This window comes from Burkholderia sp. PvR073 (assembly GCF_054055695.1).
Genome location: NZ_JBSRXO010000001.1, coordinates 920573 through 978243, shown reverse-complemented (window position 1 = coordinate 978243; position 57671 = coordinate 920573). Strand labels below are relative to the sequence as shown.

Below are 57671 nucleotides of genomic sequence, written 5' to 3'. Positions count from 1 at the left end.
CTGATCCGCTATGCAAGCGAGGGCCAACTGCCCGAAATGCCCGGGACCAATGCGTAGACCGGCAACCGGCGGGCAGCACCGAGTGACCCGGACGGCGCATGACGCCGTGCCGGCGTCGAGTCGACTTCGATGGTCCGTATGCCCACCAAACTGAAAGCGCTGATTGCGCACGCCACCGCCGCCGCCGCCGCGGGCCGCAAGTCGTTCGAGCCGGGGCGCGTGCGCCGCCAGCAGCAATGGCTGCTGTACGGAAGCGGCGCGGCGATCACGGTGTTCGTGCTGGTCTGCACGGCACTTGTCGCGCGACTCGACTTCCAGGAATCGCTTGCGCAGTACCGGTCGGGGTTCCTGGTACGCAAGGCCGAACTGCTGGCGGAAATGGAAGTGGTCAGGGCCCTCCAGAATCGCTACGTCGAAAACCTCGAGCTGCTAGCCAAGCATGGCGCGAGCGTATCGCCTGATACGTTCGGGCGGTTTGTCGACACTCACGGCAGGATGGTTGCCGTCGGCCACGTGGGGCGTGTGGCGTTTGCAGCTTTCGCTGTCGCTTCGTCATCGCAACCTGCGAACGCTTACGCGCCGTTGCTTCTCAAGTTGCTCGCGCAGGGCGAGGTCACGGGCAACATGCCGCCGCAACAGGCCGGCGATCCGGGAATGGGCGCGTATATCATCGATCCGGACGGCAATTTTGTCATGGTGACGGGGTATCCGCTGGTCAAGCAGGTGCTGGCCCTGCCGGCCGGCTTCGACATCAAGGCATTGATTCGGCAATTGCAACCGCCGCCCGACTTCGTGTCGATGGCGACGGCATCGGATAGCCGGAAGATTTTGCTCGATCGACGCGACGATCCGCTGACCGGACGCTCGACTCTGCGGTTCGCGCAGGCGGTGCGCGACCCGCAGGGCAAGCCGGTTGCATGGTTCGTCGTGATCAGCCGGCCGGAGATCGACAATTTTCTGCGTTCTTCGTCCGCCAGCAAGGATTACGCGCTCGTCAGCCAGGCGGGGCAGGTTCTGACCGGCCGCGAGGTCGCCCCCGCGCTGACGGCCCGTGCGCTCGACTATGCGCGCAAGGCGGGCAGGGAACAGGCGGTCCCCCATCGCGTCGGCATGAATATCGTTATCGGCGACCGAATGCCGGAGTTCCGCGAGGTGTTGACCGCGACCTTCTCGTGGCGCAGCTTGTTCGATGACGTGGCCGCCCGCGTGGGTATCGCAATCGGTCTCGCGCTGCTGGCGATCGGAACGGTGTGGGTCGCGATCGTCATGTTCGACCGACGCGCGTTGCGCCCGGCGAACCGTCGTGCAATCCGGCTGATCGAAAGCGAGGCGCTGAACCGCACGCTGATTCGCACGGCGCCGGCCGGTCTGATGCTGCTGTCGCTCGCCAACGGCGACACTATGGTGCGCAACGAGGCGGCGCAGGCCTACGGCGACGATGCGGTGGCGTCGCTCGGCAAGCGCATCTGGCAGGCCTATCACCGTAATATTGCGGGTGGCCGGGCGCCGCGCGTCGTCACGCACGAATTGTCGGTCGGCCTCGCCGGCGGCGGCACGACCTATCTCGCCGCGCATATCGTCCGTACGCGCTATCGCGGCGTCGATGTGTTGCTCTGTACGCTGACCGACATCACAGCGCGCAAGCAAATGGAAGACAAACTGCGCGAGGCCCGGGAGGCGGCGGACGATGCGAACAAGGCGAAGTCGACGTTCCTCGCGACGATGAGCCACGAGATCCGCACACCGCTGAACGCGATCGTCGGCAATCTGGAATTGATGGAACGCGCACCGTTGCCGGCCGAGGAGCGGCGACGCCTGCAGACGGTGATGTCGTCGTCGGATGCGTTGCTGCGCGTGATCAACGACGTGCTCGATCTGTCGAAGGTCGAATCGAACCAGATGGTGCTGGAGGCCGTGCCGTTCGATTTGTGTGCGGTTCTGCGCGACGTCGCGGCGATTTTCCATCCGCTTGCCGCGGCCCGGCACCTCGCGCTCGAATGCAGGATCGATCCGCGGCTGGCCGACGGCTATGTCGGCGACCCGACTCGCCTGCGTCAGATCGTGTCGAATCTCGTCAGCAACGCCATCAAGTTTACCGAGCGCGGCAGCGTGACGATCGAGGCACGACCGACAGGCGCCGTCGGTCAAGCGCATGCCGTCGAGGTGGTGGTAAGCGACACCGGTATCGGCATCGCGCCGGAGAGTCTGCCGACGTTGTTCGACGTGTATGTCCAGACCGATGCATCGATTTACCGGCGCTTCGGCGGCACGGGGCTCGGGCTGCCGTTGTGCCGGCGCCTCGCGCGGCTGATGCATGGCGACCTGGCGGTCGAAACCCGGCCGGGCCACGGCGCGACGTTCATCGTGTCGTTGCCGCTGCCCGATGCGCCGTCCGGATGGCGTGTCGCATTCGACGAAACGGCATCCGGCGCATCGTCGTTGCCGGCATACGCGGACGACGAGACCCCGCTGCGCGTGCTCGTCGCGGAGGATCATCCGGCGAGCCGCGCGCTGCTGCGCGATCAGCTCGATGCGCTGCAATGCGACGCCATGCTCGTCGCGAACGGTGTCGAGGCGATGCGCGCGTTCTTCGCGCATCCGTTCGACGTCGTGCTGACCGATCTCGGCATGCCGGAACTCGACGGCTTCGCGCTCGCGAACTTTCTGCGCGAGCAGGGGGCGAAAGTGCCGGTGATCGCGATGACCGCGCATGCGACCGACGAAGACCGTCGCCGTTGCCTGCAGGTGGGTGTGGCCGAGATCGTGCTCAAACCGTTGGCGATCGATGCGCTCGAGACCGTGTTGCGGCGGCACGGGATGCGTGGCGCGGGGGGGGGCGGTCCAATCGGCTGATTCCGGCGGTTCGGCGCCGCTGCCGATGACCGACGAGATCCGCGAGAAATTACGAGCCGCGACGCTGCAGTCGCTTGCGGTGATCGACGATGCGCTGTCGCGCGGCCATGCCGGCCCGCTCCGGATTGAACTGCACTCGATGCGAGGCGGCTTCGCGCTGGCCGGCAATACTGACGCAATGGACGCCTGTGCCGCCATGGAGCGGATCGTGAACGAGGGCGGAGCCGAGGCGCTCAGGGATCGATGGGCCGCTTTCCGGAGTGAAATGGTGCGGCAACTCGAATGCTGACCCCGGGCGCGGCCGCTCGGTGCTTGGGCCAAGTCTGGCCGGAGACCACGCGTGGTCGGGCTACTGGTAACTCATCGTGAAGATTGCGACGGCATCGCTGCTTTCCGCTGTCGTGTTGCCGGTCCGGACATAGTGTGCGGTGAGAGGCATGTTGACGCCTTGGTTGTCGGTTTCCGTAACGAGTCGTTGATTCGGGCTGCGGGCTGCGGGCTGCGCTCGAGTCCGGGCCGCAGAAGACTGGCGTCGACTAATTCATGATCCGTACGCCGACGCCTTTCGCCACGGAACCGGGAGGTCGGCTAGCGCTTCGGCCCGAGTACCGGCATGGGTCGCGTCGGTCAGCGTGATGAACATCCGGGTCGTTGCGCCCTGGGTGCCGTCCGCGCACTGCAGATTGATCGCGAAGTTCCGAGCAGGTCCGACGCCCTTTCGGGTCAGGAATCCCACGCGGGAGTTGGCCCACTACTGGACAGCGTCGTTGCACGTGTTGCCAACCCGGATCCCTACGCCAGCGATACCGCTCGGATCGGTGTTGAAGCGGCCGTTAAGGGGCCAATGCCGGTGTAGTCGAGCACGCCGACGGTCTCAGGGGGCTTGCAGCCCCTCACGCCGCTCGATATGTCTCCCACTTTGTAATTTTATCGAGTGCGCTGTTAGATCGTCTGGAACTCCGATTGCGCTGCGTGCGCGTCGGGGCCCACCGCGATGGCGATCGCGTCCACACCCGCAATTCACGGTATTTACATCGATGCCCCGGTGTCGATACCGCACGCTGTTCCCCCGATAGCGCCCCGAATCCATGCCGGCGTGAACCGATACGTCCGGGGCGGCAATTCGTTGCGTGATTCCAGGCGATGGGTGGTTGCGTACCCGGACCTGGTAACCACGCCGCTTCCTGGGTGGATGCCGCCACAGTGACCTTGCTCCGGTGAGATTTCGCACACTTGGCGATGCTGGTGATTTTGATGAAGAGGATTTCAAAATATATTCGAAAATTAGGGGTAATTGGCTGGGCGAAACCAAAATTTCGAACTAATCGTAGTGTTTTGGGTGTCAGTTTCGGGTTCTGTACTAAATGCTGAATCGAGCTGAATTGGCATCATTGATCCCGCTCCGTAAGGAGTCAATCAATCACGTTTCATTTGGAGAAAAGCGTGGCTATCAACAAGACGATTTTGGCATTCGCGGCAGTCGCAGGCATGTTCGCAGCAGGTTCGGCGATGGCTGCCGACGGCACGATCAATTTCACGGGCAACATCACCGCGGCTTCGTGCTCGATCACCGGTGGCGCGGGCACGAACGTGACGGGTGAGAAGGGCAAGCAGGACATCGCGGTCAATCTCGGTACGGTCAGCGCTGATTCGGTCGGCGGGTCGGCAGGTCACGGCATCGCAGGCGGCACATCGATCAACCTGAGCCTCGACTGCGGCAATACGGCAACCGATCTGACGCTCGTCAAGATGAAGTTCGACCCGTTGGCCGGCTCGGGTATCGACGGCAAGAACAACAAGCTGCTGAAGGTTTCGGGCACGGCGAAGGGTGTCGGTATCGGTCTGTACGACGCGAACAACAACCTGATGAACCTGGCGGCGAACGAGACGGTCAACGCCCCGCTGGTCAAGGGCGGCACGGCTGAAGCGCCGGTGTACACCGCCGCGCTGAACATGCGTGCGGGTTACGTTGCAAACGGCGACAAGATCGACGCAGGTACGGCCAACGGCACGCTGCCGTTCACGCTGTCGTACGAGTAATCCCGCCTCATCGAGCGCCGGAACGACCCGTTGTGCCGTTCCGGCGCCGCTTCCAGGTTCAAATCCGCCATGAAGAAATCGCTCATTGCCGGGCTGGTCGCGGCCGGCTCGATGTTGTTCCTTTCCAGTGCGCCGCAGGCCGGCGTTTCGTTGTCCGGCACGCGCGTCATTTATCCGGCGCAAAGCAAGGAAGCGTCGGTCGTCGTCAAGAATCAGTCGAAGGACGACGTGATGATCCAGTCCTGGGTCGAATTGCCCGACGGCACGACGGGCGATCTGCCCTTTGCGATCACGCCGTCGCTGAGCCGTCTCGGCGGCGACAAACAGCAGATCCTGCGGATCTTTTACGCCGGCGAAGGGTTGGCGGTCGATCGAGAGTCGGTGTTCTGGCTGAGCGTGCAGGAAATTCCGCAAAAGGCGAAGGACGACAACTCGCTGCAGATAGCAGTGCGGCAGCGGATCAAGCTGTTCTATCGGCCTGCTCAACTGCCCGGCAAGCCGGAAGACGCCCCGGCTCAGTTGAAGTGGCGCTGGAGCGAAGGTGACGGCAAGCCGGCGCTGGAAGTCGTCAACGACACGCCGTACTTCGTGTCGCTTGGCCACGCCAGTCTCAAGTCGGGTGCCAGCACCTATCCGGTCACGACGGAAATGATTGCGCCCAAGTCTTCGACGCGTCTTGCTGTCAAGGACTATTCCAGTCGCGCGATTCCTGCGAACGCCAAGGTCGAGTTCAGCTCGATCAACGATTTCGGCGCGGCAGTCGATACGCAAGCCAGCGTAACGCAATAGCGCGGTCGTGCCGGAGCTCGTCGTCAGATGTTGCTCAATAAATTCGATGTACTAACGAAAAATCAATAGAGAGCGAGCGGTCGGGACATGAACATAACTGTCAAGAAAATTGTAGAGGCTTGCCAGCGCGCGTCCTGTCTGATGGCGCTCGGCGCCGCACTCGCACCCACTACCGGGCAGGCGGCGGAGTTCAACGAGCTGTTCCTCAAGAAGGGGGATGGCCCCGTCGAGCTGTCGTATTTCGAAAAGGGCAGCTCGGTGGCGCCCGGCATCTACGATGTCGATGTGTCGCTGAACCAGCGGCGCGCGAAACGCGAGTCGATCCTGTTCAGGACGGATGCGTCGGGCGAGGTGCGGCCCGTGATCACGTACGGCCTGCTGAAGGGGCTCGGCGTCGACGTGAAGCGTCTCGAGCGCGAGCACAAGCTGGAGCCTGGGCTGGCTGACGACGCGCCGGTTGATCTCGGTTCGCTGGCCGACGGCGCGGCGGCGAATTTCGACGTCGGCACGCTGACGCTCGATGTCAGTGTGCCGCAGGCCTATGCGCCGGCGCAAACGCGGGGCTATGTCGATCCGTCGATGTGGGATGAAGGCATCACCGCGGTCTATTCGAACTACCAGGCAAACTTCAGCCACGACACGGATTCCGGCTATCGCAGCGATTACGCGTATCTGGGGCTGCGCAACGGATTGAACATCGGTGCCTGGCGGTTGCGCAACGAATCGGCGCTGTCATGGCGGCGCGGCAGTCCGTCGGATCTCGCGGCGAACCGTAGCTACGTGGAGCGCGACCTGCAGCGGATCAGGGGGCGGCTGTCCGCAGGCGAAGTGTATTCGTCCGGCGAGATTTTCGACAGCGTGCGCTTTATCGGCGCGCAGGTCAGTTCAGATACGGGGATGCTGCCGGACAACGAGATCGGCTATGCACCGGTTGTACGCGGTATCGCGCAGAGCAACGCGGTGGTCGAGGTGCGCCAGAACGGCTACGTGATCTATTCGACGTCCGTGACACCCGGTGCGTTCGAATTCCGGGACATTTACCCGAGCGGATCGAACGGCGACCTCGAAATCCGGATCATCGAATCCGACGGGAGCGTTCGCACGTACCGGCAATCGTATTCGTATCTGCCGGTGATGATTCGCCGCGGTACGATGCGCTACGCGTTCTCGGCCGGCCAGTATCGCGGCTATGGCCAGTCGCGGCCCAAGTTCGCGCAGGGCACGCTGGTCTATGGCGTATCCGACAACTTGACCGGCTATGGCGGCTTCATCGGCGCCGAGCGTTATGCGGCTATCGCGCTCGGGGTCGGATACAACTCGCGGCTCGGCGGCGTGTCGTTCGACGTCACGCACAGCCAGTCGAATGCAACCGGGCGCAAGGCGAGCGGGCAGAGCTTCCGGTTCCTGTATTCGAAGACGCTGACGGCCACCGAAACAACTTTCACGATGGTCGGCTATCGCTATTCGACAGACGGCTATCGCACGCTCAGCCAGCACGTCGACGATCTCGATCGCCAGTGGGGGAGCGGCTATCGCCGCCAGAAGAGCCGCGTCGACCTGAACATCAACCAGTCGCTGGGTACGAGCGGCTCACTGTACGCAAGCATCGGCGACGCGAGCTACTGGAACCAGGGCGGGTCGAGCCGCAACATTCAGCTCGGCTATAGCGGTGCGCTGAAGAATCTCAGCTATAGCGTAGCGGTTTCACACACGCGCGATTCAGGGCCGTTCGGCCGTTCCGACACGCAGTTCTCGGCAACGATCAGCATCCCGTTTGGCGGCGGCCAGCGTTCGCATCGCATGTTCGCGAGTACGGTCGCGTCGACGAGCGGCGACGTGAGTACGCAGGCCGGCGTGAACGGGTTCCTGAACGATTCGAACACCGTCAATTATTCGGTGCAGGGCGATTACCGCAAGCGGGCCGGCGGATCGGGCGGCGTGGGCCTCGGCTGGGACACGCCGCTGGCCAAGCTGTCGACGAACTACAACCAGTCCGGCCACGGCAAGCACGTGGACGTCGGTATCGCCGGCTCCGTCGTGGCGCACGGCGGCGGCATTACGCTGGGCCAGACGGTCGGCGAGACGTTCGCGATCGCCGAGGTGCCGGGCGTGCGCGGCGCGCGGTTCTCGTCGTCGTCGAGCATCAGCACGGATCAGCGCGGCTACGCGGTCCTGCCGTATGCACAACCGTATCGCTACAACTGGCTCAGCATCGATACCGAGAGCCTCGGCTTCGACACCGATCTGGCCGACAACTCGAAATCGGTGGTGCCGACGCGCGGCGCGATCGTGAAGGCGAAGTTCGCCGCCGAGACGGGGCGCCGGGTCCAGTTCGACGTAAAGACGTCGAACGGCGGCAAGGTGCCGTTCGGTGCAACGGCCTACGACGAGAGCGGCAAGGTGCTCGGCATGGTCGACGATGCGTCGCGCGTGCTCGTGTTCGGCATCAAGGAGCAGGGGCGTCTGTCGATTCGCTGGAGCGAAGGTTCGTGCGAAGGCGGTTATGCGTTGCCGGAACGGAAGAAGGCGGTCGCGTACGAGCGCGTGGCGATGAGCTGCAGGATCGCGAGGTAGTGACTTCGCCGGGAATGCGAGCTTCGATTGGCGAAGCGTCAGGAGGGCGATGCCTGATATCTCACATCGCATCCGATTTTTCATCCAATGAACCTGCTATTAACAGCAAAAAGTGAGGTAGACCGATTCCGTGACGAACTTCATCATTGAACGGAAGGAGTGCCTTTGTGTGAAATGGGTGCAAATAACTAGGGGGCTGTTTATGGGTTTTTCTCGTTATTTATCTTATTGTTTGCGGCACGCGTCGCATCGCTATACGAGATTTTGCGTTCTGTCGGCTTTGATGCTTACTTCATGTTTTCCGTCAATTGCGCGAGCTGAGCGTGATTATTGCTTGCCGATGGAATCCACGCCGATGCTGAGTATTTACGATCTATATGCATATAATGCACCCATTGATCCTGATGTTCCTGTCGGAACGACGTTGCATTCTCAAACGTCACAGCTGAATGGAAATTGGTTGAGCTTTGAGTGCACGTACATACCAGGTGGAATACAGAGCTCGCTGAAAGGAAGACTCGATCCGGTAGGTGCGTACAACACTTGGCCCAGTGGTGTACCTGGAGTCGGCATCCGGTTGCGGGAGGTCGTAGATTCCCGTTGGTGGCCGATAAACGACGATCTTCCGAACAGCACGATGATTTCCTATGGGCCGAAGACAATGGTCATCGAATTTGTCAAGACGGGGAATATTAGCCTTAATGGGGGTGTTGTTCAAGGTGAAATCGCCGGGATGTGGATTCGAAAAAATAAACAACAGATTGTCAGTATCAGAGTTTTGGGGGCAATTCAAATTCGTCCAAAGCCTCCAGTGTGTACGGTAACGACAAAATCGATTACTGTTCCGTTCGGGCAGATTCAGTTGCCATCCAACGTGGGTAGTGTCACATTGGCCAAGCCTTTTGATATCACGATCAAATGTACCGGATCGGCACACGGCGGTGTTTCTAACGTCTACATGACCATGACCGACGTTCAAAAGCCGGCGAATCGGGGGGATCAACTGACCCTCGATCCCAAGGGAGGGGCAACTGGTGTAGCCGTCCAAATTCTGAACAATGGGAAGGCGGTCAAATTCGGCGCCGACTCGAATGCGCCAGGCAATACAAATCAATGGTTTGTGCGGCAGACGGGTGATGGAACATTCAATATTCCGCTGTCTGCCCGATATGTCCGGACTGCAATGCAGATGCAGCCGGGCGTCGCAAATGCGGCAGCGAGCTTTACGATGAGCTACCAGTAAACGGGGTGCGGGTTTCGGAGAGTTTCGAATCCGGGCGGATCACACTGACCGCTCGCGTTCCGAATACATGTAAGGTCGGGTGAAATGGCCGGCGGCTTCGACGAAGCCGCCGGCCATCGTTTTTCCGGCACCCACTCTTCAAACGAGCGGGTGCCGATATGCCGAACCCAACGGGTTCAACGGGCTATCACCAACTGACGGGGCCGTAGTGCAGCCGTCCGTCGATCTTGCCGAAGTTTAGGCCGACCATGAAATAGGGCTGAGCCGGACCGCTGACCGAACTGGCTTCGATGGTGCCGCTGTCCGTATTCTCCCCGACCAGACTGCCCCAGAAAAACGGACCGTATGTCGGCGATACCAGGTGGAGACGACTGCTCGACGTCGACGCCCGGATCGTGCCGGCGTTCTTGCCGACGAGGCCGCCCAGGTTTGAACGGTCGCCCGTAATCGTGCCAGTGGACGACGCATCCTCGATGATGGCGCCCTTGTCGTTCAGCCCCGCCAGGGGCCGCCCACGTTCGATCCGTCCGCCGCTGCATTGCCGGACGCGGACGCATGGCGGACGATCGCGTTGTTGCCGCGGTTCGTGCCGACCAATCCGCCGACGCGGCTACCGTAGCCGGCCGTCACGTTGACGTTGGCTTGTACGGTGTCCAGCACCCCGGTGTTCAGGCCAACGAGTCCGCCGACATCGCTCGCATCGCCTGCGCTGACCCTGCCATCGACGCTTGCGTTCGATACGGTGCCGTCATTCGTGCCGACGAGCCCGCCCGCGTGGCTGTCGCGGCCCGCCGTTACCGTGGTCTTTACGTGTGCGTTGCGGATCGTGCCGCTGTTCTTGCCGGCCAGACCGCCGACATGGCCACTCATCACATCCGTTACGTCACTGTCCGATCGCACGTTGTCCAGCGTGCCGCCCGCGTTTTCGCCGATAAAGCCGCCGATCGCGATCGCACCGTTGGCCCGGACCAGGCCGGAGGCGGACGCGTTCGCGATCGTGCCGCCGTCGCGGTTCTTGCCGGCGAAGCCGCCGACATAGCTGCCTTTGCCTGCCGTGACCGTGGCGTTGGCCGATGCGTCGCGAATCGTGCCGAAGTTGACGCCGACAAAGCCGCCGGTGCTCGTGTCGTCGCGGCCGGACACACGCCCGCGGCTCGATGAGCGAACGATCTGGCCGTCGTTCATGCCGACGAACCCGCCGATGCTCTGGACTTCGCGGCTGTACGATCCCTGGAACGGCGAGCCGGAGCGGCCGGACAAGGTGACGTCGGCGGACGCCGTGCTGTCGGCGATCGTGCCGGCGTTGACGCCGACCAGGCCGCCGACGGAGAGCGTGTTGGCGCTGCCCGAGACACGCCCGGCAAAGTTCGCGCGGTCGATCGTGCCGGCGTTCCGGCCGACGAGGCCGCCCATCATGACCACGTCCCGGCCGTTGTACGAGACGCTCATGTTTTTCGCGTTGACGTTCTCGATGCGTCCGCCCAGGTTGTCGCCGACGAGCCCGCCGACGAACGTGGCGCGGGCGGCCGACGTGCCGTCGACGGTGAGCGAGTCGAGCGTCAGGTTGGCAAGATAGCCGGTGCTTTGCCCGAACAGGCCGATGTTCGGCCCGGTGCCGGTGATCGCGAGCCGGCTGATCGTGTTGCCAAGGCCGTCGAAGATGCCGGTGAACGCATTGCCGGTGGCGCCGCCGATACTGACAAAGTTCGCGTTCGCGCCGTCGATCGCGTTCCCGATTACGTAGCGGCCGCCAAGGTTCGCGTCGACATTGCGCAGGTCGGCGATGGTATGGAGCACCTTGTAGTCCTCGCCGTTCGAGCGGAACGACGCGTTGTCGCCGGACAGCGTGACGGCAGCACCGTTGTTCAGCGTGTGGCCGTTCTTCGAATTGAGCTCGAGGTGCGCGTTACGGCCGGTGAGCTTGACCGCATCGTTGATGCGGATCTTGTCGGCGGCGTTGACGTTCAGGCTCGCATTCGTGCCGGTGGACGATAACGTTTGCGTTAGCGCTACATTGCCTTTCTGAGACGTGAGCGTGAGCGAGCGATCGTTGTTCCATGCGACCGGGCCGCCGACCGTCAGGTCGCCCTGCGTGTTGGTCAGCGCGACGTTGGTGGTGCCGAGGTTGTTCGACAGCGTGTCGGCATCGATCGATGCGCCGGCCGGATAGAGGCTGTCTGCGTTGTTGTTCGCAACGCCGGCGTTGGCTGCTTCGATGGTCCAGGTGCCGGCCGTATTGCCCGCGCGCGTGTCGACTGTGGTGCCGCGTGCAACGCGAACCTGTTCGCCGCGGGTGAGAATCGAGCCGGCCGGCGCGTCGGCTTCGGCTGCGCTCGTGTCGAGCTTGCCGGCGACGTTGACGGTGCCGCCGTCGAGCGTGATCTTGCCGGCGCGGCTGGCGAGGCCCTTCGCTTCGATCGTGCCGGTGTTGTTCACCACGGCATTGAGCAGGTTGTCGGCTGCCCGCGCGGTCATCAGTACTTCACCGCCGTCGGCCTTCAGCAGGCCGCCGTTGTTGGCCTGCGCATCGACCGCGCCGCCTTCGACCTGCAGGCTGAGCAGGTCGCTGCCGTCGAAGTTGACCTTGAACGTGTTGCCTGCGCCGAGCGCGACGCGGCCCATCTTGGCCTGGATCACGCCATTGTTGGACACGCGCGCACCGAGCAGCGCGACACTGCCGCCATCGGCGGCGGTGATGCGGCCGTCGTTGACGATCGACGCGGTGGAGTTGCCCGAGAAGCGGTAGTTGCCGGCGAGGAAATCGGCGTCGGCGATGTTCTGGGTGGACGCGACGAGGCCGCCGACGTTGATCTGTGCGCCCGAGCCGAACAGCACGCCGTTCGGGTTGACGAGGAAGACCTTGCCGTTGGCGTCGAGCTGGCCCTGGATCTGGCTGCCGTTGTTGCCGACGACGCGGTTCAGTGCGATCGACTGCTTGCCGGGTTGATAGAACGAGACGCGCTCGCCGCCGGCGATGTTGAAGTCGTTCCAGTTGGTGATCAGCTTGTCGGTGTGCTGGTTGATCGACATCGTCTTGCCGTCTGCGTCGCGCAGGATATCGGCCTTGCCGGCGGTGATGTTCTCGCCGGAGGGCAGCGCGAAGGCTGGCAGGCTGACGATACCGAGCAGGGAGAGTGCGGCGGCGACGCGCTTGGCGCTACCGGGTTTGGCACGGCGGCGCGCGGTTTCCCCGACCGCGCTCCAGCATCCCTGAGCCTGGTTCCAGATCAGTGCGTAGGTCTTGTTCATCGTTTGGTCTTCCTGATGGTTTTTTTAGGAAATCCGGCCGACCGTGAAGGCCGATCGGCCGGAGGGTGGCTGCCGGCGGCCTCGCGGCCGCCGGCTACGAGCGGGCAGGCCGCTCGCATCAGGTGACGGAATCCGGCATGCCGTTCACACGGCGGAGCCGGAACCGTCCGGGTTCACGCTCAGGGCTTCACCTGACCGTAATTCACGCCGACCAGCGCGCCGTAGGACTGGTCGTAGCCAGCCTTCACGTCGACGCGGCTGGTGCTCGACGAGCCGGAGACGCGACCGAAGTTGCCGCCGACGAGGCCGCCCAGTCGGGCGTAGCGGCCGCCGGATACGGTGCCGCTCGACGACGACGCGGTGATCGTGCCGCCGTTGCTGCCGACGAGGCCGCCGACGTAGCTGGCGTCGCCGCCCTTGGCGGAGCCCGTCGCATGCGACTGGTCGACTGTCCCGGTCATGATGCCGACGAGGCCGCCGACCTTGCCCTGCGTGCCGGCTTCAACGTCGCCCGACGCCGTCGACCGCGCGATGGTCCCGTACTCGTTGCTGCCGACTAGGCCACCGGCCGACGAGAAATCGCCGGCCTTCACCGCGCCCGTGGCGCGGGAATCGGCAATCGTCCCGCTGTTACGGCCGGCGAGGCCGCCGGCGTAGCTTGATTGCCCGGCCAGGACCTTGCCGTTGGCGCTCGACGTGCGGATGAGACCCTGGTTGAGCCCCACGAGGCCGCCTGCCGTGCTGGCGTTCAGAACGGTGACGCTGCCCGACGCGTTGGAGGAATCCAGCGTACCGGTGTTGATCCCGGCAAAGCCGCCCGCCGTGCTGTTATTGCCCGCGGTCACGTTGCCGGATGCGTCGGATGCCTCGATGGTGCCGGCATTCGTGCCGGCGAAGCCGCCGGCCGTGCTGTTGTTGTCGCCGGCTACGTTGCCGCTGGCCAGTGATGTCTCGATGAAGCCGTCGTTCGAGCCTGCGAAGCCGCCGAGCGTCGATTTGCCCGTGGCCCGGACGTTGCCTTGCGCGTGGGACGCATGGATGCGACCCGCGGTGCCGTTGCGCCCGGCGAAGCCGCCGACGACGCTGTCGGCGCCCGCGACGACGTTGCCCGTCGCGGTCGATTCGTCGATGTCGCCGTCGTTGTAGCCGGCGAAGCCGCCGGCTACCGCGTTGCGGCCCGCCGTCACGTTGCCGTTGGCCTGCGATTTCAGGATCCGGCCGCTGTTGGTGCCGACGAGCCCGCCGATCGTGCTCGATGCGGCCGCGAACACGTCGCCGTCGGCCGTGGACGCGTCGATTTCGCCCAGGTTCACGCCCGCGAGGCCGCCCGCGACGCTGCGTTCACCGACGCTCACCTTGCCGCTCGCGCGCGAATTCGCGATGGTGGCCAGGTTGAGGCCGACGAGCCCGCCTGCGATGGCGTTATTGCGCGCAGTCACGCTCGTGGACGACGACGATTGCTTGATGATGCCGTTGCCGTCGTTGAAGCCGACGAGCCCGCCGACCATCGGGTTGGAGCCTGTCGCGTTGATGCGCCCCGCGCTCGACGAGCGCTCGATCAGACCGGTGTTGTGCCCGACGAGGCCGCCCGTGGGGCCGTTGTGCGCGGCGTTGATCTCGACGTCGGCCTGGCTGTCGCGGATGGTGGCCGACACCGGCGGCTTGTTCAGCAGCGTCAGGTTTTCACCCACGAGGCCGCCGATCGCTTGCGCGTAGCGATCGCCGTCGATGCGGCCGGTGACCTTCGCATGCTCGATCGTGCCGCCATAGTTGGAGCCGACGAGACCGCCGATGATTGCCGATCCCGTCGCCGAGACCGTGACGTTGTTGGCCGTCACGTTCGAGATCGTGCCCGAGTTGCTGCCGGCGAGCGTGCCGACCGAAGTCAGCCAATACGGCACACCCGATGCGGTCGTGACGATGTCGCTCAGGTTGAGGTTGGCGATGCGGCCGGCGTTGTGCGAGAACAGGCCGACGGACGACTGGCCCGGATTGGAGATGCGCAGGCGCTCGATCGTGTTGCCGAGGCCGTCGAATACGCCGTAGAACGATTGGTCGCCGCCGATGCTGCGGAAGCTCGTATTCGCGCCGTCGATCGTATTGCCGATCACGTAGCGGCCGCCGCGGTTTGCATCGACGTTACGCAGGTCGGCAACGGTATGCAGCACCTTGTAGTCCTCGCCGTTCGAACGGAACGACGCGTTGTCGCCGGACAGCGTCACGGCAGCGTTGTTGTTCAGCGTATGGCCGTTCTTCGAATTGAGTTCGAGGTGCGCGTTGCGGCCGGTGAGCTTGACTGCATCGTTGATGCGGATCTTGTCGGCGGCGTTGACGGTCAGGCTGGCGTTGGTGCCGGTGGCCGACAGCGTTTGCTGCAGGTCGACGTTGCCTTTCTGCGACGTGAGCGTGAGCGCGCGATCGCTGTTCCACGCGACCGGGCCGCCGACCGTCAGGTCGCCCTGCGTGTTGGTCAGCGCGACGTTGGTCGTGCCGAGGTTGCGCGACAGGGTGTCGGCGCCGATCGAGCGATCGCCGTTGACGCCGGCGTTGGCGGCTTCGATGGTCCAGGTGCCGGCGGTGTCGCCTGCGCGCGTGTCGACGTGAGTGTCGGCCGCAACGTCGACGCGCTCGCCGCGCGTGAGGATCGAGCCGGCCGGCGCGCCGGCTTCGGCCGCGCTCGTGTCGAGCGTGCCGGCGACCTTGACGGTGCCGCCGTCGAGCGTGATCTTGCCGGCGCGGCTGGCGAGGCCCTTCGCTTCGATCGTGCCGGTGTTGTTGACGACGGCGTTCAGCAGGTTGCCCGCTGCCCGCGCGGTCATCAGCACTTCGCCGCCGTCGGCCTTGAGCAGGCCGCCGTTGGTGGCCTGTGCATCGACGGCGCCGCCTTCGACCTGCAGGCTGAGCAGGTCGTTGCCGTCGAAGTTGACCTTGAACGTGTTGCCGGCGCCGAGCGCAATGCGCCCCATCTTCGCCTGGATCACGCCGTTGTTGGACACGCGCGCGCCGAGCAGCGCGACGCTGCCGCCGTCGGCGGCGGTGACGTGGCCGTCGTTGACGATCGACGCGGTGGAGTTGCCCGAGAAGCGGTAGTTGCCGGCGAGGAAATCGGCGTCGGCGATGTTCTGGGTGGACGCGACGAGGCCGCCGACGTTGATCTGTGCGCCCGAGCCGAACAGCACGCCGTTCGGGTTGACGAGGAAGACCTTGCCGTTGGCGTCGAGCTGGCCGTGGATCTGGCTGCCGTTGTTGCCGACCACGCGGTTGAGCGCGATCGACGTGGTGCCGGGTTGATGGAACGACACACGCTCGTTGCCGGCGATGCTGAAGTCGTTCCAGTTGGTGATGAGATTGTCGGTGTGCTGGTTGACGAGCATCGACTTGCCGTCGTTTTCGCGAATGATGTCGGCCTTGCCGGCGGTGATGTTCTCACCGGTGGGCAGCGCGAACGCGGGCAGCGAGGTGAGGCCGAGCAGCGAGAGGGCGGCGGCGATGCGCTTGGCGCTGCCGGGTTTGGCGCGCCGGCGCGCCGTTTCCCCGACGGCGCTCCAGCATCCCTGGGCCTGGTTCCAGACCAGTGCGTAGGTCTTGTTCATGAGCGTTATTTCCTCTGGAAAAGTACAGGGTGATTGCTTCGTATCGATACGTATACCTAACGAAGCGGAAAGGGCCGAAAACACGCAGGATGCATGCCTTCGACGAGGTGGGCGGCGACGCCGCCCGTGCTGCTTGCGGCTCGCCCTGCCTGGCGGGCCGCTCGCCGCGTACCGCTCAGAAATACTGGGCGGCTTGCAACCAGACACTCGGTGACCGCGTGGGCGACGCGACCGGATCGGCGTAACCGACCGGTAGCGCGGCGGTGAGATTGATTTGATGGCGCGCGCCGAACCAGCTCGCGCCGATGCCGAGCGACGACAATTGCACGGTATTGCGTTCGCGGGACCACCGCTGCTTGCTGAGCTGGATGCGGCCCGTGTCGGCGAACACGCTCAGTTGCAAGCTGGGCGCGGCGAGATAGCGCAGCTCGGCCGTGGCCTGCCAGCCCTGGTCGCCGCTGCCGGCGCCGAGTGCGAACGCACGCACGCCATACGGCCCGCCGAGGTTGAATTTTTCCGAAGAGTCGAGGTTGCGCGACGACAGTTGCGCACTGAATTGCGTGTAGAGCTGGAATCGCGAACCGAGCGCCTGCAGCCGCAGCGCGTTGATGTTCAGTTTCGCGAACTGACCGAGGGTATGGGCGTAGTAATTCATGTCGAGCGGATCGTTGCTGCTCAAATGCCCGATGCCGACGGTCGCGGAGAAGCCGGTGCGGCCGCCGCCGCCGAAACCGTCCTGGCGGTTGCCGTTCACGCCGAACGACCACAGATCGACGGTCTTGTCGCCGACCACGTCGAATATGCCGTACACGTCGCGCAGATGCTTGTTTTCGTAGGTAACCAGAGCATCGACGCTCGTGCGCCGGCTGCGCACCAGCGGCTGCGTGACGAACGCGGAGCGGACGTCCGCTCCGCCGTGGTAGCGAAGCTCCTTCAGGCTGCCGCCGATCCGGTAGTTCATGTCGGAATACGCGATGCCGACGCGCGTGGACGCGGGGCCGACCGGCACCTGGTACGACGCGCGGTAGTAGCGCTGGTTCGTATTGCTCGTCAGGCCGCGCAGCGAGAAGCGGTCGCCCACGCGCAGCGGCGCGTTGACGTCGATGCTGCCCGTCGCGCGGTAGCGGCCGGTCAGCGGATCGCCGAAGTTGTCGAATTCAACTGAGCCGGTGGCGAAGCGACTGCGTTCGGTATCGATCACGAGATCGGTCGTGCCGGGCTCGGCGCCGGGCCGCAGCGTGCCCTTCGCATCGACGCCGGGCATCTCGTTCAGCAGCATGAGGCTGCGCTCGAGACGGTTGCCGCTGATGATCTCTCCGGGCTGCAGCGACGCAAGCGGTTGACGCAGCGCGCGATCCAGTACGCGTGTGCGGTTGCGCAGCTCGAGCTGCCCGTAGCGGCCTTCGACGACGACGATGCGCACGACACCGTGCTCGATGTCCTGGTGGGGCAAATAGGCGCGGGCGAGCACGTAGCCGTGTTCGCGGTAATACGTCGTGATTCTCGCCGCGGCCTGTTGCAGATCGCCGAAGCTCAGCTCGCGGCCGACGAGATCGACGAGTAGCGCGTCGAGCCGTGCGGCGGGAATGGCCGCATTGCCTTCGATGGCAAATGCGCTGACCGGAATGCGCGGCCCCTCGGCCGCGGCAGACGAAGGCGCTTCGTCGGGTGGCGGCATCGCGAGATCGGGCGCGGCGGGAACGGGCAGTGTCGGGCGGAGTGTCTCGACATCGCGCAGCGACTGTCCCGCATTCGGCACCTGGGCTTGCGCATGGGCGATACCGTGAAGCGATAGCGCGAGGCCGGCCACGCACGCGATGCGGAACCGGCCTGATCGCCTGTCGGCGATGGATTCGGAGCGGAGGAACGGGCGAGCACGGCGCATGGCCGCTAGCTTGGCGGGAGGAAAAGCGGGTACTGGCGCCTGCATCGGGGGCGTCCCGGGCTCGGCGTCGAGAGAGCGGATGAGGGGGATTTTCGACCTCGATCGGTTGTGCTGTTCGGCCGATGCGTGGTTCCTCGCTTAGGCCCTTTGAGATGCCGACGATGGTACGAAATGGTTCCTGAGATGAATATGGAACAAGTACGAGTGGCTCGTTCCCTTTATTCATTCTTGTCAGATTCTTCGACTCAATCGGATCCGTGCTCGAGACGCCGATGCGCGACGCGTCGGTGGCAGCCATCGCTTCAACGCAGCAAGCATCGGCCGTTCGATCCACACATGACAGGCGCAGCCGCATGCGCAGACAACGGCCAGCGTCGCGAGCACGGCCGCTAGGCCCGGCCCCGTGCCGGCATCGAGGCGCACGCCGACGATCTTGCTCGCAGCGCCGATCACATACGGATGCAGCAAATTGATCGAATCGAGGTGGAACACCTGCGGGTCGCCCGTCTGCGAGCCGCGGATCACGAACATCTGCGCGGCGTCGGCGGTATTCGCGTTCACGCTGCCGGCCTGCGACAGCGCGTCGGACAGCGTCAGCCGGCCGTCGCGCAGCGGCACCGCGAGCGACGGCTTGTTCACCTCGCCCATCACGTACACGCCGTAGTCGCTGCGCGCCGGCACGTGCAGCAGGTCGCCGGCTGACAGCACGACGTCGGCCGGATTGCGGCCGTCGCGCAGCATGCGCGTCAGGTCGAGCGGATAGGACACGCCGTCGCGCACGAGCGTCATGCGGCTCTGGTCGGCGGCCGTGCCGAGCCCGCCCGCGCGGCCGAGCGCTTCGTAGAGCGTCATCGGCACGTCGTTGACGGGCTGCGCACCCGGCGTGCGGACTTCGCCGTCGATATAGACCTGCTGCGAGCGGAACGACGCGACGCGCAGCGTTACTTGCGGATCGCGATAGACACGCGACAGCGCGGCGGCGATACGGGCCTGCGCGGCGTTGGCCGTGAGACCGGCGACCGGCACGCTGCCGGCGAACGGGAATGCCACGTTGCCGTGCGGATCGACGACGAAGCCGGCGACCGGGTCGGCCGCGCGCGGTGCGTTCTGCTGCGCGGCGCCTTGTGCGGCAGCGAGCTCGGGGTGATCCCAGACGGTGATCTGCAGCACGTCGCCGGGGCCGAGGCGGTAAGCGCCGGGCGCGGCTGCCGGCGGGCCGGACGGCAGGTTCTGCTGCTGCGCGGCCTGTGCGTCGAGCTGGCGAATCAGGCTGGCATCGATCGCCGTGATCCGGAACGGAAGGGCACGCCCGTTGGCGTTTGCGTGTCCGGCGGCCTGGCCGTCGGTGGTGGCAGGCGGGGCGCTCATCTGCATGCCGGGTGCGAATGCACAGGCCGACAGTGCGACGCTGACCGCGGCGGCGAGCAGCGTGCGCACGCGGCAGGGACGTGCGGATCCAGCCCGCTCGATCATGGCTGAAGTCATCAGTCATCCTTATCGTGATGCGGCGACGTGCGTTGGCGGTGCCGCGTGCGTATCAGTACGCGTTGCGGTGCGACCAGCCGCGCTGGGCGGTGGCCAGGACGATGCGCATGTCGAGGGCGAACGACCAGTTGCGCAGGTAGTGGAGATCGGCTTCGGCGCGGCGCTGCATTTTTTCGACGCGGTCGGTCTCGCCGCGCAGGCCGTTGATCTGCGCCCATCCGGTGATGCCGGGCTTGACGCGGTAGCGGTGGATGTAGCCGTCGACGATTTTCCGGTAGAGGTCGTCGTGTTCGAGCGCGTGCGGGCGCGGGCCGACGACCGACATCTCGCCGCGCAGCACGTTGAGGAATTGCGGCAGCTCGTCGAGGCTCGTGCGGCGCAGGAACGCGCCGACCCGTGTGATGCGCGGATCGTCGCGCGCCGCCTGGCACACTTCGCTGCCCGCGTCGTGCAGCCGCATCGTGCGGAACTTGAAGATCGTGAACGCCTGGCCGTCGGCCCCCTTGCGCTGCTGGCGGAACAGCACGGGGCCATTCGACGACAGCCGGACCGCCGCCGCAATCGCGAGGAGCAGCGGCGCCAGGACGACGAGGACGGTGGCGGCGAACACGCGATCGAAGATCGCCTTGTGCAGCAGCGCGCGAGACGACAGCGGCGACGCGACCAAGTTGATCGCCGGTGCGCCGACGAGGTCGATCATCTCGCCGTCGAACATCGCGAGCTTGCTGACATCGGGCATGAAGCGGATGTTGACGAGATCGTCGCGGAACACGTCGAGCACGGCCATCACGACGCGCGCCTCGCCGATCGGCAGCGCGAGCCAGACTTCGGGAATCGCGTGGGCGCGGACATGCCGGGCGAACGTATCGAGATCGGCAAAGCACGGCATGCCGTCGGGGCGCGTGGTGTCGGCGCTGGCGATATCGCACATCGCTGCCGCGCGGAATCCGGCCGACGGCGCACCGGCGATGCGGTCGAGGACGGCGTCGCGATGGGCGCCGGTGCCGACGATCGCGACGAGGCGATCGCTTTCCTGCGGGCTGCTGATCCGTTCGAGCGTCGTGCCGGCGACGACGCGCGACGCGACGAGCGCGATGCCGCTCGTCGCCGTCCAGAGCAGGTACCAGGGCAGCGGAATGGCCAGGGTTGGCGCCAGCACCCGCATCACGAGCGCCGCGCCGGCCTGCGCGGCCAGCCACGCGAACGCGGTCAGCAACGCAGTGCGGTGCGTGGGGGTATGGGCGGGCGCATGGTAGAGGCGGAATGCGGGAAACAGCATCAACGCAAAGGTCGCTGCGCAGGCGACGGCGGCCAGTTCGGACAACGGGTCGCCGTCCGGGCCAGGCAACACGAGCGCGGCGGCCAGCGCGCCGAACGAGATCAGTGCGACGTCAGCGATACGCGCGATCAGGCCGCCTGCGGCACGCGCTGCATGCGCGTACCGTGGTTCGAATGAAATATCCATATACCCTTCTGCTGCCGTTCTGATTTAAAAGGACGCCCGTCGGCCCGATTGCGACGCGAAACCGCACGCTCGGCCGAAGCGGAGCGCGGCCGCTGTTTCCACTGCATGGGAAATGCCATCGGGGAAGGAGACGCTGCCTGGGGTGCCGGTCGGCGCTGATGCGCTGCAACGGTGCTATCCGCGCCTCGCGCGATGAGGGACGAATACTTGCGAAACGTTGCGGCCGACTCGACAGGGTCAATTTTCGGGAAGCAGGGGCCTGATTTAAATAGAATGCCTAATAAATGCCGTTCAAATGGATTCGTGCAAGTACGAATCAGCCGGATTGCGGTCCGAATGGGCGATTGACGGAGTCGGACGCGTCTTTAGAAAGGCACGCGATGTCGGGGCGTCGAGGCGAACGATTCGCAACGAGCGGCGCGTGGTGGGCTGGAAAGCGAGGGTTGGGGGCAGCCGAAGAGACGGCGTGCGGAACGGAAGACGTGTAGGGGACAACGGCAGCTGCAACGGCAACGGCGATCCGGGCGATCGCCGTGATCCAGGCGCCGGCGCGCGACCCTTGGCGCGCCGGCGGTTCATCTCGAATTCGTCAACCGTTCCGGAAAATCTCGCTATATGCGCTCAACGCCGGCACGCCGCCGAGATGCGCATACAGCACCTTCGACCCCGGCTCGAATTCCCCGAGCCGTACCTTGTCGATCATCCCGTGCATCGACTTCCCTTCGTACACCGGATCCGTCAGCATGCCTTCGAGCCGCGCGCACAGGCGGATCGCTTCGAGCGTGCCGTCGTTCGGCAGCCCGTATTCGGGGCCGGCGTAGCGCGTGTCGAGCACGACGTCCGCGGCGGTGATCGGCCGGCCGAGATCCACGAGCTCGGCGGTATGCCGCGCGATGCGCGTGATCTGCTCGTGCGTGCGCTCGGGCGTCGCCGATGCGTCGATGCCGATCACGCGATCCGCGCGCCCGTCAGCCGCGAAGCCGACGACCATCCCCGCCTGCGTGCTGCCCGTCACCGAGCAGACCACGACATAGTCGAACTTGAACCCGAGCTGTGCTTCCTGCTCGCGCACTTCTTCCGCGAAGCCGACGAACCCGAGGCCGCCGAGCGGATGCTCGGAACACCCGGCCGGAATCGGATACGGCTTGCCGCCCGCCTGCCGCACGCTCTCCATCGCTTCTTCCCAGCTGCGGCGAATGCCGATGTCGAAGCCGTCGGCAACGAGCCGCACGTCCGCGCCCATCATGCGCGACAGCTGGATGTTGCCGACGCGGTCGTACACGGGGTCTTCGTAGTTCACCCAGTGTTCCTGCACGAGCACGCACTTCATCCCGAGATGCGCGGCGACGGCCGCGACCTGGCGGGTCTGGTTCGACTGCACGCCGCCGATCGACACGAGTGTGTCGGCGCCTTGCGCAAGCGCATCGGGGACGAGGTATTCGAGCTTGCGCGTCTTGTTGCCGCCGAACGCGAGGCCGCTGTTGCAGTCCTCGCGCTTCGCATACAACTCGACCTTGCCGCCGAGATGCGCGCTCAGGCGCTTGAGCGGCTGGATCGGCGTCGGGCCGAACGTGAGCGGATAACGGGGAAAGCGTTGCAGGTTCATCGACAAGCTCCGGATAGCGGTGGGCGGAAGATCGGACCGTTCGGGCGCGGCCGGCGCGCCAGGTCCCGATGGAAAAATGATAGGCAGGACCGTGAGAAATGAGCTTGCGAAATAAATCGCTCAGGCCTACGTTATCGATCGGAAGAAGATGAAACGGGTAATTTTGATTCGTGAAATAGAAAGGAGACGCAATGAAATTAGATCGAAGCAGCGCATCGCCGGCCGATGCCGCGCCGGCGCTCGATCGCATCGACCGCGCGATCCTCAGGCAGTTGCAGCAGGACGCGTCGATCTCGAACGTGAGCCTCGCCGCGAAGGTGAAGCTGAGCGCCCCGGCGTGCCTGAGGCGTGTCGAGCGGCTGAAGGAAATGGGGCTGATCCGCGGCATCGTCGCGCTGCTCGATCCGAAGCCGCTCGGTGCCGGGATGCTGGTCGTGATCGGCTTCGTGCTCGATCGTTCGACGCCGGAGGCGTTCGCCGCATTCGAGAAGGCCGCGCAGAAAGTGTCGGGGTGCGTCGAATGCCATGTGGTGACCGGCGAATTCGACTATTTCATGCTGGTGCGCACGCGCGATAACGAGAGCTTCAACCGGTTGCACGCCGAACAGCTGCTGTACCTGCCCGGTGTGCGGCAGGTGCGCTCGTTCATGGTGCTCAAGGAGATCCTGTCGACGCATGCGCTGCCGTTGTAGCCCCGACGGCGGCACTCGCGCTCGCCGTCCCGACGAGCCGCCGACCGGCCGGGGACGGGCGCGAATCGACCTGCCGGCGCGGCTGGCGACGCAACGATGACGCCTGCCCGACAGCGCCAAAAACGGCCGAACGGCAGCGCTCCCGGGCACGATTGCGTCATCACGACGTTGCTTGGCACGATCGCGTATGCTCGTTCCGTCAGCGGCGATGGCGGCTGCCGTTGCCGGATCAATCGTGTAACGACCGAACAACGAGCGAGGGCATGATGGCAAGACAGACGATGGCGGAATACCTGGCGAAGACGCTGGCGGCAGCGGGCATCGAGCGCATCTGGGGCGTGACGGGCGACAGCCTGAACGGGCTGTCGTTCAGCCTGAGCCAGATGGGCTCGATCCGCTGGATGCATACGCGCCACGAGGAAAGCGCCGCGTTCGCGGCCGGCGCGGATGCGGCATCGACCGGCCGGCTTGCGGTGTGCGCGGGCAGCTGCGGCCCCGGCAACCTGCACCTGATCAACGGCTTGTACGACTGCCACCGCAATCACCAGCCGGTGCTCGCGATCGCCGCGCACATTCCGTCGACCGAGATCGGTCTCGGCTACTTCCAGGAAACCCATCCGCAGGAACTGTTCCGCGAATGCAGCCATTTCGCGGAACTCGTGACCAACGCGTCGCAGTTCCCGCGCGTGCTTGCCCGCGCGATGCGCACGGCGATCGAGGAGCGCGGCGTCGCGGTGATCGTGCTGCCGGGCGATATCGCGCTCGGCGACGGCCCGGAAGAAGCGCCGGCGTGGAGCGAATCGGCGCCGCCGTCGATCCTGCCGGCCGACGCCGATCTCGACCGGCTCGCGGCGCTGCTCAATGCATCGGACGCGGTCACGCTGCTGTGCGGCAGCGGCACACAGGGCGCGCACGACGAAGTGGTCGCGCTGGCCGACACGCTCGGCGCGCCGGTCGTGCATGCGCTGCGCGGCAAGCAGTTCGTCGAATGGGACAACCCGTTCGACGTCGGGATGACGGGGCTGATCGGCTTCAGCTCGGGTTATCACGCGATGGAATCGTGCGACACGCTTGTGATGCTCGGCACGGATTTCCCGTACCGCCCGTTCTATCCGGCGAACGCGAAGATCGTGCAGATCGACTGGAAGGGCTCGCAGCTCGGCCATCGCGCACCGCTCGCGCTCGGGCTCGTCGGCACCGTGAAGGAAACGATCGCGGCGCTGCTGCCGCGCCTCACGCGCAAGACGCAGCGGCGCTTCCTCGAGAACGCGCTGAAGCACTACGCGGCCGCGCGCAAGGGGCTCGACGATCTCGCGGTGGCGGAGCCGCCAGGCCGCGCGATCCATCCGCAATACCTGACGAAGATCGTCGACGAAGTCGCGGCCGAAGACGCGATCTTCACGGCCGACGTCGGCACGCCGACGCTGTGGGCCGCGCGCTACCTGACGATGAACGGCAAGCGCCAGCTGCACGGCTCGTTCAATCACGGCTCGATGGCCAACGCGATGCCGCAGGCGCTCGGCGCGCAGGGCGCGCATCCGGGGCGGCAGGTCGTGTCGCTGTCGGGCGACGGCGGGCTGTCGATGCTGCTCGGCGATCTGCTGAGCGCGCGGCAGCTCAACCTGCCGATCAAGATCGTCGTCTACAACAACAGCCTGCTCGGCTTCGTGTCGATGGAACTGAAGGCGGCCGGCTATCTCGACACGAACGTCGACCTGAGCCCGACCGACTTCGCGGCGATCGCGAAGGGCGCGGGGATCTTCAGCGTGCGCGTCGAGCATTCGGAGAACGTCGAGCACGCGCTGCGCACCGCGTTCGCGCACGACGGGCCGGCGGTCGTCGACGTCGTCACGTCGAAGTACGAACTCGCGATGCCGCCGAAGATCGAGATCGCGCATGCGAAGGGGTTCAGCCTGTTCATGCTGCGCGCGATCCTGAGCGGGCGCGGCGACGAGATCGTCGAGCTGGCGCGGACCAACCTGCGGTGAGGTGGCGGGGCGGCGCGAACCGTCAGTCGGTCAACGTGTCGCCCCCGGCAGCCGTCCATTCGCGCACGGCCTGCACGAACAGTCGCAGTGCGGCCGGTGGATGGCGGATCCGACCCGATGACCGGTTGCGGGCGATCGCGGCGTCGTTCGTCGCGTTGTCGAGATCGGCGACGGCGGCCCGCACGCGCAGCAGCACGTCGGCGAGCGTTACCCCGCGCAGCTTCAGCGGCGCGTCGACCGCTGAGCGGGTGTTCGGCGGCGGCATACCCGCCTCGCTGGCGCAATCAGGCACAATCTTCATGTCGCCTTAAGTTTGCGTTTCCTAGAATCGTTTGATCGCCGCTTCGCCGCGGCGGATCGATTTGTCGAGGAGGATGCACGTGAAAATGCCCGGTGTCGTCGTACCCCTGTTCCCAACCCTCATCGGCACGTCGAAGCTGAACGCGCAACCGCGCAAGGTGGGCCGATGATCTGGCCGAACGCGTTGCGCGTCTCGGCATTGTTCGTACGCGAGTGGGTCGGCCGCCCGGCCGCGGTGGGCGCGTTGTGCCCGAGTTCGCGGCATCTGGCGCGCGAAATGGCCGATGTGGTGCCGGATGGCGACGGGCTCGTCGTCGAGCTCGGCGGCGGCACCGGCGCGATCACCGCCGCGCTGCTCGAGCGTGGCGTCGCGCCGCGGCGCCTCGTCGTGGTGGAGCGGTCGCCGGCGTTCGTGCAGCACCTGCGGCGGCGCTTTCCCGGTATCTCGATCGTGTCGGGCGACGCTCGGCAGCTCGAGCGGCTGCTGCCGAGCGACGCGCGGGTCGATGCGATCGTGTCGTGCCTGCCGCTGCGCACGCTGCCGCGCCAGGACGTGACGGCGATCGTCAGTCAGTGCCAGCGCGTGCTGGCGGTCGACGGGGTGATGATCCAGTTTACCTACGACCTGCGATCGCCCGACCGTCATCCGCTGGGCGATCCGGCATTTGTTGCCGACGCCAGCCGGATCGTGTGGGCAAATATTCCGCCCGCGCGCATCGTGACGATGCGCCGCGCCGCCATCGGAGAGGTGGCGTGATGCCGGTGTGATACCGCGCTTCCTTTCATCGACCCTGCAGGCGCTGTCGGATGCGGCTCATGTCGCAGCGTCCGGCACGCGTGCCGCAGGTCGCGACGCGGCCTGCCGGATGAAGCGGTCGAGCGGCGTCGCATAGCCGCGCGCGATGATCGCGCTCAAGCCGGCCGACAACACCAGGTAGGCGACGAGCAACATGAGCTTGGCGTCGCCGTGCATGGCGGACGGCGGCCACACCGTGCGCAGCGCGCCGAGCGCGATCAGGTGGAACAGATACAGCTCGTAGCTGAGCCGGCCGCTCCAGCGCAGCGGCGCGAGCACGCGAGCCTGCGCGCGCTCGCCGTGGGCATGCGCGCCGATCAGCAGCACGGCGGTGCCGAGCGCCATCGCGGATACGCCGATCACATGGCTTTGCGCAATCGGCCATGCGACATAGAGCACGGTCATGGCGATCGCCGTCAGCCATTGCACGGGCGCGGCCGCGAGCCGATGCCAGCCCGCGCGCCCGGCCAGCAACGCCGTGCAGCAGCCGATCGCGATGCCGTCGAAGCACGCGAAATACGCATACAGAAACCCGCCTTCGTCGCCCGCGTGCGTGAAGCGGTACACGGGACCGATCGCGGCGATCGCCAGCCAGAACGCGAACAGGCGCGCGTCGCGGCGCAGCACGATGCACAGCAGCGGAAACGACAGGTAGAACACCTCCTCCACCGACAGCGACCACAGCACGCCGAGCGCATAGTTGACCCATCCATACGCGCCGATCAGCACGTTCATCCAGAACGTCAGCGACGCGAGATTCACGAGCCAGAACGATACGGCGACACCCTGCGGCGCGTGGTTCGCGAAGATCGGCACGCCGGCTCTCGCCAGCGCGTTGACGAACGCGAGCAGCAGGAGCAGGCACGGGACGATGCGCGCGATCCGCGAGACGTAGAACGCGCGCACGTCTATCGCGCCGAGACTGCCCCAGCGGCGGCGTGCATTCGACGTGATCAGGTAGCCGGAGATCACGAAGAACATCGTCACGCCCTTGTTGCCGTTGCGGACCACCGCATGCACGGCATCCCAGCCGAGCATGCGCGCGAGAGACGTGTCGCGCAGCGAATACGGAATGTTGAAGTGATGCAGCAGGACGAGCAGGATCGACACGCCGCGCAGCATGTCGATCCGCGCATTGCGCGGGCCGGCGCTCATTGCGGCTGCAGCGGGTGCGCGAGCGCCTGCGCCGCGGGGAACGCGTCGCGTGAACCGGGGCCGGCGTCGGGTCGTGCGTCGAGCAGCGTGAGGTGCCGGTGTTTCAAGCGAGACTCCATCGGATTGGGGCGGGGCTGAATTCACCGGATGCAAACGACGTCCGGCATCGCGGACGCCGGACGTCGAGGTTGCACACAGTGTATCGGCGCAGCGCGGGCGGTTGTCCTGTCAGCGTTGACGGGGGCACCGGCAGCGCAACCCGGCCGCTACGTGTCGCTCTGCCCGCATGCCGTTTTTTGCACCGCAACCCCGTTTTTTTGCACGGTATTGATGCGGTGCCTTCTAAACTGGGTTCGTTGGGCTGGGAACGCCGATTGCTTGTAGGTAGATTCGTCGCCGTTTTATCGGCCGCGGTGCTCCGTCGGCCGGTTGCAGCGGACGTTTGTGCGCCGCGTCGAATGCGGCGCTGCATTCGCCAAGGAGGGAATCCATGTACCTCACGGAAGAAGTACACACCGCGCGCCCCGCTAGCCGTCGCGTGCGCGTGGTGACGCTGCCGTCGAGCAGACAGCTCGCACGGCAGCTGCTGGTGACGGTTCGCGCGGCGGACGTGCTGCTGCGCCAGGCGATCCGGTTGCCGGAGCGCCATCAATGGTCGGTCGACATCGAACGCGTCGACGCGGCCGGCGGCCCGCTGGCCGCGTGGGATTCGCATGTGACGTTTCGCATCGCGAAGGGTTGCGAGTCGGGCGTCGACGCGAACACGCGTGCCGGCGATCCCGATCAGGTTGCAGTCGAGATCCGGCTGTTTCTGCCCGAGCAGGCGTATATGGGCGAGCAGCGCGTCGGCATCTTCGGTCGACGGCACGGCAACCGGTTCGGCGCGACGCTGTCGGTGACGGCCGGGTCGCAGTGGGGTGGCCGACGCAACGAATGCGTTCCGCCCGCCGGGCGGCACGTGCACGGCGACACGCTCGAGGCGCTCGTCGACACGGTGGCAGGCATCGTCAACGCCGCATTGCTCGCGGCCGGCCATCCGCGGCCCGGCGGTTCGTGACGGTGCGCACGGCGCCCGCCCACCCGCGCTTCAGGCATCGCCGGCCTGGCCGGTTTGCCGCTGCAGGTCTTCCATCAGCTGGTCCGCGAGAAAGTCGCATGGCGGGCGCTTCGATTTCGTGCTGCGCGCGAGGATCAGCTCGAGCGGCGGCAGATCGGGCAACCCGTGCGAGCGGCCGAGCATCGACAGTTGCGCGGGAATCGCGCAGCGCGCGAGCGGCGCGACCGCGAGGCCTGCCTCCACCATGCTGAGCAGCCCGAGCAGGCTCGGGCTTTCATAGGAAGTCCGGAACGGCAGCTTCGCGCGTTCGAGGCTGCGGATCGCGTTCTCCCGCGCGACGCTGCCCGGCATGAACACCGCGATCGGCAGCGGCCGTTCTTCCCATACGCGCGGCCCGTTCGTCATCGCGGCCCACGCCATCGGCTCGTGGCGGATGAAGTCGCCGGACAGTCCCTTGATGCGCGTGCCGCATACGAGATCGACGGTGCCGTCCTTCAGCAGCGGCGCGAGCGCGCTGCTCGGCAGCCCGATCACCTGGATCTCGACCTTCGGATAGGTCGCCGAGAACTTCTTCAGCACCGACGGCAACAGTGACGACGCGTAGTCGTCCGGCACGCCGATGACCACCTTACCGGTCACTTCCGGCCGCACGACGGCCGCCCACGCCTCGTCGCGCAGCGCCAGCATTCGTCTGGCGAATCCCAGCAAGACCTCGCCTTCGCGCGTCAGCACGATGCTGCGCGGCTTGCGCATGAACAGCGGCCGGCCGATCGCGTCCTCGAGGCTCTTGATCTGCATGCTCACGGCCGACTGCGAGCGGTTCACCGCTTCGGCGGCGCGGGTCATGTTGCCGGTTTCCGCGACGGCGACGACGGTGGCCAGCACGTCGTGATCGAGCATCTTCATCGGTATCAGGAAAACTGAACGTAACGATCAGCATTATGCGTTTTTATTGTCGCTGTGTGTCTGCCATAGTGGAATCGAGCCCGCCGTATCGTTCGATGGGGTGTGGCAATCAAGCCGGCGTGCCGGCATGCGGCGTTGAACAGGGAAGAGTGGTGTACCGATGATGGATCATCCGTTGCGCGCCGCACTGGCCGCCGAATTGCATGCCCGGCCATTCCTGCGGCTCGCCGAGGCCGTATCGCTCACGCATTACGCGATCTACACGGATGGCCAGCCCGACATCCACGAAACGTTGCTGCACGCGCTGTGCCACGACACCGGCATCGCTGTGCCGCAAGACGGCGCGACCCACTACGCGGTGCAGTCGCCGTGCGGCTGGCATCTGAAGTGGGAGCGCCACACCGAATTCTCGACCTTCACGTTCGTTGCCCCGCGTCGCGACACCGGCTATTTCGACGATCTCGCGATCGAGGGGATCCCGGCCGCCTGGTTCGCGCGGCTCGCGGGCATCCGCTTCGTCGCGGTGCGCATGGAGTTGCTGTCGGGCGAGGCCGCGCGGCTCGTGTGCGGCGACCTGCGCCGCTGGATCGACGGGCCCGCGCTCGTCGGCAGCAACGTGCTCGGCGGCGGCAAGGTGTTCTGCGACTGGCACGTGCGCGACGACGGCTTCATGCGCTTTCTCGTCATCGACGAGGACTTTCGCGAGGAACAGGGCGGGCGGCTGCTGCAGCGTCTGTATGAAATCGAGACGTACCGGATGATGGCGCTGCTCGCGTTGCCGGTTGCGCGGCGGATGAGCCGCGAACTCGACGAGATTCACGCGGCGTTGCATGCGCTGATGCAGCGGATGGACGCGAGCGGCGCCGACGGCGACGACGCGGCCCTGCTCGTGAAGCTCACGCATCTCGCGGTGCGGGTCGAAGCGCTGTCGGGGTCCGGCGGCCGCTTCAGCGCGTCGCGCGCATACGAAAAGCTCGTGCTGGCGCGCATCCACGAATTGCGTGAGGAGCGCATCGAAGGGATGCCGACGATCGCGGAATTCATGGAGCGGCGCTTCGCACCGGCGATGGAAACCTGTCGCAGCGTGTGGGCGCGCCATGAGCAGATCGCCGCGCGGATCGCGCGAGCGGTCGACTTGCTGCGCACGCGCGTGAATCTTGCGCAGGAAAAGGACGTGACGCGCCTGCTGGCCGGCATGGAGCGCACCGCGCGCAATCAGCTTCATCTGCAGCACGCGGTCGAAGGGCTGTCGGTGGCAGCCATTTCGTACTACGTGCTGTCGCTTGCGACCGCGGCGTTCAAGGCGCTGCACGTGATGAACCTGCCGGTCGATCCCGAACTGGCGGAAGGCCTGCTGATCGCGCCGGTCGTGTTCGCGGTGATTCACATCACGCGACGCACGCGCGCGCAGCTCGCGCGGTCGGAGGCCGCGCATGACGGTGCGCCCGTGCCGACGGTGCATGCGGCGGCGTTGAAGCAGGCGAATTAGAACATCAATGACATATCAAAAGGAGTGGAGATGACTTTTACGCAAACGCAAGCTCAGTTTTTCACTGATCTCGATGCATTCGACGAGCCGGTGTGGGACGAATCCGGTTCGCCGGAAGAGGCGCGCGTGACGTCGTATCAGGCCGTGCTGCAGGAGCCGATGACGTCGCTCGTCGGCAGCACGATCGATCGGCCGGATGTCGCGGCGGTGGCGATTCTTGGGTACAACTGACGCGCGTTCGTTTCGCGTCGAATCAACGTAACGCAGGCGCTCCGGTCGATTTGCGTATCGGACGTCAGCGCGGGCGTGCCGTGTCGCCTGCGGCCGGGGCTTGAACCCGGCCGGCGCCTGCTGCATGCTGCATGTTTCGAGCTCGATCTTGATTCCATGACAGCGCATTCCGCCGTTTCCCTTCAACTGACCGACACCGAGCAGCCGGCCGCCCGCGACTTCATCAGCCGCAAGCTCGGCGAATTCAACCACGCGATGACGGGCCGCGCCGACACGGCGGCGCTCGACGTCTACGTGACCGATCCCGCGACCGGCGAGGTATTGGGCGGCCTCACCGGGCGGACGTCGCTCGGCCTGTTCTTCATCGATCTCTTCTACCTGCCGGAATCGCTGCGCGGTGGCGGCTTCGGCAGCCGGCTGCTGCGCGAGGCCGAAGCGGAGGCGAAGCGGCGCGGTTGCGCCCGCGCGGTGCTTTACACGATCACGTTCCAGGCGCCGGATTTCTACCGCAAGCACGGGTACGAGGTGTTCGGCGAAGTGCCGTGCGAGCCGGAAGGCGCGGCGCGCGTGTTCATGGTCAAGACGCTTTGAGCGACGTTGCCTGACGTCACCGCCCCGCCGTCGCGCGCTCGACGATCATGTCGTACAGCGCCTGCGCCGCGGGCGACAACTGCGCGGCCTTGCGCTTGACCAGCACGAGCGTGCGCGACACCGACGGTTCGACGAGCTCGATCGTGCGGATCATCGGATACGCGTTCTTCTGGATCGCGAGCTTCGGCACCACGGCCGCGCCAAGACCTTCCGCGACGAGCCCGAGCGCGGTCGAACTGCGCTGCACCTCGTAGAACGAATGCAGCGACACGCCGCTCGTCTTCAGCGCACCGTCGAGCAGCCCGCGATTGCCGCTCACTTCACCCGCGAAGATCAGCGGATGCGGCTGCAGCGCTGCCCAGCGGATCCGCCGCCGCTTCGCAAGCGGATGATCGTCGCGGCAGACGAGCACGTACGGATCATGCGTGAGCGGCACGCTGACGAGTTCGGGATGCTGGTCGCCGGCGATGCTGATCCCGAATTCCGCTTCACGCCGCAGCACGGCTTGCAACACCGACGCCGATGCATGATCGAGGATCTTCACGCGATCGTGCGGCCGGTGCCCGGAGAACGCGCGCAGAATGCGGGGGAGATACTGCACACCGACGGTCGGCACGCACGCGATCGTCACGTCGCCGCGCTGGCTCAGGCCCGTCTCGCGGATTTCGGTCAGCGCATCCGACAGCTCGTTCAGCAGCCGGCGCGCCTGCGGCAGGAAACGTCGGCCGATTTCGGTGAGAGTGGTGCGGCGCGTCGTGCGCTCGACCAGCGCGACGCCGAGAAACGACTCGAGCTTGCGCAGCCGTTGCGTGATCGCCGTTTGCGTGACGTGCAGCGTGTCGGCGGCCTGCCTGAAACTGCCGCCATCGGCGATCGCGACGAAAGCCTGGACACCAAGCGTATCGATTTTCATCAGAAATATGAATCAATAGCGATATTGAATTCATTTTACTGACGAACGCCGAGATCGCAGAATGTGCTGCATCGACGGCTGTCGATCTCCCGACGCCGTCCACGCCGACCAGGAGGCATACCGTGACGACCCCGCTCGATCAATCCGCCAGACAGTACGTGCGATTCGAAGACGAGCGCACGCGACCTGTCCATGACCTGCTGGCCGCGGTGCCCGATACGCCGATCCATACCGCGATCGACATCGGCTGCGGCCCCGGCAATTCGACCGAGGCGCTGATCGCGCGTGCACCCGACGCGACGGTCCGCGGCATCGACGCGTCGCCGGACATGATCGCAGCTGCGCGCAAGCGCCTGCCCGCGCTGCGTTTCGATCTCGCGGACGTCACCACGTGGGACGATCCGGGCGGCTACGACCTGATCCTGTCGAACGCGGTGCTGCAGTGGGTGCCCGCGCACGACACACTGTTTCCGTCCCTCGTCGGCTGGCTCGCGCCGGGCGGCCATCTCGCGGTGCAGATGCCCGACAACCTCGACGAACCCGCGCACCGGCTGATGCGCGAAGTCGCCGCGGCCGGGCCGTGGGCGGACAAGTTGAAAGACGCCGCGCGCACCGAGCGGTTCGATGCACGGTACTACTACGCGTTGCTGTCGCCGATGTGTTCGCGGGTCGATGTATGGCGCACGACTTACTACCATCCGCTGAGCGGCGGCGCCGATGCGGTCGTCGAATGGTTCAAGGGCAGCGCGCTGCGGCCGTTCCTTGCGGCGCTGGACGACGACAGCGAACGCGACGCGTTCATCGCGCGCTATCGCGATGCGCTCGCGGGACCGAACGGCTATCCGGTGCTCGACGACGGCACCGTGCTGCTGCCGTTCCCGCGCCTGTTCATCGTCGCGACGCGGAAGTAATTCGACAGAAAGACCGGTGTCGGGTCGGCAGGTTGTAGCGCGTCAGGGTAGCGGCCGCATCGATTCCGGATCGACGGTCCGGCTCTTCGCGGTCTGCCCGTCGCGCAAATCCTTGTACCAGAAGAGGGCGACTTCCCCGTCGTTCACGCCGTCGGCGTACAGGAAGCGGTCGTGGCCGCCCACGACGAAGCCCGCGCGGGCGTACGTGCAGCAGGCCGCGACGTTGTTCGCCTGCGTTTCCAGCCGCATGAAGCCGAATCCGCGGCTGCGCGCCCACGCTTCCGCGGCCGCCAGCAGGTACTGGCCGATCCCTTGCCGGCGGCACGCGCGATCGACCGCGAGTTCCGCGATCTCGGCCATCCCGTTCCAGCTTTCGGTGATCGCGACGAATCCCGCGAGGCGCCCGCCGGCGGTCGCGCGGAACAGCGCGGTGCCGCCGGACGCCTCGCGTGCCCAGCCGGCCGGGTCGAAGCCGTAGTCCTTGCGCCGCACGGGCAGCGCGCGCAAATCGAGCAGATCCCGGTACGGCGCATTCAGTTCCCACGCGATCTCGAACGAGAAGTCGCATCCGTTCAGTTCGTCGGCGGGCAGATCGACCGCCTGTTCGATGCTGATGTGCTCGGCTCGGTCCATGTGTCGGTGTCCTGTCTTCAGCGGGATTGCCTGGTGTTCCCCCGGGGCGAGCGCCGCCGCCGCGCGGCGAGCCGGATCGCGCCCGTTCCCGGCGTGAGTTGTTGCGCTCGCACAATGCTTTCCCCCGCGGCGCCGTTCAACGCCCGATTATGCGGGATATCGGCGCGGACCCCGCCGCACGTCGGTTTGCCACCATCGGACTGAGATTTGTCGAAGGTGCTGCACGCGCCGGTGGAAGAAGATAGAAAGGAATCCGAATAATGGTTTGCCGATTGATGAGAACTCGATATTTTCTGCGAGAGATGTCGAAGGTCGTGATGCCGATAGGCGTCACGACGTCCACCGCTCCACGAAAACCGGCAGAGATGCTGGCCGGCATCGCCGGGGCAATGCGTCGTCGTCGCATCACGTATTCGAACAAGATGGCGACGTCGTCGCGGCACGACGGCTACGCAGTCACGTGCTCATGGCATGAACTGTTCGACACGCACGTCGGCGAGCGCGTGATCGTCGCGCGATCCATCGTGTATGCTTGCCCGCATCGTTCAACCGGCAAAAAACATGAAGACTTCGGCACATCCCAAGCCAGAGGTGCGCTTCAGAATGCGTATCCAGCAGGCCGACACGATCGCGCTCGGGCCAGGCAAGGTTGCACTGCTCGAGGCCGTGCGCGAGCACGGTTCGATCTCGGCGGCGGCGCGCAGTCTCGAGATGTCGTATCGGCGTGCGTGGTTGCTGATGGACGAACTGAACCGATCGCTGAAGTCGCCTGCGACGGTTTCCGAACACGGCGGCCAGAGCGGCGGCGGCAGCGTTTTGACGCCGGTCGGCGAGGAGATCATCCGGCTTTATCGCGAGATCGAGGCACGCGCTTACGCGGCCTGCGCGGGCGAGATCGCCGCGCTGACGAAGATGGTGCGCCGCTGAAGCGGGCGCTGTCGGGCGTTGCCGGCGCGGAGCCTAGCCGTGCCGCAGGCAGAAGCGCGGCGCTTCGCCCGTTTGCCCATCCGGCGGCATGACCTGGCGCGCATGCGCTTCGAGCCGCCCGATCAATTCGACGAAGCTGGCGACGCTCGCGGTCCGCAGCGGGTAGTACGCGATCTGGTGGCGTTCGCATAAACGCTTGAGCAGATTCACCGAATCGTGGTCGACGCAGTCGACCGGGAACACCACCATGTTCGCGCCCGGCAGCGCGGCGGCCAGCAAGCCCTTGCGATCCTCGAGGCCACCATCGTGCAACGTCAGTTCGCCGCCCGCAGTCTCGACGATCCGCCGGATCGCGCGGTTCGAACCGGGCCGGCCGCCGACGTAGACGACGCGCTTGCCCCGCAGCATCGACAGTGACTGCGCCACGGGCGCGGCGGGATCGTCGGTCGACGCCTGCACCGCCTGTTCGATCGCGCTCGCCTCCGCGCGCAGCGTCTTCACCATCGCCATCAGGTCGTCGAGCCGCGCGCGCATCGCGCGGGCGCTCGCCTGTTCTGCAGCGATCTGCTGTTCCGCCGCCTCGCGGCGGCTCGTGTGCAACGCAACGCGTTCGTCGCGCGCGGCCAGCGCCTCACGCAGTTCGCGCACTTCGTCGCGCAACACGCTTTCGGCGCTCGTCGGCTGCGCGTTCTGGCGTGCAATGCACGCATCGCGTTCCCTCAGCGCGGCATCGCGCTCCATGCTCGTCTCGTGCAGGCGCGCCTGCTGCCGCTCGATCTTCGCGTGCAGCGCCGCATTCTCTTCCTCGAGCGCGACCAGCCGGCGGATATCCGCGCGATTCGCCGCGCCGACCAGGTGCGACAGCATGTGCAGATCGCCGAACGCGGTCTGGCGCACGCCCATCGTCGCGTGCGGATGCGTCATCAGCGCCCAGTACGCGGGCGGGATGTCGCCGCGTTTCAGTGCGTCCTGCCATAGCGCGAGGAGCGCGTCGGCGTCCTTCGCGTTGTCGAATGCCCGGATCGCGCCCGCATAGCGTTCGTCGAGCGCCTTGTGCAGCGCCTTGCCGCCGGCCGCGCCTGCGATCGCGAGCTCGACGGCCGCGTGATGGATTTCCAGGTCGGTCGCGCGCTGGCGGTCGAGATCGGTGAATCTAGGCACGAGCTTGCGCAGTTCGTGCGTGGTCAGGCAGGTGCCAATGATCGAGCAGTGCAGGTTCGAATCGAGCTCGGACAGGCGCGCGCGGCGCTTCAGCTCGGATTGCCACGCACGGGGCGGTGCGCAGCAGGCGTCGGTCCGCCCGGCGCCCGCGGGCGAAGGGCTGCCGGATGACGGCAGGCCCGCCGTGCGGGCCAGGCGAAAGGGCGGAGCGTGCATGTGGACCTCGATCCGGGCCCGACGGCCCGGAGACGGATGCGCGAAAGATCGGCGAAATATACCACGGAATATAACGGTCGGAATGCCGGAGAAACGCCCGGTTCGCGGCTCAGCAGAGGGCGGCGGATTCGGGCGTGTGCCGTTCGATCACGTGTTCGACGCACAGCCCGACCAGCAGCACGTCGACGCGCTCCAGCGCCGCGACCGCGTCGCGCATCGCGGCCGGGTCGTTGCTGAACGTGTCGGAGAACACGTCGTCGCGTGTGCGTTCGAGGCCGCGTGCCAGCCCGATCGTGCGTTCGAGATCGGACAGCCGCGTGAAGTGGGCGGCGCGCGCGTCGCGCTCGAGCATCGCCAGCAGGTCGCGCAGGCTCAGCGCGGACAGTGTGTCGTCCGTCGCGGCGGAGAACACCCGGACGAAGCGCATCACGCTGCCGCGCAGGCGACGAAACGCATCGACGACGTCCGTGACCTGCTGCGCGCGACCGTCGCTCGGCAACGGCCGCAGCGTGCTGATCTCACGCGTCAGTGTCAGTGTCAGCGTCGGGGCGCGTGCGGTGCGCGGCGAGGCGCGATCCGTCGGCGTGCGGGGCATGGCGTGTCTCCGGAGGAGGGGCAGATATCGATATATTCTATGGGATATAACGAAAACGCAGCGAACGCGTTTTGCGGATTTCGATCGATGTCGCTGGCCGGTCCGTTGCCGTGACGCGTTTCCCCCGGAAAGCGCGACTTTCGGCATGCATCCGTCGCCCGCGCCGTTCGGCAGTTCCAACGCCTATCATGTAGGAAGCCGGTCCTGCTCGGGCATGCGCGGCCGCCGCGCCGGCCGCCCAGGGACGAGCAGGTCGAAAGCCTGCCGGCATGGCCTGGCTGACCTGGAACGCACGCGCAAACAAACGCTTCGCTCGACGTTTGCAAGGGGGTGTGATGACCGATCGCGACGAGGTGTTCGCGGGCTCGATCCCGGCGTTCTACGACACGCTGATGGTCCCGCTGATCTTCGAGGCCTATGCCGTCGACGTGGCGGAGCGCATCGCCGCTTTCTCGCCCGGCTCGGTGCTCGAAACGGCCGCCGGCAGCGGCGCGCTCACGCGGGCGCTCGCGGCGCGACTCGGCCCTCGCGCGCGCTACGCGGTGACCGACCTCAACCAGCCGATGCTCGACTATGCCGTCTCCAGACAGAGCCCCGACAGTCGCATCGAATGGCGGCAGGCCGATGCGCTCGACCTGCCGTTCGACGACGCGTCGTTCGACGTCGTCTGCTGTCAGTTCGGCGCGATGTTCTTTCCTGATCGGGTCGCCGGCTATGCGGAGGCAAGGCGTGTTCTGCTGCCGGGCGGGCGCTTCGTCTTCAGTGTCTGGGATCGCATCGAGGAAAACGCCTTTGCCGACGAAATCACCCAGGCCGTCGCGGCGCTGTTTCCGCACGACCCGCCGCGATTTCTCGCCCGCACGCCGCACGGCTATCACGATATCGCGCTGATCCGCGAGGAGCTACTCCGTGCGGGCTTCGCCGACGTGGACATCGCGACGCGCGAGAAGACCAGTTGCGCGGCATCGGCACGCGATGCCGCCACCGCCTATTGCGTGGGCACGCCGCTGCACGACGAAATCGTCGCGCGCGATGCCGGCTCGCTTGAACTGGCGGTGGACCGCGCGACCGAGGCCATTGCCGCTCGCCACGGCGACGGGCCGGTAGTCGGCAAGATACAGGCGCATGTGATCGTGGCAGCAGGATAGCGGTACCACGAATTGCTCATACCGTCATACCAAATCCACGTCCCCCGATTGCTCGCGAACCCTGTGCGTGGCGTCCCACGGTTCGACTATGCTGAATTGTCTGCGGCCGGATTTCCGTGCCGCAACGCGGCGAACCGGCGATGGCGGGAGGGCGCGATGAGCGGGCAAAGCAATGTGCAACTGGTGCAAGAGGCGTACGCGGCGTTCGGCAGGGGCGATATCGGCGGCGTCCTGCAGACACTGTCCGAAAACGTCGACTGGTTCATCCCGGGGCCGGCCGACGTCGTACCGTTCGTCGGCAGGAGACGCGGGCCGCGGGAGGTCGCGACGTTCTTCGCTGCGCTTGCGTCGACGCAGACCGCAGAACGGTTCGAGCCGCTCGAGTTCATCGCCAGCGGCAACCGGGTCGTCGTGCTCGGCACGCAGCGCTGGCATGTCCTGTCGACCGGGCGCACGTACGAGGACGACTGGGTGCACCTGTTCACGATCGAAAGCGGGAAGATCACGACGTTTGCCGAGTATCACGATACCGCCGCCGAAGCGGCCGCACATCGATACTGACGGCGCCGCACGCAGCTGGCTGCCGAGGAACCACGGTCGTCGCCCACGGCCCGAACGGCCGCCCCGGTCAATCGATCGTCCGCATCGTTGGCGCTTAGCCGACGATCGCGCCCCATGCGGCGAGCTCGCGCTTCGTGCGCACGCCGAGCTTCGCGAACGCGCGCTTCACGTACGACTCGGCCGACGCGACCCCCACGCCGAGGATCTCGGCGGTCTCCGGTACGGTCTTGCCGGAGATCAGGTGCTTGCAGGTTTCGTATTCACGCTTCGACAGTTTCACGCCGTCGGCCGCGATCCGCGCATCGAACCGCGCGAGCGGATGCACGTCGGGCGTCGGATGCGCGATGCGCCGCGCGGCGGTGGTCGACGCGTGCAGCTCGAGCAACGGGAACAGCACGTCGCTGATGCTGCGAAAGCGGCTCATCTCGGCGAGCGTGAACGGCGGACGGTCGCGGCCGCGTTCGAGCGCGATCGAATGCTGCGCGTAGCGGGTGCCGCGCGCGAGTACGCATTCGTGGCCGATACGCACGTCGTCGAACAGTCGCTGGCGGAACTCGCCGGGCGGGATCGCCGCGATGTCGCGCACGACGAGCATCGTGCCCGTCTTGCCGCGCAGCCCCGCGAACAGCGGATCACTGTCGAGAAAGCGCTCGTAGTAGAGCGTCATCACGTCGGAGATTTCGGCGGTCTCGGTCTCGGCGCCGATGCCGCTGCTGCCGATCCATTCGCAGCGGTAGCCGGTCGGCATCGTGCCGTCGACGCGCGAGCGTTCGACGTGCGCGACGTCGAGCGGCACCACGTCGTTCAGCAGTTGCGTGAGACGCGGCACGAAGTGCGGCGTGCCGACCGTCTTGATCAATTCGCCGAGCGCCTTGAACGACACGTTGATGCGATCGGTGTCGCGGTGGAAGGGGTTCACGTTGAGCATGCGGTTCCCCGATGAAAAGCGGGCGCGATTCTAGCGCCGGAAGCCGAAATCGTCATTCAGGGGAAATACCGGCAGGTGTCTTGTCAGCCGTCCTGCCCCGGAAAACGCGGCTTGTCCCCAACGAAGGGGGCATACCGGGGCAGTATAAATGGGCAACGACGACCGACGTGGAATGCGACGCCGACATCGCGTGGAACGGCGAGATGACGCGTGACCGCGAGCGCGGACAGCATCGAGGCAGCGACGATCCTGATCCTGTCGGGCGGGCATCTCGGCTACCTGCCCGCGCATTACGCGGAGGCGTTCGAGCAGCGCGGGCTCGTGAAGGCCGTCGGCCGCACGACGTTCAGCTTCGACGTGCCGCCGCATCTCGCGATGAAGCGCAGCGCGAGCGACAAGCCGATCGTCAATGCGTTCTGCGAGGATTTGCTGCGCGCGTTCAACATCAAGGCGGTCGCGCTGTCCGCGTAGCGCGTGCCGCCCGTGCGACGACTCACGCGTCGATGCGTTCGACCTTGCCGACCAGCAGCCCGTACGACAGGCTGCCCGCGAGCGCCATCGCGGCGATGTAGGTGATCGCGCGCGAGAAGTCCGCGCCGTCGACGAGCAGCCCGATGACGATCGGCGTCGCGATCGCGGACAGGTTGCCGATCAGGTTGAACACGCCGCCCGTGAGGCCGAGCAGTCGTGCGGGCGCGAGGCCCGACACGAGCGACCACGTGATCGACGCGAAGCCGTTGCCGAAGAATGCGATCGTCATGAACGCGATCACCCAGCCCGTCGACGTGACATAGTTCGCGCCGATGATGCAGGTCGAGATCAGCAGCCCCGAGATGATCGGCAGCTTGCGCGCGAAGCCCTGCGACGCGCCGCGCCGCATCAGCCAGTCCGACAGCACGCCCGAGCACAGCACGCCGACGAACGCGGCGAGAAACGGCAGCGACGCGAGAAAGCCCGACTTGATGAAGTCCATCCCGCGATACTTGACGAGGTAAGTCGGGAACCACGTGAGGAAGAACCACAGCGTCGAGTTCAGCGCGAACTGACCCAGATAGATGCCCCACAGCTTGCGCCGGCCGAGCACGACGCCGAGGTCGCGCCACGTCGACGGCGTGTGTTCGGTGCGCACGGCGACGCGGTCCTCGAGATCGACGAGGCCGCCGCCGTCGCGGATCAGCGCGATCTCGGCCGCATTGACACCGCGAAACGCGCGCGGCTCGCGATACACCGCATACCAGATCGCGGCCCATGCGATGCCGGCGAACCCGGTCGCGACGAACACCATGTGCCAGCCGAGATGCACTTGCAGCCACGCAAGCACCGGCGTGAGGAACGCGAGGCCGACGAACTGTCCCGACGTGTAGCCGCCGATCGCGCTGGCGCGCTCGCGGGTCGGGAACCACGTCGTGACCACGCGGTTGTTGATCGGATAGGCCGGCGCTTCGAGCGCGCCCACCGCGAGCCGCAGCACGACCAGCCCGACGAACGAACCGGAGAAGCCGAGCAGCAGCGTCGCGGCCGACCACAGCGCGAGCGCGCCCGCATACAGCACGCGCGGCGACACCTTGTCGACGAGCCAGCCGCCAGGGATCTGCATCAGCGCATAGGTCCAGCCGAACGCGGAAAACACGAGGCCCGCGCGAACCGGGTCGATGTTCAGTTCCTTGAACAGCGCGGGCGCGGCGATCGACAGGTTGCTGCGGTCGAGATAGTTGATCACCACCGTGACGAACAGCAGCGCAAGGATGATCAGGCGCTTGCGGCTCGGCGGCGCGGTGAAGGTGGCGGCTGCGGGCGCGGACGCGCGGGCTGCGGAATCGTGGGCGGTGTCGGCTGCGGTGTCGGCGCGCGTGTGCGCCGACGGGTTGGCATGCGTGCGTGACGCGGATTGGGCCACGGTCGTCTCCTGTGTTCTGTGCCGGCCGGCACCCGCGTGGTGGTGCGGCCGGATCCAATGGCATTGGGCGAACGTTAGGGCCGTGGAGCGAAGCGCGTCAACATTTGAACAGGCATCCCTATTAATGGGATGTGATGCGCTCAGTATGTGGGAAAGGGCGGTGCGCGCGCGGAGAACGCCGGCACCGCATCGTGGCTCAGTTGCCGGTCGCTTCCTTCGCGCTGACCCAGCCCTGCGAACTGCCGCCATGCGGATTGCGATACAGCACCTTCAGCCACTGGAAGTCGGCGCTGGCGTCGATCAGTTCGAGCGTATCGCCGGCGACGACATAGCGGCGCGTCGGCGCGTCGTTCATCGCGTCGTGTAACGGCAGGCGCGCCGGGCGCACCTTGAACGTGACCTTGCCGCCGCCGTATGCGTCGGGGCGGCGCGAGACGCGCTTGCCGTGTGCGTCATAGGTCAGCAGCATCGACGGCGGGCCCGAGTCGCCGTCGAACAGGTCGTGCAGATCGTCCGGAATCGCGTCGCTGGACTGATGGAGATACATCCGGCCGTTGCCGTCGAAGCGGTAGGCGTCGGTGTACCAGATCGGCCCGCCCCGGCACGAGCTGTACAGCGTGCGCTCGTTCGGCTTCGCCTGGACGTTGATCAGGTCGTCGCAGTTGCCGTGCGGCATGCTGGCCGCCGGCAGGCTCAGCGGCTCGAACCGCTGATGCGCGGCGTCGTACAGGAAGATGCCGGAGAGCTCGTTGACCATCCCGAGCGGCGCATAGACGGCGAGATCGCGGTGGCCGTCGAAGTTATAGTCGTCGGACGCAAGCCGGTAGTGGCCTTCCTCGTCGGAGATGCCGACGTCGAGCACCTGCGTTTTTCCGCTCGGCAGGAAGCGGATCGTGATGCGCGCGCCGTCGGCGTGTTCGACACGTGCCGTGACGGCGTCGTCGACCTTGAACGTGAGCAGCGGTTTGGCCGCATGCGCGGCGGCAGCCGACGCGCAGCACGCGATCAGCAGCGCGCAGCGGCGGAGGAGCGGTTGGAATCGCGAGGGGCGTGTCATGAGCGGAGTGCGAACGCGTGGGCGGGATGGTGTGTCGAGCCGGCCGGCTTACGCGCTTGCGCTGTCGTCGCGATACCCGCTCTTGCCGTCGAAGATTTCCTTCAGCGCGGCACGCAGCGCGACGGGATCGTGTTCGCCGGGCGCGAGATGGATCACGTAATGCGTATTGCCGTCGAGACGCGCGGCGGTACGTGCGTCGAGCTCGACGTCGATCGTGTCGCCCGTGAGGTGAACCGACAGATCGTTCACGTGCGCGGTGAGCTGGTCGAGCACCATCACCTCGATCGTCGTTTCCTCCGGAAAGCGCAGCAACGAGAAGCAATAGTTTTGCTCCGCGTCGTGGCAATAGATGTTCGCGCAGCTTTCATCGTCGTCGATGTCGGACGTGGCCGCGCCGACGGTGGCGTGTAGTTCCATGATGGTTCTCTCGATGTGGGGTTATCGGGGCGGGGCGCCGAAGCGCTTCGCCCTGTCGAGCAGATACGACACGAGCAGCGGCCGCCGAGCGTGCGCATCCGCATCGTGTTGCGCGAAGCGGGCCTCGGCGCGCAGGTCGTCACCGGCGCGGCCGGCGGACTCAGCGCGTCAGCGTCACGAACAGATAGCCGACGTAACCGGCCCCGTTCGCGAGCAACGCCCAGATCGCGAGCCCGTGCGCGCGGGCATTGACGCGCAGCCAGGCCGCCGCCGCGAGCGTGATGATCACGCCGGTCAGCACTTCGGGGCGCGGCTCCCACGGCGTCAGCATGATGCCGATCGCCGGCAGCAGCGTGCCCTGGAACACCATCGCGCCGGTGATGTTGCCGAACGCGAGCGTGTCTTTCTTGCGGCGGATCCACAGCACGCTGTTGACCTTCTCGGGCAACTCCGTTGCGATCGGCACGATGATCAGCGACAGCAGCAGCGCGGAGATGCCGAGCAACTGCGATACGCCCTCGACGCCATGAATGAAGCCCTTCGCACCGCCGACGAGCAGCGCGACGCCGATCGCGAGCTGCAGCGCGATGGTCGCGAGGTTGGTCGGCAGCCCGACGCGCGACAGGAACATTGCGTGCGGCGCTTCGGTGCCGTGCCCGGCATCGACGAGCTGCGTCGACGCGCGGAACGTCATCACGACATACAGCACGTAGATGCCGACCAGCATCGCGGCGAGCAGCGCGCGGACGCCCCACACGTGATGCGGGACGAACATCGCGACGGTGGCGAGCGCGAACGCGGCGATGAAGTAGTTCAGGTCGCGCACGAAGCCGGTCCGCTCGGGCTTGATCGTGCCGGTCAGGCCGCGCGAGCGGATTACGGCGATCGTCATCAGGAAGGTCGTCAGCGTCGCGAGCATCAGCGGCGCGCCGAGAATCGCGCCGACGCCGATTTCCTCGTTCACGGCCGCATTCGACGTGCCGCCCGCGAGCGCGAGCAGCGGCACCATCGTTTCGGGCAGCGCGGTGCCGACGGCTGCGAACAGCGAACCGGTGACGCCTTCGGAAATCTTCAGCCGTTCACCGAGATGTTCGAGCGCATTCGTGAAGAACTCGGCGGCGACCAGGATGACGATCAGCATGAACGCCAGTTCGACGAGCATCAACGTCATGCGGCACCTCCGCAGGCAGGCATGCAGGCGGTCATGGAACTGATGAAACGCGAAGGATAGGCAACGAGGAACATGGGGACTCCGTGGTCGGACGTGGACGAACCATGACGCATCTGCCGACGTCCGACCAGGAACGGCGCGATGCGTCGATGGTCTCGCCAGACCGATTCGGCCGAACGCGCCACGGCCGCAGGCCGAGTGTGTTGACGTGTTCGCTTTCCGGGGGATGGAAAGCAGGCTACTCCCCAAAGACGAAGGGCAGTCTAGCCGAGCCGGCCGCTTTCGGCAAGCTTGTGCGGTCATACCCTTTCATTCGGGAAGACAAGTCGAGCGACAGCGGATGCGCATGCCGTATCGGGAAGCAATCGGCGTGCGCGGGCGTCACGCGCGTGTCACGCAGCGCGGGCCGGGAAATACAGTGCGAACGTCGTGCGTCCGTCGCGGCTCTCGACCTCGACCTTGCCGCGGTGCAGCTCGATGATCGACTTGACGATCGCAAGCCCGAGCCCGGCGTTGCGCGCCGCGCCGTGCCGCGACGAATCGATCCGGTAGAAGCGCTCGAAGATCCGCTCGATCTGCTCGGGCGGAATTGCCGCGCCGCGGTTCGTGACTTCGACGACCGCATAGCCGGGCCGGGTCGATACGGTCAGCTCGATGGTCGACCCGGCTTGCGCGTGTTCGAGCGCGTTCGACGCGAGATTGCTGACGGCGCGCCGGAACAGCGTCGCGTCGGCGACGACCGGCGCTTCGCCCTGCACGGCGAGGTGCACGCCGGCCTCGTCGGCCAGCGCCTGGAAATACGACGCGAGCCGGCGCAGCTCGGCGCCCGCATCGAGTTCGACGGTCTTCAGGTGCTGCCGTGCATTGTCGGTGCGCGCGAGAAACAGCATGTTCTCGATCATCCGCTGCAACCGTTCGCACTCCTCGATGTTCGAATCGATCAGCGCTTCGTATTCCTCGGTGGTGCGGGCGCGCGACAGCGTGACCTGCGACGAGCTGATCATGTTCGCGAGCGGCGTGCGCATGTCGTGCGCGAGGTCGGACGAGAACTGCGACAGCCGCACGAACGCGCGCTCGAGCCGGTCGAGCATCCGGTTGACCGACGTGGCCAGCTCGTGCAACTCGACCGGACCGCCGCGCGCATCGAGACGCGCGTTCAGGTTGTGTGCCTCGATGCGCGAGGTCTGCCGGCCGAGGCTCTCGACCGGGCGCAGGCCGCGGGACGCGACCGCGTAGCCGAGCGCGCCGACCAGCAGCGCGCCGAGGGCGGCCGCGAGCCAGATGTCGACGCGATAGCTTTCCAGCAGCGACTGGCGATCGGTCGCCGTGCGCGCCAGCGCGACCTGGATGGTTTCGCCCGACGGCAGCGTGGCGCGCGCACGCACGCAGCGCGACGTGCCGATGCCGGGCGGCGCGCAGGTGAACGGGCTGGCGGCCGCTGCGTCGGCCGGCCGCGGCCGCGCGATCACCGACGCGAGCGTGTTGCCGGCTTCGTCGGTGTGTTCGACGAGCGGACGGTTCGCGGCGTCGTAGATGCCGAGATAGACGCCCGGATGCGACAGCAGCACTTCATGGAAGACGGCCGGATCGGCGCGCAACGCCGCCGTCGAACCGCTCGCCCGCGCGAGCTGCAGGAACTGGTTGAGCTTGCCGGCGATCTCGATGTCGTCGCGCCGGGTCAGCTCGGCGGACAGCGAGCGATACAGGTAAGCGCCGGTCAGCGCGAACACGAGCGCGGCGACGGCGGCGAACGCGAGCGTCAGGCGCCGGAGCAGCGAATACGGCGCGGGGCCGCCGGTCATGAGCGATCCTCGAGCACGTAGCCCATGCCGCGGATCGTGTGGATCAGCTTCTTCTCGTAGGCGTTGTCGATCTTCGCGCGCAGGCGCTTGATCGCCGCATCGACGACGTTCGTGTCGCTGTCGAAATTCATGTCCCAGATCTGCGACGTGATGAAGGTGCGCGTCAGCACCTCGCCTTCGCGTTCCGCGAGCAGTTGCAGCAGCGCGAATTCCTGCGCGGTCAGGTCGATGCGGTTGTCCGCGCGCCGTACCCGGCGCTTGATCAGGTCGACCTCGAGATCGGCGACCTGCAGGAGGTCGCGCGCATTGCGCGGCGCACGCCGCAACAGTGAACGGATGCGGGCAAGGAACTCCGCATACGCGAACGGCTTGAGCAGGTAGTCGTCGGCGCCCAGTTCGAGCCCCGTGACCTTGTCCTCGATCGCGTCGCGCGCCGTCAGGAGCAGGACCGGCGTCTGCTTCTGCGCGCGCAGCCGCCGGAGCACCTCGAAGCCGTCCAGCTCGGGCAGCATCACGTCGAGCACGACGAGATCGAAATCCTCGTGCAGCGCGAGGAACAGCCCGTCCTTGCCGTTCTCGGCCACGTCGACCGTATAGCTCGCCTCCGCCAGCCCCTTGCGCAGGTAGGACGCCATCTTGGGTTCGTCTTCGACTATCAGTATCCGCATGGTGGAGCAGGCCGTTCGTGATTCATCCGTGATTCCAGCCGGTCAGTGTAACGCGTGAGCTTAGGGCGCCGCGCGTGCGCGAAAGATGACCGGCGAATGACGGAATTGTCATGAAGCAGGCTTGCGATGCAGCGCCCGCGCTTCATGAAAAACCGGTCATGTTTCGGCCATGTCGTGGTCACGCCGGCGGCGATAAGCTGCGACCGTCTTGTGTCCGGAGCGCGCCGTCGCGGTGTTGCTCCCGTTCATCCGGTCGTAGCCTGCCTGATTCCGCATCCATGTCGTACTGGCGCAAATTCATCCTCGTCGTGCTGCTGGCGCTGAGCCTGCCGATCCAGTCGTTCGCGACCGTGTCGATGCAGTGCGCGGGCGCTGTCGCGCCGCATGCGGAGGATGGTGCGAGCGCCGATCACCCGGCCGCGGCGCGTGCGATGCCGAGCGCGCAGGGTGGCGAGCATGCGCATGAAGACCACGCGCGGCATGCATCGTCGTGTTCGTCGTGCGGAGCCTGCTGCTTCGGCACCGGCATGGCCGATGCTTCCGCGGTGTCCGTGGCGTCGGGCATCGGTATCGCGATCGTTTCTTTCGCGCCGTCGCCGGTCGTCGTGTCGTTCCTGACCGGCGGCATCGAGCGGCCGCCGCGCCGGCTTCCCGTCTAGTCCTTGTCCTTGTCCGCGGCCGACCGGTCGCGATCCGCAAACCGTGCCGGCGGTCAATCGACGCCCGTCGCACGGCTCACGACGAGAAACACCCATGCGATTGATCACTGCGGCGCTGCTTGGCGCGGCGGCCCTCGTGCCGTCGCTCGCGCCTGCGCAAACCCCGCGTCCCGATCCGGCCGATGCCGCCGCGCCGGTGCAGGACGTCACCGTGCCGTCCGCGTTTGACGGCTACGTGCCGTATCGGGACGATGCAGGCCCGGGCTGGAAACAACTGAACCGCGACGTGACGGAGCGGCCCGCGAAGGGGCACGCGACCGGACACGCGAAGCCTGGAAGCGCGAAGCCTGAAAACACGGCGGGCGGCGCGGCTCATTCGATGCACGGAGACGCCGCGCAATGACGAGACTTGCGATGTCACCGCGAATCGGCGCGACCGCGCTCGTGCTTGCCTTCCTCGCCGGCTGTACGACGTTCTCGAAGGACGGCGGCTTCGACGCCGTGTCGTCCGCCGCATCGGAGCGCATCGGGAGAGACGCCGTCATCGTCAGGACCGACGTCGACCGCGACGCCGTCGACGCGCGGACGAAGGAACTGCTCGCGAAACCGCTGTCGATGGACGACGCGGTGCAGCTCGCGCTGCTGAACAACCGCGGCCTGCAGGCGTCGTACGCGGCGCTCGGGCTGTCGGAGGCCGATCTCGTGCAGGCCGGCCGGCTGCCGAACCCGCGCTTCTCGTTCAGCCGCACGCGGGCCGGCGACGGCGAGCTGAGCCTCGGCCGCACGTTCTCGGCCAACGTATTCGCGCTGCTGACCCTGCCGCTCGCGACGAACATCGAACGCCGCCGCTTCGAGCAGACCAAGCTCGAGACGGCCGACGCGATGCTGAAGGTCGCGGCCGACGCGCGCCGCGCGTATGTCGAGGCCGTCGCCGCCGAACAGGCCGCCAACTATGCGCAGCAGGTGCGCGACGCCGCGAGCGCCGCCGCCGAGCTCGCGCTGCGCATGCGCCAGGCCGGCAACTTCAGCCGGCTCGACTACGCACGCGAACAGGCGTTCCATGCTGACGCGGTCGCCCAGCAGGCGAAGGCGCATCAGCAGGCCGTGGCCGCGCGCGAGAAGCTCACGCGGGCGATGGGGCTGTGGGGCGAGCGCACGCGGTACGCGCTGCCCGAGCGTCTGCCCGATCTGCCGAAGACGCGTCCCGACCTGCCCGATCTCGAACGCTACGCGATGAGCAACCGTCTCGACATCCAGGCCGCGAAGCTGCAGACGCAGGGCGTCGCGTCGTCGCTCGGACTCAGTAAGGCGACGCGCTTCGTCAACGCGGTCGATCTCGGCTACGTGAACAACTACGAGACCGACAAGGGGCACGAGCACGGCTACGAGATCAGCATCGAGATTCCGCTGTTCGACTGGGGCGGCGCGAAGGTCGCGCGGGCCGAGGCCGTCTACATGCAGTCGGCGAACCGGCTCGCGCAAGCCGCGATCGACGCCCGCTCGGAAGTGCGCGAATCGTACGCGGCGTACACGACGAGCTACGACGTCGCGACGCACTATCGCGACGAAGTCGTGCCGCTGCGCAAGACGATCTCGGACGAGTTGCTGCTGCGCTACAACGGGATGCTCGCGAGCGTGTTCGAGCTGCTCACCGATGCGCGCGAACAGGTCGGCGCGGTCAACGGCTACATCGATGCGCTGAAGGACTACTGGCTCGCCGAAACCGATCTGCAGATGGCCGTCGGCGGCCGGCTGCCTACCTCGCAGCCTGCGCCGCAGCCTACCTCGCAGCCGACCTCGCAGCCGACATCGCAGCCGACATCGCAGCCGACCTCGCAGCCGACCTCGCAGCCGACCTCGCAGCCGACCTCGCAGCCGGCACCGCAGCCGGCACCGCAGCCGGCACCGCAGCCGGCACCGCAGCCGACCTCGCAGCCCACACCGCGCGCATCCGCGCCGGCCGCCTCCACGCCCGACGCTGCACCGCAGCCGGCTTCCTCTCCCGTGGCGCAACCGGCGCCCGCAACGCATCCGGAAGGTCATTGACATGGTGTCCCGTCGACAATTTCTCAGCGGCTCGGGCGCCGCGCTGCTCGGTGCGGCGATGGTCAGCAAGGCCGGCGCTGCGTCGCTGCCCGAAGCGCCCACGATGGCGAAGGCCGGCACGCAGCCGCCGCTCGTGCCGCCCAACGGCCGTCCGTACACACCCGTCGCGACGCTGAACGGCTGGACGCTGCCGTGGCGGATGAAGAACGGCTGGAAGGAATTCCACCTGACGGCCGAGCCGGTCGTGCGCGAGATGGCGCCCGGGATGAACGCGAACCTGTGGGGCTACAACGGCCAGTCGCCGGGCCCGACGATCGAGGCCGTTGAAGGCGACAAGGTCCGCATCTTCGTGACCAACCGCCTGCCCGAGCACACGACGATCCACTGGCACGGGCTGCGGCTGCCCAACGGGATGGACGGCGTCGGCGGCCTCACGCAGCCGCACATCCCGCCCGGCAAGACCTTCGTTTACGAGTTCCAGCTGGAGGCGCACGGCACGTTCATGTATCACCCGCACGCCGACGAGATGGTGCAGATGGCGATGGGGATGATGGGCATGTTCATCGTGCACCCGAAGGACCGCGCGACGATGCCGGTCGATCGCGACTTCGTGTTCCTGCTCGCCGCGTACGACATCGACCCGGGCAGCTACACGCCGCGCGTGAACGAGATGACCGACTTCAACATGTGGACGTTCAATTCGCGCGTGTTCCCGGGCATCGACCCGCTGCCGGTGCGGGCGGGCGACCGCGTGCGGATTCGTTTCGGCAACCTGACGATGACGAACCATCCGATCCACCTGCACGGCTACAGCTTCGAGGTCGCCGGCACGGACGGCGGCTGGATTCCGCCGGCGGCGCGCTGGCCTGAGGTGACGGCCGACGTCGCGGTCGGCCAGATGCGCGCGATCGAGTTCACCGCCGATCGCCCCGGCGACTGGGCGTTCCATTGCCACAAGTCGCATCACACGATGAATGCGATGGGCCACCAGGTGCCGAACCTGATCGGCGTGCCGCAGAAGGATCTCGCGCAGCGCATCGGCAAGCTCGTGCCCGACTACATGGCGATGGGCAGCACCGGCGGCGCGATGGGCGGCATGGAAATGCCGCTGCCCGACAACACCCTGCCGATGATGACGGGCACCGGCCCGTTCGGGCCGCTGGAGATGGGCGGCATGTTCACGGTGCTGAAGGTCCGGCAGGGGCTCGGCCGCAACGACTATCGCGATCCGGGCTGGTTCCGGCATCCGAAGGGCACTGTCGCCTACGAATACACCGGCGAATTGCCGGACGGCTGAGCGGCGGCCAACAGTGGCAAGCGGTGGCCGCGCGGTGCGGCCGCCGGTTTCATTTCACTCACTCTGGATGGAGCAGGCATGATGAAGAAGGGACTGGTTTCGATTGCAACGGGTTGCGTGCTGGTGTTTTCCACGGCGTCGTACGCGGCCGGCGACATGGCCGGCATGGAGATGGGCGGCAACGCGAAGCAGGGTGCCGACGCGGCGCGCGAGATGTCGCACGGCGAGATCCGCAAGGTCGACGCGGCCGCGGGCAAGCTGACGATCAAGCACGGCCCGCTCGAGAACCTCGGGATGGACGCGATGACGATGGTGTTCAAGGTCAAGGACCCGGCGATGCTCACGCAGGTCAAGACCGGCGACAAGATCGATTTCGTCGCCGAGGACGTGGACGGCGCGTTGACCGTCGTCGAACTGCGCAAGCCGTGAAGCCGGGGCGGAACATGCACACGAAGATCACGATGCTCACGCGGCTCGTTCGCGGCGTCCGCTTTGTCGCGGCCGGCGCGCTGATCGCCGCCGCGCCGGTTGCGGCCTGGGCGCACGGCAAACTGGAGAGCGCGACGCCCGCGACCGGCAGCACGGTCGACACCGCACCCGACACATTGCGGCTCGCGTTCAACGAAGACCTCGAACCCACCTTCAGTTCGGTGAAGGTGTCGGACGCGAACGGCAAGCCCGTCGCGCACGACAGCGCGAAGGTCGATCCGGCGACGCCGCGCGTGATGACCGTCGCGATGCCGAAGCTCGCACCCGGTGCGTACACGGTGCAATGGGCGGTGATGACGGCCGACGCGCATCGCACCAAAGGCACCTATACGTTCAAGGTGAAAGGGTGAACGAAGGCTTCGTCGGCATGCTGCGGCTGGCGGCCGTGGCGATCCAGAACGCCGGCTTTGCCGTCGTCGTCGGCACGCTGCTCGGCAGCCGCTGGCTCGCGCGGGGCGAGTCGGCGTGGCAGCACGGCATCGCGCGGCGGCTCCTCGCGACGCTGCGCGGTGCGTCCGTCGTGTCGCTGCTCGCGAGCATCACGGCGTTCTGGGCGCACTGCGCGTTGATGAGCGAAGTGCCGCTGCTCGAAGCGGGGCCGGCCGTGTGCGCGATGCTCGCCGGCACGGGGTTCGGTCATGCGTGGCTGGCCGGCGCCGTGTTCATGCTGGCGGTCGTGATCCTGTCGTTCGTGCGGCGCGTGACCGATACGCGCTTTCCGTTCGCGATGTGGGCCGCGCTCGCATGCGTCGCGCTGGCACGCAGCAATGGCGGCCATCCGGTCGACGCGGGGCTGTTCAGCGTGCCGGTGTGGGTCGACTGGCTGCATCTGCTGGCGATCAGCGCGTGGGTCGGGCTCGTGCTCGTGACGGCGTTCGGCGTGATGCCGCGATTCACCGGGATGCCTGCAAGCGAGCGCACGACCGGCGCGTCGTTCGTGCAGTCGCTCTCCGATGCGTCGACGGTTGCCCTGGCCGTGCTGTTCGCGACCGGTGCATACAACGGGTGGCGCGGCGTCGATACGACGGACAACCTGCTCGCATCGACGTATGGGCAGATCCTGCTGCTCAAGCTCGCGCTCGTGCTGATCGCGGCGGCGCTCGGCGGACACAACCGGTTCTTCGGGATGCCGAAGCTGCTGGCCGCGTTGAAGGATCCGGCGGCTGCGATGCCGGTCATCGCGTTGCGCGGGTTCGGTGCGGTGCTCCGGATCGAGGCGGTCGTGCTCGCGGGCGTGCTGATGGTGGCGGCCGTGCTCGTGTCGAGCGCGTTGCCGGGGACGGTCTAGCGTCGCGGCTGGCTGGCTGACTGGAGAAGCCGGCAGCGGGAAATCGTCGGAACGGAGTCGGCTTTTATCAGACGATTTCCCGCTTCTTTCGAGCGCGAGCGCGCGGCCGAGCGCAATCGTGCAGCGATACCGGGAATTACATATGCCTGTCTTCTGGTTACTAAAAACTGTCACCGAGCGCCGCTAAGCTTTCGCCACCCTCACAACCGGGATTCCCCGTCATGCGCTCGACAATCCGCCTGTTTGCCCCGCTATTGCTGCTGCCCACGCTTGCTGCACCGGTCTTCGCGGCGACCGCCGCCCCCGTCAGCCCGAACTGCGGCGGCAGCACGACGCCGATCGCCGACATCCAGGGACCGGGCGCGCCGTCGCCGCTCGCCGGCCAGAACGCGTCGATCGAAGCGGTCGTCACGGCCGATTTCGGCGGCACGGACGGCTTCGGCGGCTTCTTCGTCCAGCAGGCGGACCCGCAGCGCCGCAACCAGCCGGGCGTGTCCGAAGGGCTGTTCGTCTATGCGCCGAAAGTGCGCGCGAAGGCGGGCGATCTCGTGCACGTGACGGGCAAGGTCGAGGAGAAATACGGGCAGACGCAGCTCACGCTGTCGGGTGCGATCGCGGTGTGCGCGAACGGCCAGACGGTCACGCCGGCGACGCTCACGCTGCCGGTCGACAGCCCGAGCGCGTTCGCCGCGTATGAAGGGATGCTGGTGCGCCTGCCGCAGACGCTCACCGTCACCGATAACTACGAGCTCGGCCGCTATGGCAGCACGATGCTGAGCAACGGCCGACTGCGCACGCCGACGAGCGTGGTGCCGCCGTCGCAGGCGCAGACGCAGATCGATGCGAACGCACGCAACCGGCTGATCCTCGACGACGGCTCGAACAAGCAGAACCCGGCGAGCGTGCCGTATCCGGCGCCGGAGCTGTCGGCCGCGAACACGCTGCGCTCGGGCTACACCGTGCGCAACGTCGAAGGCGTGCTCGAGGTGCGCTACGGCGCATGGCGTGTGCAGCCGCTGCCCGGCGCGGCCGCGCCGACGTTCGACACGCGCTCGAACCCGCGCGCCAACGCACCGGTACGCGATCCGAAATCGAACCTGCGCGTCGCGTCATTCAACGTCCTCAACTACTTCAACGGCAACGGCATGGGCGGCGGCTTCGACGATCCGAACAACCGCGGCGCGAAGAACTATCAGGAATTCCAGCGTCAGGAAGCGAAGATCGTCAGTGCGTTGAAGGCGCTCGACGCCGACGTGATCGGCCTGATGGAAATCCAGAACAACGGCTACGGCGAACTGAGCGCGGTACGCCAGCTCGCGGCGAAGCTCGGCAGCAACTGGCGCGTCGTCGATCCGGGCACGTCGCGCCTCGGCGGCGATGCGATCACGGTCGCGATGATCTATGACAGCCGCACGGTCGAACCGGTCGGCCGCGCGTCGACGCTCGCGATCGACGACAAGAACCGCCAGCCGCTCGCGCAGTCGTTCCGCCGCGTCGGCGGCAACAAGCAGGCGCTGACGATCGCGGTCAACCACCTGAAGTCGAAGAACTGCCCGGACGCAGCGAACGACGACCTCGACCAGGGCGACGGCCAGGGCTGCTGGAACCCGACGCGCACGCGCGCGGCGGCGAAGCTGGCGGACTGGCTCGCCGGCACGCCGACGGGCGTCGCGGGGCAGGGCACGCTGCTGATCGGCGACTTCAACAGCTACACGTATGAAGACCCGATCCGCCTGCTCGAAGCGCGCGGCTACCGCAACCTCGTGTCGCGCTGGATCGGCGCCAACGCGTACAGCTACGTGTACAACGGCGAAGCCGGCTACCTCGATCACGCGCTCGCATCGCTGCCGCTCGCGTCGCACGTGAAGGCCGTGCACGAATGGCACATCAACGCGGATGAGCCGCTCGCGCTGCAGTACACGCTCGCGTACAAGTCGGCCGAGCAGCAGAAGACGTACTACGCGCCGGATGCGTATCGCTCGTCGGATCACGATCCGGTGCTGATCGATATCGCGCTGCCGGGCGGCGGGCGCTGATCGCTGCTCGAACGTTCGAAGAACGGCGTGCGGCGCTGCCGCACGTCGTCGCGTGAGCGGGGGCGTTGCCGCTCGCTCGCGCGGCCGCTCCGTTCCCACGCATCACGTGCCCGATTCGTGATTGCCGCAATGCAATCCGCAATGCGCGGGGCGAATGATTGCTTCTTCTTTGTGAATAACCCGCGTATTACGCAACTGTGCGGCTTTATTCCGATATCGGGTAAATAATTCTGCTGCGTATCCTGAAAATACTGGAAATCGGTACTTCGTGGATAGAGCCGGGTTTTATTCAGCAATTCGCGTCAATCGGTCTCGGGTAATTAAAATGAAAGAATAACCCTGTCGATTTGAAGGCATTCCATGCGCACGGCCAATGCCCGCAAAGGGTTATGCGACATGCGACAAAGCCGCGGCATTCCAGGATAAACGACTCGGATGGCGTGCCGGATGCGAACAGTCATGTTTTCTTTCAAAAGCCAGACACTGATCTCCGTTCGCATCATCGGAGATTTTTTAATATCGGAATGATCTTTGACAACGCGGCGCAACACCGCCTATTTTTGTTCTGTCGTAAATTTCGGTAATACAAAAGTCGTCAAAACTGCAAGGGGGCGGCGTTCCCGCATCATTCTCCGCCAGCAGTTTGCTGTGTCTGTATCAAGTTCAGTCTCTCGAAGAAGTCCAATCCCCAACCGCCGTCTGCCGATCGTGCAACGCGAGTGGCGGGTGTGCCTGCGCGTTTTTCGCCGGCGATGGCGGCCTGTGTGTGAAGCGATATTCGACCCACAAGGACAGAGGCATGCAACCAGACAGGAGCAGTACCGGCAGCCGCCGCGAACGCCGCGGCCGGCTGGCCGGGCTAGGCGCATTGACCGTCTTGACCATGGTGCTCGCGGGCTGCGGCGGCGACGATTCGTCGTCGGTCGGCGCGTCGAGCCTGGCGCAGGCCACCGCCAGCCAGCAGGCCGGCGCGCAACAGGCGGCCGGCAATCAGACGCCCGCGGCGAACCAGCCCTACGTCGACCCCGTTGCCTATTCGATGAACGCGACCGACGGCCTCGCGGCCGCGCAGGTGTCGGAGAAGGCCGCGGTGATGCATTACCAGTGGAAATCCGGCGGCACGACGGTCAACTACACGACGACCACCGGCCACCTGACCGCGCAGGACGCGAACGGCAATGCTGAGGCGTCGATGTCGTATGTGGCGTACACCGCGCCGAGCACGAACGGCAAGCCGCGTCCCGTCACGTTCGTCTATAACGGCGGCCCCGGCTCGTCGTCGATCTGGCTGCGGCTCGGCTCGTTCGCGCCGACGCGCGTCGCGACGCCCGATCCGCTGTTCGGCAGCAACTGGCCGAACTATCCGCTCGTCGACAACGCGGAAAGCCTGATCGACACGACCGACCTCGTGTTCATCGACCCGCCGGGAACCGGGCTGTCGGAAGCCGTGTTGCCGAACACCAACCAGAAGTACTGGGGTTCCGACGCGGACGTCAACATCATGCGCGACTTCATCCAGCGCTACCTGAACGTGAACGGCCGCGGCACGTCGCCGATCTACCTGTACGGCGAATCGTACGGCACGCCGCGCACCGACATGCTCGCGCTGGCGCTCGAATCGGCCGGCGTGCACCTGACGGGTATCGTGCTGCAATCGGCGATCCTGAACTACTTCGCGGATGCGGTGGAGGCGGTGGCGATCACGCAGTCGACCGAAGGGCTGCTGCTCGACACCGATACCGTGGCCGGCTATCTGCCCGGGTATGCGGCGGTCGCGGCGTACTTCAACCAGGTGTCGCCGGCGCCGGTCAATCCATTCCTGTATGCACTGCAGACCGAACTGTTCACGACGCTGATCTACAACCAGCTGCAGAAGTACTCGCAGTCGTGGGTGCTGAGCCAGCTCGGCATTCCGGATGCGCTCGGCACGCCGGTGTTCCCGAGCGATGCGACGCTGAAGCTGTGGTCGATCCCGTCGAGCTTGACGCAACAGGCGCTGCGCGACTACTTCAACGCGAACCCGTACGGCACGAACCTGGTGCCCGGCACGACGATCGGCCGCTACGACGGACGCGTGTCGTTGCCGAACAGCGATCCGCGGCTGCAGGCGGACGGCGACCCGTCGGACATCCTGATCTCGCAGCCGTTCACGAACGCGCTCGCGACGCAGATGCCCGACTACCTCGGCTACACCGCGCCGAACGCGACCTACCTGCCGTTGAACGACAACATTATCCAGGTGTGGGACTTCTCGCATGACGGCCAGCCGATGCCCGACACGATCCCCGATCTGCTCGGCGCGCTGCAGCTCAATCCGAAGCTCCATGTGCTCGCCGAGAACGGCCTCCACGATCTGGCCACGCCGTTCTTCAACACGGAGAAGCAGCTCGCCCGTCTGCAGACGGTGAAGGGCCTGAATCCGAAGCTGCAGGTGAACTTCTTCCAGGGCGGGCACATGACGTATCTGGATGACGTGGCACGGCCGCAGATGAAGCGCGACCTGGCGACCTTCTACAAGGGCGCGCGGATTCCGACGGCGCTGACGCTCAAGACCCTGCCGCCACCGTGGCCGGACGAGAATCCGGCCGGCACGCCGACCGGCAGCGCGCCGGGCGCGACGGCGTCGACTTTGCTGGCAGCGGCACCGTAAACGACGGACTCCTTGCGAAAAGGAACCCTCTATTCATCCATTGAATGCGAGTGATCATGTCTCCAATCAACTTGATGCGACGTATGTGTTCGTTGATCGTCCTCGGTGCGGTGATGAGCGCCGCCTATGCGCTGCCGCCGCAGGCGGTGGCGCCGGTGAAGCTGCCGCACGGCGGCCACGGCGTCGACGGTCCGTTCTTTCCGTCGACCCGCGT

Annotated in this window: 46 protein-coding genes, 2 pseudogenes and 1 riboswitch (2 of these 49 running past the window's edge); of the genes and pseudogenes, 28 read left to right on the top strand and 20 right to left on the bottom strand. The window is 66.3% G+C overall.

What is annotated here, in order from left to right; all coding sequences use genetic code 11:
* The 6 genes and pseudogenes from ACVK00_RS04305 to ACVK00_RS04280 form a co-directional block, all read left to right on the top strand.
* Positions 1-57 carry the final stretch of a response regulator gene (locus ACVK00_RS04305; protein ID WP_228908845.1) on the top strand. 603 nt of this gene lie to the left of the window's left edge, so 57 of the gene's 660 nt are visible here — the last part of the coding sequence; the start codon falls outside the window, past its left edge; it ends in the stop codon at positions 55-57.
* Positions 58-138: 81 nt separating this feature from the next.
* A pseudogene (locus tag ACVK00_RS04300) lies at positions 139-3142 on the top strand (ATP-binding protein).
* 1154 nt (positions 3143-4296) lie between these two features.
* Positions 4297-4893 (top strand): fimbrial protein, encoded by a 597-nt coding sequence (locus ACVK00_RS04295; RefSeq protein ID WP_228908847.1) that lies wholly within the window; start codon positions 4297-4299, stop codon positions 4891-4893.
* A 30-nt stretch (positions 4894-4923) separates the two neighbouring features.
* Complete coding sequence (locus ACVK00_RS04290) at positions 4924-5682, top strand: fimbrial biogenesis chaperone (protein ID WP_229050607.1); 759 nt, start codon at positions 4924-4926, stop codon at positions 5680-5682.
* A gap of 87 nt (positions 5683-5769) precedes the next feature.
* Entirely contained in the window at positions 5770-8256 is a 2487-nt protein-coding gene (locus ACVK00_RS04285; RefSeq protein WP_284888641.1) for a fimbria/pilus outer membrane usher protein, read from the top strand.
* Positions 8257-8611: 355 nt separating this feature from the next.
* Entirely contained in the window at positions 8612-9499 is an 888-nt protein-coding gene (locus tag ACVK00_RS04280; protein ID WP_284888642.1) for a fimbrial protein, read from the top strand.
* A gap of 492 nt (positions 9500-9991) precedes the next feature.
* Here ACVK00_RS04280 and ACVK00_RS04275 read toward each other — a convergent pair whose 3' ends face one another.
* The 6 genes from ACVK00_RS04275 to ACVK00_RS04250 form a co-directional block, all read right to left on the bottom strand.
* On the bottom strand, positions 9992-12748 hold the full coding sequence (locus ACVK00_RS04275) for a two-partner secretion domain-containing protein (RefSeq protein WP_284888644.1): 2757 nt from the start codon (positions 12746-12748) through the stop codon (positions 9992-9994).
* A gap of 179 nt (positions 12749-12927) precedes the next feature.
* The gene (locus ACVK00_RS04270; RefSeq protein WP_354123207.1) at positions 12928-16341 is read right to left on the bottom strand and encodes a GLUG motif-containing protein; all 3414 of its coding nucleotides are present in this window, start codon (positions 16339-16341) and stop codon (positions 12928-12930) included.
* Between the two features lie 175 nt (positions 16342-16516).
* Positions 16517-18151, bottom strand: a complete 1635-nt coding sequence (locus ACVK00_RS04265; RefSeq protein WP_350227395.1) for a ShlB/FhaC/HecB family hemolysin secretion/activation protein — start codon at positions 18149-18151, stop codon at positions 16517-16519.
* A gap of 306 nt (positions 18152-18457) precedes the next feature.
* Positions 18458-19711, bottom strand: coding sequence for a polysaccharide biosynthesis/export family protein (locus ACVK00_RS04260; RefSeq protein WP_354123206.1), 1254 nt, complete (start codon positions 19709-19711; stop codon positions 18458-18460).
* Between the two features lie 52 nt (positions 19712-19763).
* Positions 19764-21176 carry an undecaprenyl-phosphate glucose phosphotransferase gene (locus ACVK00_RS04255; protein ID WP_284888652.1) on the bottom strand — a complete coding sequence of 471 codons (1413 nt, stop codon included), beginning with the start codon at positions 21174-21176 and terminating at the stop codon, positions 19764-19766.
* A gap of 589 nt (positions 21177-21765) precedes the next feature.
* Positions 21766-22782: a 1-aminocyclopropane-1-carboxylate deaminase gene (locus ACVK00_RS04250; protein ID WP_284888654.1), complete on the bottom strand. Its 1017-nt coding sequence runs from the start codon at positions 22780-22782 to the stop codon at positions 21766-21768.
* Positions 22783-22973: 191 nt separating this feature from the next.
* Between ACVK00_RS04250 and ACVK00_RS04245 the strand changes: the two genes are divergently transcribed.
* Positions 22974-23474, top strand: coding sequence for an Lrp/AsnC family transcriptional regulator (locus tag ACVK00_RS04245; RefSeq protein ID WP_126226445.1), 501 nt, complete (start codon positions 22974-22976; stop codon positions 23472-23474).
* A gap of 266 nt (positions 23475-23740) precedes the next feature.
* Complete coding sequence (gene poxB, locus ACVK00_RS04240; RefSeq protein WP_228910042.1) at positions 23741-25462, top strand: ubiquinone-dependent pyruvate dehydrogenase; 1722 nt, start codon at positions 23741-23743, stop codon at positions 25460-25462.
* A 22-nt stretch (positions 25463-25484) separates the two neighbouring features.
* On the opposite strand, the gene ACVK00_RS04235 is transcribed toward poxB, so the two are convergent.
* A complete protein-coding gene (locus ACVK00_RS04235) occupies positions 25485-25727 on the bottom strand; it encodes a hypothetical protein (protein ID WP_284888658.1) in 243 nt (80 codons plus the stop codon).
* 201 nt (positions 25728-25928) lie between these two features.
* On the opposite strand from ACVK00_RS04235, the gene ACVK00_RS04230 reads away from it, so the two are divergent.
* Positions 25929-26519, top strand: a complete 591-nt coding sequence (locus ACVK00_RS04230) for a class I SAM-dependent methyltransferase (protein ID WP_012365221.1) — start codon at positions 25929-25931, stop codon at positions 26517-26519.
* Between the two features lie 57 nt (positions 26520-26576).
* Here ACVK00_RS04230 and ACVK00_RS04225 read toward each other — a convergent pair whose 3' ends face one another.
* Positions 26577-27713: an acyltransferase family protein gene (locus tag ACVK00_RS04225; RefSeq protein WP_354123205.1), complete on the bottom strand. Its 1137-nt coding sequence runs from the start codon at positions 27711-27713 to the stop codon at positions 26577-26579.
* A gap of 490 nt (positions 27714-28203) precedes the next feature.
* On the opposite strand from ACVK00_RS04225, the gene ACVK00_RS04220 reads away from it, so the two are divergent.
* Positions 28204-28770 (top strand): hypothetical protein, encoded by a 567-nt coding sequence (locus ACVK00_RS04220; RefSeq protein WP_284888662.1) that lies wholly within the window; start codon positions 28204-28206, stop codon positions 28768-28770.
* 30 nt (positions 28771-28800) lie between these two features.
* Here the strand turns inward: ACVK00_RS04220 and ACVK00_RS04215 are convergent, their stop codons facing one another.
* On the bottom strand, positions 28801-29676 hold the full coding sequence (locus ACVK00_RS04215; protein WP_175758459.1) for a LysR family transcriptional regulator: 876 nt from the start codon (positions 29674-29676) through the stop codon (positions 28801-28803).
* A 160-nt stretch (positions 29677-29836) separates the two neighbouring features.
* Between ACVK00_RS04215 and ACVK00_RS04210 the strand changes: the two genes are divergently transcribed.
* The 3 genes from ACVK00_RS04210 to ACVK00_RS04200 all read left to right on the top strand — a co-directional run bounded on the left by ACVK00_RS04210 (position 29837) and on the right by ACVK00_RS04200 (position 31987).
* Positions 29837-31165 carry a DUF3422 family protein gene (locus tag ACVK00_RS04210; RefSeq protein WP_228908860.1) on the top strand — a complete coding sequence of 443 codons (1329 nt, stop codon included), beginning with the start codon at positions 29837-29839 and terminating at the stop codon, positions 31163-31165.
* 30 nt (positions 31166-31195) lie between these two features.
* On the top strand, positions 31196-31396 hold the full coding sequence (locus ACVK00_RS04205) for a hypothetical protein (RefSeq protein ID WP_284888667.1): 201 nt from the start codon (positions 31196-31198) through the stop codon (positions 31394-31396).
* Between the two features lie 156 nt (positions 31397-31552).
* On the top strand, positions 31553-31987 hold the full coding sequence (locus ACVK00_RS04200) for a GNAT family N-acetyltransferase (RefSeq protein WP_228908862.1): 435 nt from the start codon (positions 31553-31555) through the stop codon (positions 31985-31987).
* A 16-nt stretch (positions 31988-32003) separates the two neighbouring features.
* On the opposite strand, the gene ACVK00_RS04195 is transcribed toward ACVK00_RS04200, so the two are convergent.
* Positions 32004-32900 (bottom strand): LysR family transcriptional regulator, encoded by an 897-nt coding sequence (locus ACVK00_RS04195; RefSeq protein WP_228908863.1) that lies wholly within the window; start codon positions 32898-32900, stop codon positions 32004-32006.
* A 122-nt stretch (positions 32901-33022) separates the two neighbouring features.
* On the opposite strand from ACVK00_RS04195, the gene tam reads away from it, so the two are divergent.
* A complete protein-coding gene (gene tam / locus ACVK00_RS04190) occupies positions 33023-33811 on the top strand; it encodes a trans-aconitate 2-methyltransferase (RefSeq protein WP_284888669.1) in 789 nt (262 codons plus the stop codon).
* Between the two features lie 42 nt (positions 33812-33853).
* On the opposite strand, the gene ACVK00_RS04185 is transcribed toward tam, so the two are convergent.
* Positions 33854-34444: a GNAT family N-acetyltransferase gene (locus ACVK00_RS04185; protein ID WP_284888670.1), complete on the bottom strand. Its 591-nt coding sequence runs from the start codon at positions 34442-34444 to the stop codon at positions 33854-33856.
* Positions 34445-35047: 603 nt separating this feature from the next.
* On the opposite strand from ACVK00_RS04185, the gene ACVK00_RS04180 reads away from it, so the two are divergent.
* On the top strand, positions 35048-35371 hold the full coding sequence (locus ACVK00_RS04180; RefSeq protein WP_175748219.1) for a winged helix-turn-helix domain-containing protein: 324 nt from the start codon (positions 35048-35050) through the stop codon (positions 35369-35371).
* 33 nt (positions 35372-35404) lie between these two features.
* On the opposite strand, the gene ACVK00_RS04175 is transcribed toward ACVK00_RS04180, so the two are convergent.
* Together ACVK00_RS04175 and ACVK00_RS04170 are read right to left on the bottom strand one after the other, a co-directional pair.
* Positions 35405-36748 carry a DUF2325 domain-containing protein gene (locus tag ACVK00_RS04175; protein WP_284888671.1) on the bottom strand — a complete coding sequence of 448 codons (1344 nt, stop codon included), beginning with the start codon at positions 36746-36748 and terminating at the stop codon, positions 35405-35407.
* 109 nt (positions 36749-36857) lie between these two features.
* A complete protein-coding gene (locus tag ACVK00_RS04170) occupies positions 36858-37343 on the bottom strand; it encodes a hypothetical protein (RefSeq protein ID WP_284888672.1) in 486 nt (161 codons plus the stop codon).
* 335 nt (positions 37344-37678) lie between these two features.
* On the opposite strand from ACVK00_RS04170, the gene ACVK00_RS04165 reads away from it, so the two are divergent.
* Positions 37679-38491 carry a class I SAM-dependent methyltransferase gene (locus tag ACVK00_RS04165; RefSeq protein WP_284888698.1) on the top strand — a complete coding sequence of 271 codons (813 nt, stop codon included), beginning with the start codon at positions 37679-37681 and terminating at the stop codon, positions 38489-38491.
* A gap of 156 nt (positions 38492-38647) precedes the next feature.
* A complete protein-coding gene (locus ACVK00_RS04160; protein ID WP_228908870.1) occupies positions 38648-39052 on the top strand; it encodes a nuclear transport factor 2 family protein in 405 nt (134 codons plus the stop codon).
* Positions 39053-39146: 94 nt separating this feature from the next.
* On the opposite strand, the gene ACVK00_RS04155 is transcribed toward ACVK00_RS04160, so the two are convergent.
* Positions 39147-39980, bottom strand: a complete 834-nt coding sequence (locus ACVK00_RS04155) for a helix-turn-helix transcriptional regulator (protein WP_284888674.1) — start codon at positions 39978-39980, stop codon at positions 39147-39149.
* Between the two features lie 207 nt (positions 39981-40187).
* Here ACVK00_RS04155 and ACVK00_RS04150 point away from each other — a divergent pair.
* A pseudogene (locus tag ACVK00_RS04150) lies at positions 40188-40451 on the top strand (LysR family transcriptional regulator); the annotation flags it as partial.
* A 22-nt stretch (positions 40452-40473) separates the two neighbouring features.
* Here ACVK00_RS04150 and ACVK00_RS04145 read toward each other — a convergent pair.
* The 6 genes from ACVK00_RS04145 to ACVK00_RS04120 all read right to left on the bottom strand — a co-directional run bounded on the left by ACVK00_RS04145 (position 40474) and on the right by ACVK00_RS04120 (position 46992).
* Positions 40474-41877 (bottom strand): MFS transporter, encoded by a 1404-nt coding sequence (locus ACVK00_RS04145; protein ID WP_284888675.1) that lies wholly within the window; start codon positions 41875-41877, stop codon positions 40474-40476.
* 196 nt (positions 41878-42073) lie between these two features.
* Entirely contained in the window at positions 42074-42934 is an 861-nt protein-coding gene (locus ACVK00_RS04140) for an XAC2610-related protein (protein WP_354123204.1), read from the bottom strand.
* 48 nt (positions 42935-42982) lie between these two features.
* The gene (locus tag ACVK00_RS04135; RefSeq protein ID WP_284888678.1) at positions 42983-43351 is read right to left on the bottom strand and encodes a hypothetical protein; all 369 of its coding nucleotides are present in this window, start codon (positions 43349-43351) and stop codon (positions 42983-42985) included.
* A gap of 160 nt (positions 43352-43511) precedes the next feature.
* Entirely contained in the window at positions 43512-44522 is a 1011-nt protein-coding gene (locus tag ACVK00_RS04130) for a sodium:calcium antiporter (protein WP_284888679.1), read from the bottom strand.
* A gap of 82 nt (positions 44523-44604) precedes the next feature.
* Positions 44605-44781, bottom strand: a riboswitch (yybP-ykoY riboswitch).
* 133 nt (positions 44782-44914) lie between these two features.
* Entirely contained in the window at positions 44915-46324 is a 1410-nt protein-coding gene (locus ACVK00_RS04125) for a heavy metal sensor histidine kinase (protein WP_284888680.1), read from the bottom strand.
* On the bottom strand, positions 46321-46992 hold the full coding sequence (locus ACVK00_RS04120) for a heavy metal response regulator transcription factor (protein WP_175722883.1): 672 nt from the start codon (positions 46990-46992) through the stop codon (positions 46321-46323). The genes ACVK00_RS04125 and ACVK00_RS04120 overlap by 4 nt, the downstream gene beginning before the upstream one ends.
* A 278-nt stretch (positions 46993-47270) precedes the next feature.
* Between ACVK00_RS04120 and ACVK00_RS04115 the strand changes: the two genes are divergently transcribed.
* The 10 genes from ACVK00_RS04115 to ACVK00_RS04070 all read left to right on the top strand — a co-directional run.
* Entirely contained in the window at positions 47271-47651 is a 381-nt protein-coding gene (locus ACVK00_RS04115) for a hypothetical protein (RefSeq protein ID WP_284888681.1), read from the top strand.
* A gap of 94 nt (positions 47652-47745) precedes the next feature.
* Positions 47746-48054 (top strand): hypothetical protein, encoded by a 309-nt coding sequence (locus ACVK00_RS04110; protein ID WP_228908878.1) that lies wholly within the window; start codon positions 47746-47748, stop codon positions 48052-48054.
* On the top strand, positions 48051-49697 hold the full coding sequence (locus tag ACVK00_RS04105) for a TolC family protein (protein WP_354123203.1): 1647 nt from the start codon (positions 48051-48053) through the stop codon (positions 49695-49697). The genes ACVK00_RS04110 and ACVK00_RS04105 overlap by 4 nt, the downstream gene beginning before the upstream one ends.
* 1 nt (position 49698) lies before the next feature.
* Entirely contained in the window at positions 49699-50994 is a 1296-nt protein-coding gene (locus ACVK00_RS04100) for a multicopper oxidase family protein (protein WP_105833707.1), read from the top strand.
* 81 nt (positions 50995-51075) lie between these two features.
* Entirely contained in the window at positions 51076-51423 is a 348-nt protein-coding gene (locus tag ACVK00_RS04095) for a copper-binding protein (RefSeq protein WP_228910043.1), read from the top strand.
* A 14-nt stretch (positions 51424-51437) separates the two neighbouring features.
* Positions 51438-51833 carry a copper homeostasis periplasmic binding protein CopC gene (gene copC / locus ACVK00_RS04090; RefSeq protein WP_354123202.1) on the top strand — a complete coding sequence of 132 codons (396 nt, stop codon included), beginning with the start codon at positions 51438-51440 and terminating at the stop codon, positions 51831-51833.
* Positions 51830-52771, top strand: a complete 942-nt coding sequence (locus tag ACVK00_RS04085) for a CopD family protein (protein WP_284888684.1) — start codon at positions 51830-51832, stop codon at positions 52769-52771. The genes copC and ACVK00_RS04085 overlap by 4 nt, the downstream gene beginning before the upstream one ends.
* A gap of 221 nt (positions 52772-52992) precedes the next feature.
* Positions 52993-54807, top strand: coding sequence for an ExeM/NucH family extracellular endonuclease (locus ACVK00_RS04080; protein ID WP_354123201.1), 1815 nt, complete (start codon positions 52993-52995; stop codon positions 54805-54807).
* 799 nt (positions 54808-55606) lie between these two features.
* The gene (locus ACVK00_RS04075) at positions 55607-57457 is read left to right on the top strand and encodes a S10 family serine carboxypeptidase-like protein (RefSeq protein WP_284888686.1); all 1851 of its coding nucleotides are present in this window, start codon (positions 55607-55609) and stop codon (positions 57455-57457) included.
* 44 nt (positions 57458-57501) lie between these two features.
* On the top strand, positions 57502-57671 hold the start of the coding sequence (locus ACVK00_RS04070) for a hypothetical protein (protein WP_011660125.1). 259 nt of this gene lie beyond the right edge of the window; 170 of the gene's 429 nt are visible here — the first part of the coding sequence; it begins with the start codon at positions 57502-57504; its stop codon lies beyond the right edge, outside the window.

Excerpts from the sequence above, each read along its gene's own strand:
- ACVK00_RS04285 (WP_284888641.1), top strand. The coding sequence starts at position 5,770 with ATGAACATAACTGTCAAGAAAATTGTAGAGGCTTGCCAGCGCGCGTCC.
- ACVK00_RS04075 (WP_284888686.1), top strand. The coding sequence starts at position 55,607 with ATGCAACCAGACAGGAGCAGTACCGGCAGCCGCCGCGAACGCCGCGGC.
- ACVK00_RS04215 (WP_175758459.1), bottom strand. The coding sequence starts at position 29,676 with ATGAAGATGCTCGATCACGACGTGCTGGCCACCGTCGTCGCCGTCGCG.
- ACVK00_RS04165 (WP_284888698.1), top strand. The coding sequence starts at position 37,679 with ATGACCGATCGCGACGAGGTGTTCGCGGGCTCGATCCCGGCGTTCTAC.
- ACVK00_RS04135 (WP_284888678.1), bottom strand. The coding sequence starts at position 43,351 with ATGGAACTACACGCCACCGTCGGCGCGGCCACGTCCGACATCGACGAC.
- ACVK00_RS04110 (WP_228908878.1), top strand. The coding sequence starts at position 47,746 with ATGCGATTGATCACTGCGGCGCTGCTTGGCGCGGCGGCCCTCGTGCCG.
- ACVK00_RS04205 (WP_284888667.1), top strand. The coding sequence starts at position 31,196 with ATGACTTTTACGCAAACGCAAGCTCAGTTTTTCACTGATCTCGATGCA.
- ACVK00_RS04220 (WP_284888662.1), top strand. The coding sequence starts at position 28,204 with ATGTACCTCACGGAAGAAGTACACACCGCGCGCCCCGCTAGCCGTCGC.
- ACVK00_RS04280 (WP_284888642.1), top strand. The coding sequence starts at position 8,612 with ATGCTGAGTATTTACGATCTATATGCATATAATGCACCCATTGATCCT.
- ACVK00_RS04230 (WP_012365221.1), top strand. The coding sequence starts at position 25,929 with ATGATCTGGCCGAACGCGTTGCGCGTCTCGGCATTGTTCGTACGCGAG.
- ACVK00_RS04200 (WP_228908862.1), top strand. The coding sequence starts at position 31,553 with ATGACAGCGCATTCCGCCGTTTCCCTTCAACTGACCGACACCGAGCAG.
- ACVK00_RS04225 (WP_354123205.1), bottom strand. The coding sequence starts at position 27,713 with ATGAGCGCCGGCCCGCGCAATGCGCGGATCGACATGCTGCGCGGCGTG.
- ACVK00_RS04160 (WP_228908870.1), top strand. The coding sequence starts at position 38,648 with ATGAGCGGGCAAAGCAATGTGCAACTGGTGCAAGAGGCGTACGCGGCG.
- ACVK00_RS04180 (WP_175748219.1), top strand. The coding sequence starts at position 35,048 with ATGCGTATCCAGCAGGCCGACACGATCGCGCTCGGGCCAGGCAAGGTT.
- ACVK00_RS04105 (WP_354123203.1), top strand. The coding sequence starts at position 48,051 with ATGACGAGACTTGCGATGTCACCGCGAATCGGCGCGACCGCGCTCGTG.
- ACVK00_RS04235 (WP_284888658.1), bottom strand. The coding sequence starts at position 25,727 with ATGCCGCCGCCGAACACCCGCTCAGCGGTCGACGCGCCGCTGAAGCTG.
- ACVK00_RS04130 (WP_284888679.1), bottom strand. The coding sequence starts at position 44,522 with ATGACGTTGATGCTCGTCGAACTGGCGTTCATGCTGATCGTCATCCTG.
- ACVK00_RS04155 (WP_284888674.1), bottom strand. The coding sequence starts at position 39,980 with ATGCTCAACGTGAACCCCTTCCACCGCGACACCGATCGCATCAACGTG.
- ACVK00_RS04275 (WP_284888644.1), bottom strand. The coding sequence starts at position 12,748 with ATGAACAAGACCTACGCACTGATCTGGAACCAGGCTCAGGGATGCTGG.
- ACVK00_RS04250 (WP_284888654.1), bottom strand. The coding sequence starts at position 22,782 with ATGAACCTGCAACGCTTTCCCCGTTATCCGCTCACGTTCGGCCCGACG.
- ACVK00_RS04080 (WP_354123201.1), top strand. The coding sequence starts at position 52,993 with ATGCGCTCGACAATCCGCCTGTTTGCCCCGCTATTGCTGCTGCCCACG.
- ACVK00_RS04255 (WP_284888652.1), bottom strand. The coding sequence starts at position 21,176 with ATGGATATTTCATTCGAACCACGGTACGCGCATGCAGCGCGTGCCGCA.
- ACVK00_RS04195 (WP_228908863.1), bottom strand. The coding sequence starts at position 32,900 with ATGAAAATCGATACGCTTGGTGTCCAGGCTTTCGTCGCGATCGCCGAT.
- copC (WP_354123202.1), top strand. The coding sequence starts at position 51,438 with ATGCACACGAAGATCACGATGCTCACGCGGCTCGTTCGCGGCGTCCGC.
- poxB (WP_228910042.1), top strand. The coding sequence starts at position 23,741 with ATGGCAAGACAGACGATGGCGGAATACCTGGCGAAGACGCTGGCGGCA.
- ACVK00_RS04125 (WP_284888680.1), bottom strand. The coding sequence starts at position 46,324 with ATGACCGGCGGCCCCGCGCCGTATTCGCTGCTCCGGCGCCTGACGCTC.
- ACVK00_RS04210 (WP_228908860.1), top strand. The coding sequence starts at position 29,837 with ATGATGGATCATCCGTTGCGCGCCGCACTGGCCGCCGAATTGCATGCC.
- ACVK00_RS04175 (WP_284888671.1), bottom strand. The coding sequence starts at position 36,748 with ATGCACGCTCCGCCCTTTCGCCTGGCCCGCACGGCGGGCCTGCCGTCA.
- ACVK00_RS04100 (WP_105833707.1), top strand. The coding sequence starts at position 49,699 with ATGGTGTCCCGTCGACAATTTCTCAGCGGCTCGGGCGCCGCGCTGCTC.
- ACVK00_RS04115 (WP_284888681.1), top strand. The coding sequence starts at position 47,271 with ATGTCGTACTGGCGCAAATTCATCCTCGTCGTGCTGCTGGCGCTGAGC.
- ACVK00_RS04245 (WP_126226445.1), top strand. The coding sequence starts at position 22,974 with ATGAAATTAGATCGAAGCAGCGCATCGCCGGCCGATGCCGCGCCGGCG.
- ACVK00_RS04260 (WP_354123206.1), bottom strand. The coding sequence starts at position 19,711 with ATGACTTCAGCCATGATCGAGCGGGCTGGATCCGCACGTCCCTGCCGC.
- ACVK00_RS04170 (WP_284888672.1), bottom strand. The coding sequence starts at position 37,343 with ATGCCCCGCACGCCGACGGATCGCGCCTCGCCGCGCACCGCACGCGCC.
- ACVK00_RS04185 (WP_284888670.1), bottom strand. The coding sequence starts at position 34,444 with ATGGACCGAGCCGAGCACATCAGCATCGAACAGGCGGTCGATCTGCCC.
- ACVK00_RS04120 (WP_175722883.1), bottom strand. The coding sequence starts at position 46,992 with ATGCGGATACTGATAGTCGAAGACGAACCCAAGATGGCGTCCTACCTG.
- ACVK00_RS04140 (WP_354123204.1), bottom strand. The coding sequence starts at position 42,934 with ATGACACGCCCCTCGCGATTCCAACCGCTCCTCCGCCGCTGCGCGCTG.
- ACVK00_RS04095 (WP_228910043.1), top strand. The coding sequence starts at position 51,076 with ATGAAGAAGGGACTGGTTTCGATTGCAACGGGTTGCGTGCTGGTGTTT.
- ACVK00_RS04270 (WP_354123207.1), bottom strand. The coding sequence starts at position 16,341 with ATGAACAAGACCTACGCACTGGTCTGGAACCAGGCCCAGGGATGCTGG.